Genomic DNA, 51,856 nt, shown 5'->3' on the forward strand with positions numbered 1-51,856 from the left:
TCTACACACTTGAAGCGGGGGATTGCTTATTCCGCGTTCAAATGCTCCGACGGCTTATGTCTAATTCAGTTCAAACAGTTCCTCTAATTTGTGCTCATCAATATTCGTACCGATGACGCAGAGACGTCCGGTGTAATCCGGCTCACCGTCACGCAGTTCATACTCACCCGGAACCATATCAAAGTAGATCCATGTACCATCCTCTGCCGGAACCATTCCCTTTGCACGCAGAATGCTGCCGTAATCTTCCGTATCACAGAAGATCTTCAGGATGGACTCGATCTTCTCTTTTGTATATTTATGCGGAGTCTCTTTGCCCCAACTTGTAAATACTTCATCTGCATCATGATCGTGATGATGATGATCATGGTCATGGCATCCACAGGTGCATCCCTCACCATGGTCATGATGATGCTCGTGCTCATGGTCATGATGATGCTCATGCTCATGGTCATGCTCGTGGTCATGATGATGCTCATGGTGATGTTCTTCGTATTCTTTCATCATCTCCTGCATCAGTGAATCCTGCTGTTCGACAACGTTCAGAATCTGCTCACCGGTAATAGCATCCCAAGGAGTTGTGATGATTGCAGCCTTTGGATTTACTGCCTGGATTTCTTTTACACAAAGCTCTAATTTTTCTTCTTTCGCATTCTGGGTACGACTCAGAACGATGGTTGTTGCATTTGCAATCTGGTTATTGAAAAATTCACCGAATGCTTTCATCTGTTTGGAAGCTTTCATTGCATTGACAACCGTTACCAATGCGTTTAATTTAACATCGTGATCTTTCTCCATATCTTTTACGGAAGACATAACATCAGAAAGTTTGCCTACTCCGGACGGCTCAATGAGAATACGATCCGGATGATAAGTCTCGATGACTTCATTCAGGCTGCGATTGAAATCGCCTACAAGAGAGCAGCAGATACAACCGGAATTCAACTCTTTGATCTCAATCCCTGCATCTTTTAAGAAACCACCGTCAATACCGACTTCACCATACTCATTCTCTACCAGAACGACTTTCTCTCCGGAAAAAACTTCTTCCAGCATTTTTTTAATAAAAGTTGTTTTACCGGCTCCGAGGAATCCGGAAATAATATCTATCTTTGTCATTTTATATCATCCTTTCTTCATTTATAAATTTCCACCCTTTGACAGATTATTTTAAGTCTGAATGCAGGAATTGTCAAGGTGTGTCACACGCCTGTCTGCTCACATCCGGCTTTTCTCAGGACAGGTTTGACATTTCACAGAGTTTCTGATAAATACCACCTTTTGCAAGCAATTCTGCATGGGTACCGCTCTCCTCAATGCCATTTTCTGTCAGCACCAGAATACGCTGGGCATTACGGATGGTGGACAGACGATGGGCAATGACAAACGTTGTCCGCCCTTTTGCAAGAATTTCCAGAGATTCCTGCACCACCTTCTCACTCTCGTTATCCAGCGCGGACGTGGCCTCATCAAAAATCAGGATCGGCGGATTTTTCAAAAACACACGGGCAATGGACAGACGCTGCTTCTGCCCGCCGGACAACTTCACGCCTCGCTGGCCGATATCTGTGTCATATCCATCTGGAAAATTCATGATAAATTCATGGGCATTGGCTTCTTTTGCCGCCCGGATAACCTCTTCCCGGCTGGCATCCGGTTTGCCATACCGGATATTTTCCAGAATTGTTCCTGCAAACAGATACACATCCTGTTGCACGATTCCGATATGATTTCGCAGATCAGACAGCTTGATGTTACGGATATCCTGTCCGTCCACCCGGATCGTACCGCCTGTCACATCATAGAATCTCGGAATCAGACTGCACAGAGTGGTTTTTCCTGCCCCGGAACTTCCAACCAGTGCCACATACTCCCCTGCCGGAACATCCAGATTCACATGATTTAACACCATCTGATCACTGTCTGCATAATGAAAGGACACATTTTCAAAACTGATATTCCCCTTCACCTCCTGCATCGGCTGTGCATCCGGTGCATCTTTGATATCAGGAATTACTGAAATCATTTCCATAAAACGTTCAAAACCGGAATAGCCATTCTGGAACTGCTCCGTAAAATCAATCAGTGTCTTAATTGGCTCCGTAAAGACATTGATATACAGCAAAAACGTGATCAGATCGGTTATATTTCCTTTTCCACGAGCTATCATTACGCCGCCCGATAACATTACCACTACGGTGATGGCTGTCGTAAATGCCGTCAGACCGGCATTATATCCACCCATGTAACGATAACTGTTTTTCTTTGCATCCAGAAATCCATCATTTCCTTTTTTAAATTTTTCATTCTCAATTTCTTCATTCGCAAAAGATTTTACCACACGGATGCCGGACAGATTATCCTCGATCTGACTGTTAATATCTGCGATTTTCACGCGGTTCATACGGAACGCACGTTTCATTTTTTTATTGAACACATAAGCATACACCAGCATGAACGGCACCAGTGCAAACGCTGCCAGCGTCAGTCTCGGGCTGATATTGATCATAATAACAAACGCACCGATGATACGGATCAATGAAATCACGATATTTTCCGGTCCGTGATGCAGCAACTCTGTAATATCAAACAGATCTGATGTAATACGCGACATCAGCTGGCCAACCTTCTGATCATCGTAAAACCGGAAAGACAGCTTCTGGTAATGAGAAAAGATCTCCGCACGCATATCGTATTCGATCCTGGCTCCCATGACATGCCCGTAATTTGAAATAAAATAATTGCAATAACACTGGGCCGCGATCAGCACCAGCATGAATACACCCAATTGCACGATCGTATGCAGTGCCTGGCTGCTTCCCCAGTATACCACCTCTGATGTAATGTAACGTACTACCAGCGGAATCACCAGAGATACCGCTGCCGCCCCGAATGCAAAAAACATATCTGCAACAAAAATTCCCATATATGGCTTATAATATGAGAACAATTTTTTTAAATTTTTCCTCATGTATTTTCCCCTTATGATGTTTGATATAAAGTAAAGCGGACATTCGCAATCCGCTTTCGCTACTTGCTCATGAACACACGTGAGACTTAGCGCGTGATTCCGGTCAATGTAAGCTGACAGATTCTTCTCAGGATCACGGTCTGAATCCATACGGTGAATGCACTGTTATCTAATATATACACTCTTGCAAAAAAAGTCAAACCATGTTGGTGTAAAGCATTTATTCTTCTTTCTTTACGCTTTTTTATTTTTCGTTACGTTTTACCGGACATTGGGCACTGCACTTGACTTTCTCACCAGATTGATGCACTATATCAGATATGAGATGACTCCACCTCTACAGGTGTCATCTGCAAATTGTTGCAACATTTTAACAAGGAGGTTCTTTTTATGACACCAAAACAGGAATATTATAAAGTTGCCGCAGAAACGATTCTAAAAAACATTGAGCAGCGCGGCTATGAGGGATGCTACTGTGAAACCAGCGAAAAAGCAGTCAAAAAAGCTCTTTCTTATGTAACACCGGGTTCCAGTGTATCCTTTGGAGGCTCCATGACCATGAACGAATGTGGCCTGATGGATGCCCTGCAGAAACGCACCGATATCACATTGCTGGATCGCTCCAAAGCCTGTTCCCCAGAGGAAGTAAAAGAAATCTATCACAAGGCATTATCCTGTGACTACTATTTTATGAGCACCAATGCCATCACATTAGACGGTCAGCTTGTCAATACCGACGGTACCGGAAACCGCGTAGCTGCTTTAATCTACGGGCCGGAAAATGTTATTATTATTGCCGGCATGAACAAAGTCGCTGCCACGCTGGAAGAAGCTGAATCCAGAGTAAAAAATATCGCTTCTCCTCCAAATGCCATTCGTCTTGACCGCAAGACCCCCTGCGCACTGACCGGAAGCTGCCATGACTGCTTTGCGGAAGGATGCATCTGCAGCCATACTGTTATTACCCGAAGAAGTGCCATCAAAGGACGTATCAAACTGATCCTGGTCGGAGAAGAACTTGGTTACTAAACGCATTTACGAATGCGCATTATAAAAACCCATGCCAATCATTTATGTAGCAAATGATTGGCATGGGTTTTCTGTATGATTACGTTTACATTTTCTCCGGTGCATCAAAGCCAAGAACATCGATACATGTCTCCAGAACATCTCTGGTCAGTTCTAACAGGCGAATATAACCTGCCTGTACAGCCGCATCCTCTTCCACCATGATTTTTGTCTCATGATAGAAATGATTCAGGGCATTTGCAAGACTGTAAATATAAGCACAGATTTTATGCGGTGCAAGCTCTTCTGCCGCATTTGTCATTACTTCGTTGAAGCGGGCCAGTTCCAGCATCAGATTCTTCTCACTGGCAGAATGTGCTGCCTGAATGGTGTAATCTGCTGCGCTCTTGCCACTCTGTGCATATTTTTTCAAAATAGATTTGATACGCACGATGGTATACAGGATATATGGGCCGGTATTTCCTTCAAAGGAAATAAAGCGGTCAATATCAAAGATATAGTCTTTGGAAGCCTGATTGGATAAATCTCCGTATTTGATGGCAGATAATGCAACCTGCTTTGCGGTCTTCTCTGCATCTTCTTTTTCCATCGTATCGTTCTCGGAAATCTTCTGGTACATCTCGTTCTGAATGTCACCCACCAGTTTTTCCAGACGCATAACACCACCTTCACGGGTTTTGAACGGTTTGCCATCCTTTCCATTCATAGTACCAAATCCGATGAATTTCAGTTCTGTGCTGTCATCTACCAGACCGGTTTTTTTCGCACAGCGGAATACCTGTACAAAATGAAGTTCCTGACGCTTGTCTGCCAGATATACCATCTGGTCCGGATGGTAATCTTTCATACGCCATACAATGGTAGCCAGATCTGTCGTTGTATAGAGAGAGGCACCGTCGGATTTTAAGATCATGCACGGCGGAATTTCTTTTGCATCACGCTCCTCGCTGACATCTACTACCAGTGCGCCCTCGCTCATATAAGCAAATCCGTCTTTCTTCATCTGCTCTGCCATCGGTGCGATATACGGATCCGCATCGGACTCTCCTTTCCAGAGATCAAAGGATACGTTCAGACTGTCATAGTTCTTTTTCAGGTCAGCAATGGATACGGATAAAATGTGTTTCCAAAGAGCGATATATCCTCTTCTGCCCTTCTGAAGTTCAAAAGTCGCCTGCATAGCTGCCTCTTTATAAGCGGCATCTTCTTTTGATTTTCCACTTGCTGTCGGGTAAATCTCCTCCAGCTCAGAAATGGTAAACGGTGCTTCTTCCGGATACTCGCCTTCATAAGCCTCATCAAAATATACCAGCTCCGGCTTCCGTTCATGAAGTTCTGTGATGATCAGTCCCATCTGCAGACCCCAGTCTCCCAGATGTACATCACCAATCACATTATGACCGATATAACGGCTCATACGCTTTACACTCTCACCGATAACTGCGGAACGAAGATGTCCCACATGCAATGGTTTTGCCACATTGGCTCCGCCGTAATCCACGATGATCGTCTTTGGCTCGGCAGTCTTCTCGCAACCGTAACGCTCATCTGCCTGCATCTCACGAAGATACTCTGCCAGATACTCCTCAGATAATTTCAGATTCAGGAATCCCGGTTTGACAGATTCTACGGATGCAAACATCTCCTGCCCCTGCAAACGTGCTGCCACGTCATCTGCAATCATAAATGGTGCTTTTTTATACTGTTTTGCGGCAGCCATAGCTCCGTTACACTGAAACTCACACAGATCCGGTCTGTTTGACAGTGTCACTTTACCGAATTTTTCTTCATATCCGGCTTCCACAAAAGCTTTTGTTACCTCAGCGGTAATATTATCTAATAATTTTTTCATGTGTACCTCCCGGTTTCAATCTTTCTAATTGACAATTAGTTTTATTTTAACATTATTTTCATGGTTGTGCAACGCTGATCTTCCGCACTCTGTTATTTTTTGTCAACACTGATTTCTACGCATATTTACGGCAAATCTGTACATGCTTTCTAATACATTTTGAACGCAGATCACAAAGCAACTGCGTTCATGGGCAGATAGCGAAAGCGGATTGCAAATGTCCGTTTTACATGTATATCCGTAATCTTTTTAAATTAATCCGGAGGCAAAACAATATGGCATCATATAAAGTAGAAATCTGCGGTGTGAATACATCCACACTTCCCATTTTAAAAGAATCTGAGAAAAAGGATCTCTTTGTACGCATCAAAAACGGGGATCTGACAGCCCGGGAAACTTACATCCGCGGGAATCTCCGTCTGGTTCTCAGTGTCATCCGGCGCTTTTCCGCTTCCAATGAAAATGTGGATGATCTGTTTCAGATTGGCTGCATTGGTCTGATCAAATCCATCGATAATTTCGATCCCAGCCTGGATGTAAAATTTTCCACCTATGCTGTACCCATGATCATCGGAGAAATCCGGCGCTACCTCAGGGACAACAGCAGTGTCCGGGTCAGTCGTTCTCTGCGGGATATTGCCTACAAAGCCATCCATGCGCGGGAACTGATGATCCGCAATAACAACCAGGAACCGACACTGGATGAAATAGCTGCTGAGATCCAGATTCCAAAAGAAGAGATTGCATACGCACTGGATGGCATCCAGACACCGGTCAGTCTCTATGATCCCATTTACACGGACGGCGGCGAACCACTCTATGTTATGGATCAGATCAGTGATAAGAAAAATAAAGAAGATCGCTGGGTGGAAAAACTCTCACTCAGCGATGCAATGAAACGGCTGAATAAGCGGGAAAACCACATTATACAGCTGCGTTTTTTTGAAGGAAAAACCCAGATGGAGGTAGCAGATGAAATCCATATTTCCCAGGCACAGGTCAGTCGTCTGGAAAAATCTGCCCTCAAAACCATGCGAAACTACCTTACAGTAACGTAATGAACAACGCTAACGTAGTTACAGCGATTTCGTTCAAGAATGCTCCCGGCATTCTTGCTGCGAGTAAGGTTTTAATTTGCATTCACCAAGACCCCATGCACCACAAAGCGCTTCGTCTCTCCGCTGCTGGTGCATGTGGACAATGTCACGATCTTATCTTCTTTTGTCGGATGGATTCCGGTATCTTTCATGGAAGAAGTCACCATACGGTCGATCATAGCCTGCCAGGTATCATCCGGTCCATAACCAACGGTGTAGACCTCATCGTCCTGCTCCACGTCATAGTAGGAAAAAATCTGATACCGCAGCACCTGCGTGTCCGTATAAATATTAAAATACTGGTTATTTTCATAAAACCCTTCGTCATTTTTATAACGTTTCAGATCTCCGAACATGGTCGTATTCCGCATATTATGACCGTAAATAATGGAATGATAATCAGAAAAATCCGGCTGATTCATTCCTTCCAGGAAAATACATCCGGCAATATGATAATTTCCATAGATGTCACTGCGCAGATACGTTTCATCATCTCCGGAATACAACACCGGATAACTGATGTGGACATCGTTATAATTATCGAAACGCAGCCATGCCATAATATCCGGATTTTCCTTGCGCAATGCCTCAAACTGAATGCGGGTTCCGTCCTGCCAAAGTGCCCCGGCGCCATCCGGATGCACCACATATTCGGATTCCAGTGTCTGAAATGTCTTTTCTGATTCCTTGTAATCCTTCTGAATGCCAGCCAGTTTTACGATTGAAAAAATCATCACTGCCAGTGCAATGATAAGGATCACCAACGTCACCGGATGCCTTTTTTTCTTCTTTTTCTCTTCCATGCTCTTCTCCTCATTCTAATATTTTACCCGGACAGATTTGCCCGGGTAAAACACAAAATTTCGTTAATATACCACAACCGGATATCCGATCTTCACATTTTCATAAATAGTCTTCATCGCACTGTATGGTGTATTGACACAGCCATGTGATCCACGGGTCTTGTAGATAGATCCGCCAAATTCTGATCTCCAGGATGCATCATGGATACCAACATCTCCGTTAAACGGCAGCCAGAAAGACACTTCTGAATTATAATCCTGTCCCGTCAGCGTATAGTCTCTCATCCGTGCATCAATCGCCCATACACTGCCGGATGGTGTGCTGTGTCCTGCAGACACATTTCCGGTTACCACCGGCGTGGATACAATGCACTGTCCGTCTTTATACAGCCACATTGTCTGAGCTGCGATGCTGACTTCAATATATGTAGAACCGAGATCGTTGGTATCACGGCAGACACCCGTGTACAGATATACCGGCTCCACCGTTGTAGTCTCACCTGCCAGCACCAGTTCTTTTAACTGGGCAACCGTTTTTTTCTTATTGATACACCAGCCGTAATCCCCGCCTTTTAAAGTGATCGTCTGGCCATCATGTGTTGTAAACTTTCTGCTCAGACCAAATGTATCATATTTTAATCCAAGCTGATGCACATATTCAGTGATTTTTTCCTCATCCAGATCAAATGTATAATCATCCCCAAAGGTGATCCAGTCTGCAATCTCATCACTGTCTACTACTTCCTTACGATCTCCGAAATCATACGTGATCTTTGCCACCAGCATTTTATTGGCATCTTCGCACTCCTTCTTCAGCTTTTCATCCTCTTTGTATACCTTGGGTGCAATATAACAGTCCTGTTCTTCCAGTGATACCTGCTCCAGTCCCTCTTTGATTGCTGTGTCAATGGCACGATCCGCTTTCTGTATATCCAACTGATTACCGAGCTGTTCCTCCGCAATCTGAAACTTTCCATCTTTGTATTCCAGATGTGCATCTGTGGGAGCGCTCATAGTCTCTTCCTGTATGCAGGATAACGCCGCTATGGTATCATCCAGCTTCTGCTCATCCATGGTAATCCCGAGAGGAATATCTTCCTTGGCAGTTGCTCCCATCAAAAACCACAGAAATGCTTTCTGCTTTTCAAACAATGCTTCCAGTTCTCCCTGATCATCATATTTCAGATCAATAGAAGAAGCATCAATCGTCTCATCTCCGTCGCGGGTTGTAATTGTCAGATGATAAGCATTCATTTTTTCCGCAATCTTTTCTTTGATACTGTCTATGCTTTCATTCCGCAAAGAAATACCAAAGGCTGTTCCTCCGGTATAAAAATGTCTGCTGTAATAAATTGTACCTGCGATATACAGAACAGCCAACACTGCGATGACCACATATACAATTTTTCGAAATCGTTTCTGTCCAATCCGCTGTCGTTTTAATTCCTGTCTTAACTTTGTCTTTTGCACACTTATTACTTCCTTTGCATTTTGTTTCTGTATTTGTAGCTGTTTCCAGTCAGTCATCTCATATTTTAACGCATTTTTATTTTTCATCAACCTTTCCCGGAAAAATTAATAAAATTGTAAACATTTTCTCACAGCTGTCTCAATTTTGTAAATATTCCATATGCAGACGGTCAGATAAGTTAAAAATGCCTACTCGTATTTTGTAATCTCTTTTTTCAGATGCCTCATGATTTTTTTCTCAAGTCGAGAAATATAGGACTGGGAAATTCCCATCTGATCCGCCACTTCCTTCTGTGTATACTCTTTTCCCCCGGCGGTCAGTCCATATCGCAATTCAATGATATTACGCTCCCGGGAAGAAAGCCGCGCAATGGCAGCTTTCAGAAGTTTTTTCTCCATCTCTGTCTCCATATCCTTATAGATAATGTCCTCCTCCGTTCCCAGAATATCCGAAAGCAGAAGTTCGTTACCATCCCAGTCTACATTCAATGGTTCGTCAAAGGATACTTCCATTTTCATCTTACTGGTACGGCGCAGATACATCAGAATTTCATTTTCGATACACCGGGAAGCATAAGTCGCCAGTTTGATATTTTTATCCGGATTATAAGTATTGATAGACTTGATCAGGCCAATGGTCCCGATGGAGATCAGATCCTCCACACCAATACCTGTATTGTCAAATTTCTTTGCTATGTATACCACCAGCCGCAGATTATGTTCGATCAATTTTTTTCTGGCATCTTCCTCATTTTCTGTTCCAAGCGACATGATACAATCGTTTTCAGCTTCCCGCTCCAGCGGTGCCGGAAGCACTTCGGTTCCACCGATATAGTGAATCTCATTCGAATTGAGAAACAGCAGATTTTGCAATGTTGGAATTAACTTTAACTGGAATTTTCCTGGTACAGATACTCTTAAATACATACGCAGATGTCCTTTCTATTCTTTGTTCTTCCACCTGCGCTTGCATGAAGCGGCGGACGTCATCTGTCAGGCAAAATAGGAGGCATGCAACAGCATCTGCACACGGGGATGCTGCATCACCGGCCCTTTCTGTAATCCGATTTCCGGTTTGAAAATCTGCTTTTTTGTACCTTTCTGCCAGATATCCATCCGATCAAGTAATACCACCATCATCGACCCTTCCTGACGGATGGTCCGGTAAGATATCTCTTTTTTTCTGACTGTATCCTGCGGAAGCTGTTCAAACAGTTCCTGTTCCAGCACCGATACCGGTGCACCGCTGTCCGGATCACGCAGCAGGTTTCCACTGTCACAATACGCCCACAATATCCTGCTCTTTCCGGACAGCCACACTTCTACCCGGCAAACATTTTTCATCACCCTGCGTCTGACCTGATATCCTGTAAAAAGCAGTGCTGCCACAAAACCATACACTATGATCTGTCCTGTTTTTCTGCCGTTCAAAACAGTCAGCCAATTCTGTACGCCTCCCATTACAAACAATACAATGTACACGGTCAATAGTGCCCGCAGATAACCGGCCCGGTCTCTGCCCCCAAATACCATAAAGGTCATCAGCGGATGTACCATACCATGCACCAGTAAACTGTAAATGGCATACCGTGGAATCATAAACAGCAAACTTACAGAAGCACCTACACCGAAAACACATGCTATCATACACCGCTTCCAGCTGACAGCTCTGTTCAGTATGATTCCTGCAGTATACACTGCACAGAAGTCCATAAGCAGACTGGTCAGGCAAAAAATGTCTGCATACCATTCATATGCCACTTGTCACCTCCCTACTTACTATACAAAAAACTCCGCGAATTTCTTGTCGAAATCGCGGAGTTCTTACCGTTATCTTCTCAGATTTATTATCTTTTTGTATTTTTCAGGAATTCCGGAATTTTAATGTCGCGCGGTGCAACTGTAGGTGTCGGTTTCTGCGGGCGCTGGATTCCATTATAATTCTGAACCGGAGCAGTCGGCTGTACCGGTTTTGCGCTGCCGGTTCCTGCTGTACGTGCCATATTTAATGTATTACCGCCATTGAATTTCACGCCCGGTAAAATACTCTGTGCCGGAGCTGCTTCTGTCTCAAGTCCTGTTGCAATAACTGTGATCGTTGCAGAATCCGGTACGGACTCGTCGAACTTCGCACCGAAAATGATATTTGCATCATCTCCTGCAAGCTCCTGAACATAACTTGCAGCATCGTTTGCATCCATAAGAGAGATATCACCGGAAATATTGATGATGACATGAGAAGCACCATTGATGGTTGTCTCAAGCAGCGGACTGGCAACTGCCATCTTAACTGCCTCGATTGCTTTATCATCACCGGTTGCCGCACCGATTCCGATATGTGCGAGACCTTTGTCTTTCATAACGGTCTGAACATCTGCAAAGTCAAGATTGATCAGAGCCGGTACATTGATCAGGTCTGTGATTCCCTGAACTGCCTGCTGTAATACTTCATCTGCTTTCTTTAATGCATCCGGCATAGTCGTTCTTCTGTCTACAATTTCAAGAAGCTTGTCATTCGGAATAACGATCAGGGTATCTACACTCTCTTTCAGATTTTCAATACCGTGGATTGCATTTGTCATACGTGTCTTTGCTTCAAATTTAAACGGTTTGGTTACAACACCAACTGTCAGGATCCCCATATCTTTTGCGATCTTAGCTACTACCGGAGCTGCACCTGTACCGGTACCGCCACCCATTCCACAGGTAACAAATACCATATCTGCACCTTCGATCGCTGCGGTCAGTTCCTCCGCGCTTTCTTCTGCTGCTTTCTGTCCGATCTCCGGCTGTGCACCTGCACCAAGGCCTTTTGTTAATTTTTCACCGATCTGAATCAGGGTTGGAGCCTTACATAAAGTAAGCGCCTGCTTGTCCGTATTAATTCCGATAAACTCCACGCCACCAATTTTTTCATCTATCATTCGGTTTACGGCATTGTTTCCAGCGCCACCCACTCCAATTACAATTATTTTTGCGCTGGACTCAGCCCCTATTGACATGATTTCAACCACGATAATCCTCCTTTTATCCCTGATACGGAATATTTTCTATTATATTTGATAACATTTCTGCCATTACATCATTCTATCTTTTATAATATCTTTTTTTTCTTAAATAATCAACAGTTAAATCATATTTTTTACTGCTGTGTACTGTCGTCTTGTGTCGGTACTGTCTGCACATCATTCGGAATCTCCACCAGCTCCCCATTCCGGAAATAGATATCCGTATTTGTCTCAGACCAGGTTTCCAGATGAAGCATCCCGCTCATGCCATCCAACTGCAGAAGGATCTGATCCATTCGAAGAATCTTCTCATTTAAATCTGTACCGCTGCCCAGATTTACCTGAATCGCACCATAGCTGAGATATACATTACTGTTCTGAATCAGGATCACTTCCGGAACTCTTTCATACTTTTTCAACAATTGTGTCACACTTAACAACGTCCGCAACAGTTTGCTGTTCTCGCCAATGGACAGTTTTTTATATAATTCTGCTGTCTGAACCGACAGACCATTGATCTTGGTCACTCCCGGAATTATTTCTGAAGAAATCTCCACCACAAATCCATCTTTGTCAAAATATGCATTTTTTCCAAGCGACGGCACATACAGATAACCGAGGATTCCTTTTTCCACTACGGTAATCTCCAGTTTCTGCGGAGATTTTAACCGTATCCGAAGTGAATCCACAAAAGGGATTTCCTCCGTTTTGTTACATTTATTTTCAAAATAGACATACAGTGAATTCCAGGAATACTCTTTATCCAGCACCCAGTCTTCAATCTGTTTGTCTGTATAGATTTCATTTCCTTTTACAGACACACTTTTGACTACAAAAACTTTCCAGATTAAAATGGCACACAGACCAGCCAGCATGGCAATGATCAGAATCGCTGTCAATATCATGCGTCCGATTTTTCTTCTTTTTCTTCTTTTACGCACACTTTCTCTCACGCCTGTGTTCCTCTTCTTTCCAGCCAATTTCTTCACTCGATAGGATGTGCCGCATCAAAACGAATCTGCCGGGATACGTTCAGCACCAGTCCCATCTCCGACAACAGAATGGCTACGGACGTACCTCCGTAACTGATAAAGGGCAGAATAATACCGGTATTTGGCATCCAATTTGTTACCACACAGATATTCAGCACAACCTGCAGGGCAATATGCCCCATAACCCCCACAGCGATCAGGGAAGCATACAGATCCGGAGCACTGTTGGCAATGACCATACAACGCCAGATCAGTAATATAAACAGTAAGATTACACAAATCGCGCCAAACAGCCCAAGCTCCTCACAGATGATCGTGAAAATAAAGTCATTTTGCGCTTCCGGCACATAGCCTAATTTCTGTACACTGGCTCCCAGACCTTTTCCGAACAGGCCGCCGGAACCAATGGCATACATTCCCTGCAGTGTCTGATATGCTTTATCCGGATACTGATCCGGATGCAGCCATGCGGCAATACGTACGACTCGATAACCGCCCATTTTGATCCCCGCCAGTCCGAGTCCAAAGAGAATCACGCCCAATGCAGCAAATTCCTTCTTTTTCGGGCTGACTACAAATACCATAATAATTGCGATTCCTGCAATAATAATTCCTGTACTCAGATTATTGATGGCTATGGCAACAGCCATGATACCTGCCGGAATCAGTACCTTTATAATAGATTTGAAATCTTTGATCTGTTTTGGCACTTTACTCAACAACAATGCCATCGTAAGTATGACCGCAATTTTGGATATCTCGGAAGGCTGCAGCTGGATCGGACCGATTTTCAACCAGCGGGCAGATCCATTGGAGCTCTTTCCGATTGCAAATACTGCGAGACACATAAGAAGTGACAAAACATATGCCAATCCCGTAATCTTCTTCATCCACTTCTGTGGAAAATAAGTAAAAACAAACATTCCTATGAATCCGAGCCCGACACTGAAGACCTGACGCTTCAGATAATGTGTCGGGTCATTGAATACACTCTGACCTTCATATGCACTGACACTGTACAGCATCACCAGCCCGAACCCCACCAGAAAGATAATGATAAACAGAAGACTGTAATCAAAATATTTAATTGTTCCGGCGCTGGCTGTTTTTCCGACGCTGGCTGTTTTTGTACGATTGTGTCGGTCACTCATGTATGATTACTCCTTTAATGCATGAACCATTTCTTTAAACATTTTTCCACGAACTTCGTAATTCGGGAACATTCCCCAGCTTGCACAGGCAGGGGAAAGAAGCACAGCATCTCCATTCTGTGCATTTTCATAGCAGATATCGACTGCTTCCTGCAGACTATCTGCAAATACATAGTCATGGAAACCACAGGCATCTGCTGTCTCAGCGATTTTTTCTCTGGTCTGACCAATCAGCACCAGTTTTTTTACCTTTCCGTCAAAGCTATTGATCCATTCTGTATATTCTGACTGTTTATCATATCCTCCGCCGATCAGATAGGTCGGACGGTCCATCGCCTGAATTCCCTTGATGGCTGCATCCGGATTGGTTCCCTTGGAATCATTATAGAAACGTACGCCACGCTTTTCTGTAACATACTCAATCCGGTGCTCCACAGCCTGAAATGCGCGCAGTGCCTGACGGATATGATCCAGGGAAACACCATAATTTAATGCCATCGCAGTTGCTGCCATTGCATTTTCATGGTTATGACGGCCAAGGATATTCAATTCATCCGTAGCGATCACATCTTCTACCTGACCGTCATGCGCATAGACGATTTTGTCACCCTTCAGGTATACACCTTCTTCTAACTGTGTCAGGCTGCTGAAAAACACTACATGTGCAGACAGTTCTTTTGCACGCTCACGTAGCACTTCATCTTCATAATTCAGTACACAGGTCTGCTCCGGCCCCTGATTTTTTGCAATGCTTAATTTTGCAGCAATATAGTTTTCCATCGTATGATGACGGTTCAGATGATCCGGTGTGATGTTCAAAATAGCTGACACACACGGACAAAACGCATCAATCGTCTCCAGCTGAAAACTACTGATCTCCGCAACAGTGACTGTATCATCAGTATCTTCCGTTACCACACCGGTATACGGAATACCGATATTTCCAACCACATGGACATGTGGATACGCTGTCTTCATGATTTCACCCAGCAATGCTGTGGTCGTAGTCTTTCCATTTGTACCTGTAATAGCCAGCACATCTCCCTTTTTACAACGATATGCCAGTTCAATCTCACCCCAGATCGGAAGACCTGCCTCTTTTAACCGCAGGACAAGCGGAAGATCCACAGGAACACCCGGACTTAATACTACCAGATCCAGTTCCTTTTCTACTTCTTCCGGTAATACTCCAACATATAATTCCGGTGTTTTGCTTTCTGTAAAATTTTCCAATACATGTGCTTTATCCAGTTTTTCATTTCCGTCAAATAATACAACTTCAGCTCCGGCATTTTCCAATAAATTTGCTGCTGCCACACCACTGATACCGGTACCGAATACCAGTACCTTTTTCTCTGTGAATTCCATTCCAACATTCCTCCAGATTGTTTTCTTTTCCAAACCTATATTTCTCTATATCAGCCTGCAATCCCGATATACGCGATCAGACAAAGAATTGCTGTCACAATTGAAAATACTGCTACGACACGGGTTTCAGACCATCCTCCCAGTTCAAAATGATGATGAATCGGTGCCATACGGAAAAATCTCTTGCCACCTGTCTTTTTAAAATATACGACCTGAATCATAACAGACAGAATCTCGATCCAGTAGATCAGTCCGACGATCAGGATAAAAATCGGCATCTGCATCATATATGCGGTAGCTGCCACAAAACCGCCTAAAGCCAGAGAACCGGTATCTCCCATAAATACACTGGCCGGATATACATTAAATAATAAGAATCCAAGCAATGCGCCGACTACGGCACAGGTCACCGGTGCGATACCGGCTCCTGTTGCATATGCAACTACGGAGAAAAAGGTAGCGACCAGAATGGTCACGCTGGAAGCCAGACCATCCAGACCGTCTGTAAAGTTGACGCCGTTTACGGTACCTATGACTGCAAGGAACAGGATCGGTACTGCCAGCCAGGACAACTGCAGCATGTGATGACTGAATGGAACGATCATATCCAGCGATACCTGATGTTTGATCAGATACACTGCAAATACTGCCGTAACCACAATCTCACAGAGCATCTTCTGCCATGCCAGCAGTCCGTCAGATCTGCGCAGCACAACCTTTAAGTAATCATCCAGGAATCCAATGATTCCAAATCCTACCGTCACAAATAAAACCGGTATGATCTGTGGATAATCCTTCACATAAAACAATGATGTGACCACCACTGCAATAAGGATCATAATACCACCCATGGTCGGGGTCCCGTTTTTCTTCTGATGAGATTCCAGTTCTTCTCTTTCTGTGTTTCCAATTTTCAATTTCCGCAAAAACGGAATGATGACCGGTCCGAGCACAGCTGTGATTGCAAATGCTACAAGTACCGGAATAATTACCTGATATGTCATTTTCACACCTCTTCTTATTTCAGCATCTCTCCCATGCTGATTGTATGTTATTAAAATCTAAGTAGTATCATACGTCTTTTCTTTTTATTTGGCAACATGGAAGTTCCATTTCATCCCAACACCTGCCGTTTTCAGGATCACCTGCTCCCGGCAGCAATTTCTTCCTGCTGCATCTGTTCTGTCACTGTCTTCCCGATACCGAGGTAAGGCAGTGCATTTTCAAAAATCTCCTTCATTACCGGAGCTGCCACCGTCCCTCCGTAATAGACACCCTGCGGATTATCGATCACGATCAGACCGATCACCTGTGGATCTTCCGCCGGAGCAAACCCCAGAAACGATGCGATATATTTATGATCACTTCGCGGGAGTGTCTGTGAAGTAGCTGTCTTCCCACCGATGGAAAATCCTTCGATGGCTGCTTTTTTTCCGGTTCCCTCAGAAACCACATGTTCCAGCAGATCACAGAGTGTTTTCGATGTCGCAGTGCTCACCGTCCCTTCTGTTTCATCATAGGAAAATGTCTTTCTGGTTTCTCCCTCCGCATTCTGCACCGATACACCAAAATGAGGAACCACTCTGGTTCCGCCATTGATCAGCGAAGATACGGTCGTAACAAGCTGGATCGGTGTAATCTGGAAAGACTGACCAAATGAAATGGTTGCCAGTTCTACCTGTCCGATATTTTCCTTTTTATGCATAATCGTTGCTGCTTCTCCCGGAAGATCGATCCCGGTCTTTCGCAGCAGGCCGAACTGCTCAAAATAATGATAAAAATTTTCTGCACCGAGGCGCAGTCCCAGTTCTATAAACACCGGATTACAGGAATTCATAATCCCCTGGGTGAATGTCTCTGCCCCGTGTCCCGTTGTCTTGTGACAGCGGATCCTGCGATCCTCCACGATTTTATATCCAGGACAGTAAAAGGAATCGTTCACAGTCACCACGCCCTGTTCCAATGCCGCAGCTGTAGTAATGATCTTAAATGTAGAACCTGGTTCATACGTATCATTAATACAGGCATTACGCCACATCTGATTCAGCAGATCCTGTTTTTCTGATTCTTTCAGATCAGAGGCAGGCTCCACATTCAGCGTAAAAGGCTCATTCAGATTATACTCTGGTACGTTTACCATGGCAAAAATCTCACCATTTTGGGGATTCATTAATATCACAGATACTTCATCTGCATTCTTTTCCAGCATTACTTTCTGTGCTGCCTGCTCACAATACATCTGAAGATTGCAATCCATACTGATTGTCAACTGGTTACCTGTCACCGGTTCCTGCCTGCGTTCCCCTTCCTGCTCAAGTTCCTGGCCATAGGCGTTTGTCATGGTCAGTATCTTACCATCTTCGCCGGAAAGCCAGTCATCATAACGTACTTCCAGTCCTACAATCCCCTGATTATCACCACCGGTAAACCCGATGACTTTTGATGCCAGAGAATCATATGGATAATATCTGCGATAATCTTCATCCACCTTCACACCTTCCAGTTGCCTGGCAAGAATCGCATCACCGGTTTCTTTTGGCACATTTGAACTGATCCGCTCAATGGAACTGACTTTTTCCACCCGTTTGCGCACGGTATCCTCGGGTAACTCCAGCAACTCTGCCAGTTCTGCAATGACCCGTTCCGGATCACGGATCTGGCTGTGTATCACGGAAACGGTACATACCGAGCGATTATCTGCCAGAACGATTCCGTTGCGGTCCACAATTTTTCCGCGGGCGGCTTTGATGCTGCGTTCTCTTTCGTGTAGTGCCTGGGCCTTTTTTCCATAATAATCTGACTGAACGATCATCAGATACGCCAGTCTTCCGCAGGCAGCCGTCAGGATTGCGGTAACCGCGAAAAAAAGGAATACAATTTTTCCTTTCTGATATAACTTCAGATGCTGCATAGTCCCCCCCGGAACACAGATCGATTATTATGTATCCTATTCCGGAAAACTACTCTCTATGCATGTATTTTCTTATTGCCCGGAAGGCTCTCCTTCTGCAGACTGTGGTGCCTCTGTCGGCACTTCACTGTCCATGGACTCTGGTGTCTGTTCTACCTGAATGCCCTCTCCGGTAATACCAACACCTTCGTTGACACCCGTCAGTTCCTCATCCGGATAAATACCGAGATATGGTAATGCTTCCTTCAGAATTTCCCGCGCAATGCTCTGTGCATAATAACTGTGTGCCTGATCTTCGGAATTTGCTTCATCTACAACAACGTAAATCGCTACCTGCGGATTATCTGCCGGCACGGAACCTATAAAAGATACCAGGTATTTTCTGGCTGAACGCGGTAATTTCTGCGCAGTACCGGTTTTTCCACCCATAGAATAACCGTCCACTTTCGCTTTTTTACCGGATCCATTGACAATGACCCCCTGCAGATACTGACGGATCGTAGCCGATGTCTCCTCGGATATAGTCTCTTTGATCAGCGTCGGCTCAATATTCTGAACTGTATTTCCGTTTGCATCAGTAATTTTGGATACCATATGCGGCTGATAATATTTTCCACCATTGATCAGAGAGCAGTAACCTGTTATCATCTGGACCATCGTAACATTGTAACTTTGTCCGAAAGAATTCGTTGCAAGATTGATAGTACTCAGCTGATCTTCCGGATAAATCAGAGAATCTGTCCGTGCCTCTCCCGGAAGATCAATATTTGTCTTTAAGCCAAAATTAAAAATGTGCTGATACCGGCTGAAATTAGCTGGCCCGATGGCATAAGACATCTGCATCAACGCATCATTACAGGAATTCTCCAATGACTGCTGAATTGTTTCAACCCCATGGCCTGCCCGCTTGATACAACTGATATGATGTCCGGAAATCGTCTCTCCACCATCACAGTAATAAGTCTCATTACCGGTCAGGGTTCCGCTGTCCAGTCCGGTAGCCACCGTAAAAGGTTTTGCCGTAGATCCAGGTTCATAAGTGGAAGAAATACAGAAATTATTCCATACCTGATTTAACTGTGCCGTATTCCGTATATTGCTTAACTGATCCTCCGTGTAATGTTCACTTAAGGCAGCATTCCACGCTTCTTCCGTCATTGCATCAATGGTATCTGTATCATAGTATTTCTTTAATTCTATACGTTCTGCCTGATGAATCGCCTTTGTGCTCTCATCTGCGGAAAGGTAACGCAACGTATCCAGATTCCAGGGATTCTGAAGGCTGTATGTACGGTTTGTCGCCATAGCCAACACTTCTCCTGTGTTCGGATCCATCATGATAACACCGATATTTTTGGCACCCTCATTCTGACCGTCCTTCATCGCATTATTGAATTCTGCAATTTTGTTTTCTGTGATAGACTGCAGGTTTGCATCAATGGTTGACACCAATGTATTACCATCCGCAGCCTCTTTTACCTTGATTTCATAGTTGGAATCATCATTTACGTAACCATATTCTTTTCCGTCCACTCCATTGAGTGTCTCATTATAATAATCCTCCAGCCCGCCAATTCCAACATTACCGGATGTCGTAAACCCAAGCAGTGTACTTGCCAACGTATCATACGGATGCTCCCTGATATATTCTTTCTCAAACCACACACCCTTGATATTTTTCCCATTTTTTTCGTCATTTTGTAAATCCTCAAACTGCGCGATTTCTTCGTAAGGCAGCTTGTCCATGACTTTATAATAACGCTTTTTCGGATTTTCACTGACGTATGCCCGAAGTTCTGTTTCGTCTACGCCAAAACACTGCACCATTGCCGCGATGGTCGGCTCCAAATACTGTTCCCTGGATGTCAGAACACTGCAATCTAAAATGACATTGTAAACATCTGTACTCGTCGCCAGGACGGTCCCCTTTCTATCTACAATGTCACCCCTGCGGAACGGTATCGTCTTACTGCTGTATTCCTGCTGGTTCAGTATAATTCTTGCATACCTGTCCCCGCTTTTTAATTGTATATATGCCAAACGTCCCACCAGTGCGATCAGAACTGCTATGATAATAAAAAATACAAACAGCATTTTTCCTTTCATTCTGGTGAGAAATTTGTATGTCTTTTCTGTCTTTTTAATTTTTTTTCGTCTTCCGGGTCTCATTCTATCTCCTCCGAGAGTACATTAGTTAGATGGAATTTCCCCATATTGATTCATATAATCACTGTTTTCCACAGAATAGTAACGAACCTGCTCACTCCCCGGCATGATCAGTCCCAGATTTTTGGCTGCTTCCTTGATCTGATCCAGATTCATGGTAGTCTCCAGACGTTTCTCTGCTGCCACATTATCTGCCTTTACCTCGGCAATCTGGCTCTCAATCGATGCAATATTTGCCATTCTGGTGGTCACATCTGACTGCAGATAGATAAAAATGGCACAGACCAGAAAACAGACAACCGTTGCAGCTGCAAGAAATGCTACATATCCGCGATCCATTGCCATGGCTCTCTGCTGATTCTGGCGGGCCGCATTTTTTCTCATACGCTCCTGATGCAGCTGTTCTCTTGTTTTTTCTGCCGGCTGTACACTTCTGCCCGGCACACTCTCTCTTTGTCTGACTACATTGCCTTCAATATACGAATCCCGACGATAATGTCTGTCTCTACTTTCCATTTTCTTATACACCTTCTGTTTTAATAATTATCTGTTTCTTTTATCTCCGCTCAAACACACGCAGTTTTGCACTTTTTGAACGTTTGTTATATTCCAGTTCTTCCTCCGATGGGAGAATCGGTTTGCGTGTCAGCATTTTCCCCAATGATTTTTTTCCGCATACACACACCGGAAAATCCGGTGGACAGGTACATGGATTTTCATTTTTCTTAAAATTCGTCTTTACGATGCGATCTTCCAGTGAATGGAATGTAATGATACATAACCTTCCTCCCGGATTCAGCATCCGGATCATCTCATCCAGTGAATTCTCCAGTACATCCAGCTCATGGTTCAACTCAATACGGATCGCCTGATACGTGCGCTTTGCAGGATGTCCTCCTGTAGCCCGGACTTTTGCCGGAATTGCCGCCCGGATGATTTCATTTAACTGACCCGTTGTCTCGATGGGTGCTTCCTGTCTGGCCTGAACAATATGCTTTGCAATATTTTTCGCAAACTTATCCTCTCCATAATCGCGGATCATCCGGTAAAGTTCCTGTTCGCTATATTCTGCCAGAATATCTTTTGCTGTCATAGCCTGACGCTGATCCATCCGCATGTCCAACGGTGCATGTTCATCCTTATAGGTAAACCCCCTTGCCGGTTCATCCAATTGATAGGAAGAAACCCCGAGATCCAACATAATACCGTCTACATTCTGAATACCGATCTCTCGGAGTCTTGCCGGCATCTCACAATAATTGCTTCTTATGATCGTCACTTTATCTTTGAAAGGCTCCAGCCTCTTGGTCGCTGCTGCAATTGCGTCCGCATCCTGATCGATCCCGATCAGACGTCCCTGCTCAGACAGCCGGCTGCATATTTCATAACTGTGCCCGGCGCCGCCCAACGTACCGTCTACATAAATACCATTCGGATCAGTGATCAGATTTCCTACGGTTTCTTTCAGCAAAACCGACACATGCGAAAAATCCATTTATCGCATTCCTCCTTAAAAATCTACTTTCCTGTGATAAAGCAGACAACCATTTTCTGTGCAGCTATATACTTAATCCCAACGCTGCCATATGTTCTGCCGCCTCATCCATATCTTCATACTCATTCTCGCCCAGCCAGCGTTCCTTACTCCAGATTTCCACCCGGTTCAGAACTCCGACTAACACAACTTCTTTTCCGATTGCCGCAAAATCGCGCAAAACAGCGGGCAACAGTATTCGACCCTGTTTGTCCACTTCACAGTCAGCTGCACCGGCGAAGAAAAATCTTGACAGTTTACGTGCATCTTTCGTTGTCAAAGGGAGTTCCCGGAATTTTGTCTCTATGATCGCCCACTCCTCATTCGGATACAAAAACAGGCAGCCATCCAGACCCTTTGTCACTACAAATGTTTCTCCCAGAGCTTCGCGGAATTTTGCCGGCACAATCAGTCTGCCCTTGGCATCTACGGTATGATTGTATTCGCCCTTAAATCCGCGTCCCATTGAAAACACCTGCCTTCCGTTCTATCAAAACGGTGCTTTGGTTATCCACAAAGTTATCCACCTTATCCACTTTCTACCCTTTTGCACCACTTTCACCCACTTTTATATAAATAGTAAAACATTTATCCCTAAAAATCAATAGGTATTTCCGCCCGGACAGCAAAAAAAATGCCTGAATGACAAGCATCCAGACATTTTTCCCAAAAGTCAAACAAATATAGGAAAATTTCGTCGACATTTCTCGACATTTTAATGATTTTCTTCCTGTTCTGTAATCTCATATCGCATTACTTACAGCAAAAATCTGCACATTCGGTATCTTTACAATGGCAGGCCTGACTGCCACCGCCGATACCAATGCTGTCTGCACAGCATTTACACCCACAATTGTGTACGCAGCTTGTCGCCTCGCAGTCGATATCTACGGTACTGCTGGCCTGCCCGGTAGAATTACACATACTTCCGTTTCTCTCACGAAAGCTCTCACAGCAGGTATCACTGGTTCGTTTTGCATTAGAACCTCCCACAGTGATATCATCTTTGGAACAATAATGATCCTGATTATACAGGCAGCTTGTTACAGAACAATTCAATTGCGTCATGGCAACTTCCTCCTTTTTCTTTCATACGAAGAAAGTGTGCGCATTTTTATTCTTTTTATACAAGAAAGTATGTTATTGTGTATGAAAATAAAAAACCTGTGGCAGAGGTTACTCCACCACAGATCACAAAAATCTACATTTTTTTATTATTTATTTCTGCCACAGCATTTTTTGTATTTCTTACCGCTTCCGCATGGACACGGATCGTTCGGATATACTTTTGTTTCTTTTACAACAGTGCCGGATTTCTTCTGCTCTGTGTATAACTGTTTTAATTTCTCCTCAGAGAAGATCTCTTTCCACTGTGGAAGCTCGTATAACCAGTCAGCCTTTGCTTCTACCATGTTTTTGTATAATTTTTCTTTATCGAAAGCAAGACTCACATGAGAATCTTCTGTCAGATCTTCCAGGTTGTTCGGAGTAACAAGACTCTCGTCGATACCATCCAGAAATCCTACCATAGCCATTACTTCGATCTCGAAACGCTCTGCCAGTTCTTTGACAGTTCCTTCTACTGCTTCATCCGGATTGGAGAGAAGTTTCTCATATACACTTTTCTCGATTGCGAAGTAGCGGCTCCAGAAATTCTGCAGCTGACCCCTGTCTGCTTTTTCATTAAAGGCAATTGCCTGCCAATCCTGTAATAATCCCATTATTTTTACCACCTTTTATTTTTTATTCATAAGTGCGATTTACTGCATGTTTTAGTATACCTCATATACACAGTGTTTGTAAACTGAATTTTTTTGAATAAATCTGCTGCCTGTGGTTACACTTTAAACAGGCGGCAGATTCGACTTGAATTACCCCCATACAGTTTGCCGCCGGGCCGGCTTTCCGGCACAAAAGACAAGTTTTTTAACTTATCCTCCCCTATTATTGTGAGAAAGTTCTCTCTTTCCCACGAAAAGATACCGCCACTGATCTGCTGACCGGTGACGGTATTTTTTATCTCAGTCGAGAAGACTCCCACTTCTGCAAGTGGTGAGTAATAACAAGTCTTTCTCAGGGGGAGTACAATCTCCGACTGAGATAAACGCTCCGCGAGGATGTGCCTTCGACTTCCTACTTTCTGTAAGCAAGTGCATTCCAACGCAGTTCGTTCTTTAACTGGCGGATGGTTGTATCTTTGTCAATGTAAACAGCTTCAATACCCATAGCATCTGCCCAGTCTCCCATCTGCTCTGCTGTCAGATCGTAAGAGAATGCAGTATGATGCGCACCACCTGCGAGGATCCATGCTTCCGCACCTGTGATCAGATTCGGCTGCGGTGTCCAGAATGCAGTTGCAACCGGAAGCTTCGGCATCGGTTTTTCTGTTTTCTTGCAGTCCACATCGTTGATGAGCAGACGGAAACGATCGCCCAGGTCAATCAGGGAAGTTGCAATACCCGGACCAGTCTTTGCCGTAAATACCAGACGGGCAGGATCTTCTCTGTCACCCATGGAAAGTGGCTGCTCCTTGATGCTGATCGGACCATCTGCAATACTCGGGCAGACCTCCAGCATATGTGCTTCCAGTATGCCTTCTTTTCCCGGAACCAGATTATAAGTATAATCTTCCATAAAGGAAGTTCCTTTTGCATCTTTCATGCCCTGAGTCATAATCTTCATGACACGGACCATTGCGGCTGTCTTCCAGTCACCTTCTCCGCCAAATCCGTATCCTTTTTCCATCAGACGCTGGATAGCCAGTCCCGGCAGCTGTTTTAATGCACCCAGATCTCCGAAATGCGTAACGATGGCCTGATAGTTTTTCTCCTCCAGGAAACGTTCAAATCCAATCTCAATGCCAGCCTGTACTTCTACATGTTTACGGAATTCTTTCTCATCTCTTCCTTCTAACAGGATCTGATACTTGCTGTAATATTCCTCTACCAGTGTATCGATATCAGCCTGGGAAACTGCTGCAACTGCCTCTGCAATCTCATTTACCGGGTAAGCATCTACTTCCCAGCCGAATTTAATCTGTGCTTCTACTTTGTCACCCTCAGTAACGGCAACATTTCTCATATTATCTGCAATTCTCATTACACGGACATGGCTGCTTTCTACAATACCAACTGCGGTACGCATCCAGGAACCGATTTTTTTCTGAACTGCTTCATCTTCCCAATATCCTACTACGATTTTACGCTCCATACCAAGACGGCTGAAAATATGACCATACTCACGGTCACCGTGTGCAGACTGGTTCTCATTCATGAAATCCATGTCGATCGTATCATATGGAATCTCACGGTTGAACTGTGTGTGCAGGTGAAGCAGCGGTTTTCTGTACTCCTGCAGACCAAGGATCCATGATTTTGCAGGTGAGAATGTATGCATCCACGTGATGACACCGGCACAGTTTTCATCGTTATTTGCCTCGTTAAATGTCTGACGGATCAGTGCGTTTGTGATCAGAGTCGGTTTCCAGACAACTTCATATGGAAGATTTCCGGATGCATTCAGTGCATTTACGATGATTTTTGCATGCTCGGCCACATGAGCGAGACATTCATCTCCGTATAAATCCTGAGAACCGGTACAAAACCAAAACTTATAATTTTTCTGCTGAATCATAATTATATTCCTCCTTGTAAAATACTTCTACTTATTTAAATCCTGTATTTTTCATTCTGAAAATTGTAATTGTTGCATAACATATCTGCTATATTTTTCACAAATCCTATTTTTCAACATTCCCCTGTCCATAGTAGGCATTTGCACCATGTTTGCGGTAGTAATGCTTGTCCTGCAGTTCCTGCGGCGCCGGCTGATTCTGCGGATTGATCATTTCACAGCGAGCTGCCATCTTTGCCACTTCTTCCAGAACGACTGCATTGTGCACTGCCTCATGAGCATCCTTACCCCAGGTAAACGGACCATGATTCTTGCACAATACCGCCGGGACAGCGGTGTAATCTTTGCCACGACGTTCAAACTCATCTGCGATCAGCACACCCGTATTGTATTCATATGCCTCGTCAATCTCTTTTTGGGTCAGATTGCGGACACATGGAACTTCCCCGTAAATATAATCCGCATGCGTGGTTCCATAACATGGAATATCACGCCCCGCCTGTGCCCAGCTTGTTGCCCAGGAAGAATGGGTATGTACAATACCGCCAATCTCCGGGAAACGATTGTAAAGTACCACATGAGTAGCCGTATCGGAAGAAGGATTATAGCGTCCTTCTACTTTATTACCCTGCAAGTCAACAACAACCATATCCTCCGGTGTCAGCAGATCATATTCTACTCCGCTCGGTTTGATAACAAACAGACCCGATGCACGGTCAATGCCACTGACATTTCCCCAGGTAAATGTCACAAGTCCATAGTTAGGAAGCATCATATTTGCCTCATAAACCTGTTTCTTTAATTTCTCCAGCATGATAAAATCCTCCTATCTTCCACTCCTGTGTCTATACAAAATGATCAAAATTTACGATCTGACTTATCGTATTTTTTATCGCAGCTGTTCTACTGCCGCACGCTCAATGGCAAGACCCTTTTTATAATCTGTCATAAACTGTTCAAATCCTTCCACATCGGCTGCATCCGGCTGTATCACACTGCCTTCCTCGCCATGGAATACTTTTGCATTCAGATATTCCGGAAGTGTCTCACCTTCCGCTTTCTGTTGCATATACGATGCAAGAATTGCAATTCCCCATGCACCGCCCTCACCGGCTGTCTCCATTACGAACACCGGAGTCTGCATTGCAGCTGCCATAATTCGCTGTCCTACCCCTTTGGTCAGGAAGAGACCACCATGGCCCAGCATCTTGTCAATCTGCACTTGCTCTTCTTTTACCAGAATATCCATACCCACTTTCAGGGCACCGAGGGAAGTCATCAGATGCACCCGCATAAAGTTTGCCAGACTGAACTTGCTGTCCGGTCTGCGGACAAACAGCGGACGTCCCTCTTCAAATCCGGTAATACTCTCGCCCGAAAAATAATTGTATGCAAGAAGACCGCCACAGTCTGCATCGCCTTCTAACGCTTTACGGTACAGTGTTCCGTAAAGTGTATCCATATCCGGTTTCACTCCGAAAGCTTCCATGGCTTCCCCAAACAGTCCGACCCATGCATTCAGGTCAGACGTACAGTTGTTGCAATGAACCATTGCCACTGGCTTTCCGTCCGGTGTGGTCACCATATCAATCTCTTCATAATATTTAGAAAGTGCCTGTTCCAGAACAACCATAGCAAATACACTGGTACCTGCAGATACGTTTCCGGTACGGACTGCCACACTGTTGGTCGCTGTCATTCCAGTGCCTGCATCTCCTTCCGGCGGACAAAGCGGAATACCTGCTTCCAGATCACCGGACGGATCCAACCATGCCGCACCTGTTTCCGTAAGAATGCCTGCCTGCTCGCCCGCTACCAGTACCTCAGGGAAGATTTCCCGCAGTTTCAATGCCACGCCCTGTTCCTGTAATAATGCATCAAATTTATCGACCATGCTCTGATCATAGTCATTCTGCGTGGAATCAATCGGGAACATACCGGATGCTTCTCCGACACCTACGACTTTTTCTCCGGTCAGCATCCAGTGGATATAACCAGCCAGCGTCGTCACATACTGGATTTCAGCCACATGTGGCTCTTTATTTAAAATTGCCTGATACAGATGTGCCACGCTCCAGCGCTGCGGGATATTAAAAGAAAGCAGTTCCGACAGTTCTTTTGCCGCATCCTCTGTCATCGTATTTCTCCATGTACGGAGCGGTACCAGAAGTTCATTGTCTTTATCAAATGCCATGTATCCATGCATCATACCACTGAAACCCATGGCAGCAAGCTGTGTCAGTGTCTCGCCATATTTTTCCTTTACATCCTGTTTCAGTCCCGCATAACAGTCCTGCAATCCTTCCCGGATATCCTTCAGACTGTAGGTCCAAATCTGATTTTCAAGGCGGTTCTCCCAACCGTGACTGCCGGATGCGATTGGATTGCCCTCCGGATCTACCAGAACTGCTTTGATCCTGGTGGAGCCAAATTCCATACCAAGTACTGCCTTTCCGGATCGGATCACCTCTGCAATTTTTTCACGTTCCATCTGTTTCCCCCTCCATCACTATGTTTTCGTATCATTTTCTTATGTTCTTATCATAAAACATTTCTGTCAAAAGCAAAAGAAAATTATTATCCAATTTATAGACATTTATTATCTTGTCAGTTACAATAATAGTAATTTACAAAAACAGATCTGCCAAAACAGGTATAAATGTCATCGGCATTCATACCACGGGATGCGTATCATGCAACACACAACATACACTTTTGCGCATTTTGGCTAATCTATGGGAAAATGTATTCGGAGGGAAATCGTATCGATGCTTGCAAATTTTGAGAAAAGAGCTTACAACGGAACAGAACGGGTCTGGACCGGCCGCTATCGCAATCTGCACAATCTTCCACACTGGCATCTGGAGAACGAACTGATCTGTGTGGAGCAGGGGCAAGCCACCGTCTCCCATAACCATCAGGAATATCTGCTGACCGAAGGCGATGCCATCTTTCTTGGCAGTGGTGAAATCCACTATATTAAAAGTGATCCGGATAGTATCACCGCCATCACATTATTTGATGCCGCACTCACTGCAAGTCTGACCAACTGCTGCCAGCTCTGTTGTGCAAAATTATCCACTGACTATGATATTCTGCACGTGTTCTCGCAGATTCAGGAAGAACTGCAGCAACGCAGACCGTTTTTCGAACAGCAGACCTGCCTGCTGCTCCTCCAGCTTATGATCCGGATCTTTCGGGAAGAGGCAACCGTACCAATGACCGCCCAGCCGGAACATTCTTCCATCTCCAATTACAAAAATCTACTGACAGAAATCGAAAGGAATTACTGTTACATCACATTTTCGGATGCGGCTTCTTTCATGGGACTTTCCGAGCCTTATTTTTCGAGGTTTTTCCGCAAGATTTCCGGCATGACATTTTCCAGATATCTGAACACAGTGCGGCTGGAACATGCCATCGCCATGCTGCAGGATCCCACACAGAAACTGTCTGTGACTGAAGTTGCCTCCCGATGTGGCTTTGACACGATCCGTCACTTTAACCGGGTATTCCGTGACATCACAGGCATGACGCCAAGGGAACTTCCCCAGAATTATGTACCGGACTTCAAACCGATCTGCCGGATTGAAGACGCATTTAATCCCACATTGCAAAGTTCGGAACTCTTGACGCAACCGCTGGAATAAGCTAAGCTATGTTTATGCAAAAGAAATAGAAATGGAGAATTTACGATATGAAAAAACTAAAACAGATCACCGCTCTCATCGGTGTCATTGCCCTGGCCGGACTCTATGTATCCACGCTGGTACTGGCACTCATCGGCAGTGAGCAGTGCATCAATCTGCTGAAAGCAGCTGTCTATGCAACCATCGTTCTTCCGGTACTGCTCTGGGCATATTCCTTTATCTACCGTTTAATCAGAAAAGATACGAAGTATCATATGACATCAGACGAACCCCATCCTGCTGATACAGATACAAAGAAACCAGCGGATAAATAACACAAAAAAGCCAATAAAAAGGGACAGGAAACAAAACAAACTTTGAGGAGACACCTCATCCTCTATTTTGCTTCCTGTCTCTTTTTTGTATCCGGGAAATCCTGTTTTCTGCTTTTGAAATTTCATTATTTCAAAATTTCATATTCCTCTTTATTTCCTGTCCTTACTACTCAACACCATCTATGGATATATCAGAACCATCACTGCTATTTTCACTGGTGTCATCACTTTGTACATCTGTCTGATCACCCGTCGTATTTTCTGTAGTATCTGTTGCATCTTCCGTTTCATCTACGGTCAAATCATCCACACTCTTATTCAGTGTTGTATTGACATAACTGCTTCCAACGAGATACACATTGGCATCATCACTGATCTGTACATATGTTCCGCCAATGATTGCATTTGTGCTGCCAAAAGTAAGTGTTTTTTCACTTCCATCAGCAAACGTAAGAATTGCCTGCATGGATGGCTCATCCAACCCGTACTGTGCGATATCTGCCGGGCTTTCTACGGTATTGTCCGCTGTCATACTTCCAAGAGAGGACAGCATTGTTTTCATCTTGTCACCGTCAATAACTGCCGCCGTGTCCGACTCACAGTGCCATGTAGCATCGTTTTTTGTAAATGCCAGCCACTCACCATCTTTTTCGTAAGCAATTCCGGTAACATCATCTGAAGAAAACTGCAATGCGTAAACTTTCTCCGCCTCTTCCTTCTGTGCTTCTTTTTTGTCCTGCTTATTCTGATACCCTCTCATACCGGCAGTGGCCGCCACAAAGGCAGCCAAGACCACCAATAAAAGGATCCATTGTTTTTTTCTCATAAAACAGTCCGTTCCTTTCCTATTATGCACGCCGTCTGCGATACCAGATTACAATACCTGCTACAATCAATACGATTGGAAGCACCATAACCAGCAATGTTTCACTCATGATCGCAACGGACTGGTTTACAGACAGATTCGAATAGGTATACTGTTTTGCATCAATAGAAACTGCGGATTCTGCAGCAGATGTACCACTGAAAATGCCTTTGAACAGTGCAAGATTCTGTCCGGCAACGACGGAATCCGCATCCTGGGTGAATACCAGAGAAGATCCCACGATGGTAATATCTGCTCCTGTCTCACTATCAGTCACGTTCGCTGCCAATGTAAACTGACCACTCTGATCTGTTGCTTCTTTTTCAATGGAACGGATATTCGCCACGTCCGTTTTGATATAGGCACTGTCAGAAGATGTCAGCAAATCTGTCCACTCCAATGTATCCGGATGCTCTCCGGTATTGCTCAATGCCTGTGCATAGGGCAGAAATACATATTTGTCTACTTTTGAAGTCTGTGTTGCACTCTTGACATCCGGCAGCAAATAGAACGGATACTGATAATAGTGTGTATTGTCAGAATCCATTACCATTCCGCTTGTTACACTGATATCATAAGCAGCCAGAACGCTGTCAAAATTCGGTGTATCTGCTGTTTTATTATAAGCTGTCGTAATCACTGCTTTACCGCCTCCAGCCAGATAAGCACTGATTTTTGCTGCATCATCTGCGGAAAAATCCGCTGTCGGTCCGTTGATAATGATTCCTTCTGCATCATCCGGAACTGCATCCTGCTGCAATAATGTCAGTTCTTCCACCGAAATATTCATTTTCTCCAGGGCAGACTGAAAACTGCTGTCCAGCGAAGACTCCCCGTGACCGGTGATCACATACACCTTCGGTTGATTATCACTGGTGACATAACTAATGGCACTCGTCAGCTGACCTTCTCCATCGTAAGCAGATTTTGTCTGCGTGTAAGTAGAATAATCCACGGAATACTCATACAGATCGCTGGCATCTATTACCTTCGATTTTTCTCCGCTGACTGCAATGATACTTCCATCTGATGGTGCAGAATCTGTATAAGAAGAATAGAAATTCGGTGAAACTGCAGGATCTACATACTCCACTTTAATATGGGAAGATTCATCTTCATAGTTTTCCAGTGTACGAACCACGGTATCATCCGCACTGTTCTCTGCTGAAAGTACATACAATGTCACATCCTGTTTCAGATTGTTTATCAGTTTTACACTGTCATCCGTCAGTGTATACAGATTCTGTGTGGTCAGATCCACACTTTTTACTTTTTCCGGAAGCTGTCCGGCAAATACATTTACTGCTACTGCAACGGCAATTCCGATCACTACAAAACTGGAATTAAATACACCACGACGGATCTTCTTTGCGCTTACAGACCAGCGATGCTTCTGTACCACCTGACAGGTCAGGAACAGAAACAGCAACGTACCACTGACATAGTAAATAATTCCGGCCACATCCAGCATACCGTTACTGAAATTATTCAGTGCACTGGAAGTAGACAGACAGTTCAGCACTTTCGTCAGTGTATTTCCACTGGAGGAAATAATGCTTGTGATTCCCTCCATCATATAGCCGATAAACAGTAACGCAAAAGATAATACTGCTGCAATCACCTGACTCTCTGTCAAAGAAGAGACAAAGACACAGATGGAGATGGACAGGCAGCCGTACAGCCACAGACCGAGGATGGCAGCATAGCTCTCCGCCATCGGTATGCTGCCAAACCGAGACAGCAGCAACGGGCACAGACAGATAGCTCCGACTACGATAGAAAACACCAGTACCAGAGCCAGAAACTTACCGAGAATTACTTTCGGAACAGAAACCGGTGATGTATACAGCAACTGATCTGTTTTCGTCCTGCGATCATCTGACATGCTGCGCATTGCCAGGATTGGAATAATGATCAGCAATACAAATGCCACATTATTCAGGGAATAGGAAAGATACGGTGTTCCGTAAATCAGGTTGTTAGCTACAAAATATAAATTAAACACAAAGAAAAATGCTGCCATGAAAATCCATCCGATCACGGATGTAAAGTATGCCTTCAGCTCTCTTTTTAATATTGCGATCATGCCTCACGCACCTCCTCATTTCCAGTCAGCTCCAGGAATACATCTTCCAGTGTCTTCGTATTAACTTTTTGTTCCAACAATACCACATCATGTTCCACGCAATAACGGAATACCGTCTCGCGCAGATCACAGTTTTCTCCGGCAATAAGAGAAAGATGAAATTCTGCTGCTTCGTCGTTCCTTTCTCCGGCATCAGAATCCGAGGTTTCTGCCGCATCTGTTAGATCATTTTCCGAAGACTCCGCAGATTCCTCCGGAACTTCCCGGACGATCCTACACTCCTGCACACCATCCAGTGTATGAAGTTCTTCCAGCTGTTCTTTCGTGCCACGCACTACCACGTCCAGCTGCTGGGCACCGCTCATACGGCTTTCCAGATGTTCCATAGAATCGCTGGCAACCAAGGCTCCTTTTGAAATAATAAACACATGATCGCACACGGCACTGATCTCCTGCAAAATATGGGAACTCAGAATTACAGTATGTTTTTCTTTCAAAGAGCGGATCAGATCGCGAATCTCAATAATCTGCTTCGGATCCAGTCCCACCGTCGGCTCATCCAAAATAATGATCTCAGGCATGCCGAGTAATGCCTGTGCTAACCCCACACGCTGACGGTATCCTTTGGACAGATTCCGGATCAGACGGTCTTTCATTTCATGCAGTTTTGTCAGATCCATCACCTGACTGATATCTGCATTGCGGGTATGTGAATCCAGTTTTTTCAGTTCTGCCACAAATTTCAGATATTCCAGAACCTTCATATCTCCGTATACCGGTGGAATCTCCGGCAGATAACCGATACATTTTTTTGCCTCCTCCGGATTTTTATTAATATCATATCCGTTGATTTTTACCTCACCGGACGATGCGCCAATGTAACCGGTAATGATATTCATGGTTGTGGACTTTCCAGCCCCGTTTGGTCCGAGAAAACCGTAGATATTACCCGGTTCCAACGTCAGACTCAGATCATTTACCGCCACATTGGCGCCATATTTTTTTGTAAGATGACTGATTTCAATCAAAACACTTCCTCCTTCAATCCAAAATCACTTATGGAGTAAGTGTACAGAAAAAATGTGTTGAATATTCGTAAAATATGTGACTAATATGTGTTTTTCTTACGCTTCTTCTTTTTTCACTTTTTTCTTTTTCTTCCAGATAACAAAACCGATCACACCGGCTGCTGCCGCGCAGCATACAAGAATGACACCGTAGAATAACGGTTTGTTTGCGAAGAAAATAATCATTTTACTGGTAGATACCGTTACATTGTCAAATGTTTGATTATATGTATTGGTACTTCCATCTTCTTTTACCGCATGATCACTGCAGGAAACAGTTACCTGCTGTTCCAATCCTTCCGGGATTTCAAAGCTGATCCTTCCATCATGCTCTGCCAGATATGTTTCCAACTCGTCTCCTTCCAATGTAATCAGCGTTTCTTTCTGTTCGCCTTTTTTATCCGTCACTACTGCCTGGAACGTTTTTAATTTTCCGCCGTCGTCCGTCGGGACAGCCGTTACCGTCTGTTCCTGTGCCTCGTAACGTCCACCGCTCTCCAGTCCGCTGAATACAACTACCGGAGCCGTCTGATCTACCACAAAGGCCAGCTTCAGATTTTTTACGTCGCTGTAAGCAGCAGTATCTGTCTTGTCCACAGATTCAACCACCAGATGATATTCTCCTTCCTCAGCAAACAGTTCCTTCTTCACAGAGTAGGTTCTGACACTCCATGTACCATCTGCCGATGTCACGCTTGTGGTATAATCAGTCCCCTCTGTCAGTACTTTTCCGTTCATTTTTACTGCATAATGTTCAATCGGATTGGTATTGATTTCCTCGATCACAACATCCTGCAGAACCTGATAGACATAATACTGATCCAGTAAATCGGCAGTATCTTCGTCTACCCGGAATGTGGAACCGTTTCTGTTTACAGAAAATGTCACCGTCTCGTATTCCTGTTCATCTTCCAGTGTCATCCGATCATATTCCTGATCCGCCATATCTTTTGCTTTACAGGACAACGTGTAGATACCATCGGCTTCCAGATTTTCTACCTGAATCTGATAAGACTGCTGATTCTCTGTCATTTCCGGAGCCGGAAGTTCGACTTCCTGTGTTGTATAGTTTCCACTCTCATCACAGGTTACAGCTGTCAGAACCGGGACAATATCGCCTGCCAGCAGATTGTCTGCGCTGTCGCTGACCGTCAGTGTAAATCCATACGGTTCTTCTTTATTTGCTGAATCTGCCTGCAGTCCGGATACATAAATACCCGGATGCTGTGTGTCGATGGTCAGCTGTCCGGATGTATAGGACTCCATACGGTTTCCGGATCGGTCTGTATAATTTACTGTGAGCAGATAATCTCCGTCCTCACTCAGGCGGAAGGTTCTGGTATGGACATCTGCGCTGTTCTCTGTCCAGTTTGCATTGATACCATATCCACTCTGACCGTCTTTTGCTACTGAGATCTGAACATCTTCCGCATAGAAATTTGCCTCATGGATTTCAACCGTTGCATCGATATCGCCTGCATAATATGCAATTCCATTTACTTCCCGGACCGGATCATTATAAGTGACGGATACTGTCGGAACGAGATTATCCACGACAATACGCTCACTGTCATTCAGCCCGGACTTATTATCGGAATAGTCATAGGCTTCAAAATCCACGGTTCCGTTAAACTGATTCCTTCCCTGTAAGACATATTCTGGTATTGTAAATCTGGCTGTAAAAAGTCTGCCATTCTGTATGACTTCTGCTTTTTCGATCGCAGCCTCCAGCAACTGTGCATTGACAGCACTGACACCACTTGCATTTCGATAATTATATACAAAATGTTCGATACCGGACGTTGCATCCTCACCGGCGATCGTAACCGTCATCATCTGATTATAATAACGGAATGGTGTCACGCCTACCCGCTGTTGCTGCACACCTTCGCTGTATGAAATACTCAGATTATCCGGTACTGTCTGATCTACGGTAAACAGATCCGATATATAATCTGCCACTTCATTCAATGCAAGATCATGGTAGGAGATATCAAATGTATAATTTGCATCCACCGGATACGTGATGGTTGCTGTATAAACATCGCCGTCCTTCTTCCAGTTACCACGATTGGATAAATATGCCGCATAGTCTGCCACGGCAACGTTTCTGCCGGTTACATCAACAGCCGTCACTTCTGCTGCCACATCGTCTGCCCGGAAGTTATGCTCTGTAATCTGAATCGTTGCTGTCTGTGTGCGGTCAAAATACAGGCGTGATCCTTCTGTTCTTTTCACATCCTGATTGCCATAAGTCACATGGATGACAGGTGCTGTTGTGTCAATGACAATTTTTTCAGACCGATAGGAATGCATCTTATTATCGGAGCGATCCGTATCATCCATGGTCACATAATAATCGCCATCTCCGCTCAATGTCATGGTTCCTGTCCATACATCCCCATTCTGGATCCACCGATCCGGTACCCGTTTTTCTCCATTCACGGCAATAATGACATCTTCTGTATAAAAATTGGCTTCCTCGATCCGGAAGGTCACAGTCACATCTCTATCATAATATAATACAGAATCTGTTCCTTCCTGTTCATACTGATAAGACGTTTTCTGCAATCCGGTTGCGGCATCAACCACCTGTTTTGCAGGTGAGTAAGATACCGTACGCTCCGGAGAGATATTATCTACGATATTGATTCTCTGCGCATCCGCTTTTATCTCACTGGTATTACCGGCCATATCTGTTGCAGTGAAAGAAACGGCACCACGGAACTGCTCTGCATCTGTGGCTTTTAATGTAAAGCCTGCAACCGCCTGTTTTCCCCGTTTGCTGTAAGTAATCTGATCACGGGTAATTGTCTCCGTCCGCTCACTCACATTTTTTGTCGTACTTGCACCATTTTCCCGTTTATAAGTCCAGGTAATATAGTCAATGCCGGACATTTCATCTTCCGCGGTCAACGTAACCGTTACCTGATCTTTATAACTGAAATATCCAAAAGTAATTGCCTGTACAACTTTCTGCCAGGTATGAAGTTCCTCACTGTAAGTAATCTTCATTTTTTCCAGCGGTGCTTTTGTTGTATCAACGACAAATGCATCTGCATAATCCTCTTTCAATGCATGGCCTGCAAGATCCCGGCAGGCAAATGATACGTTGTAGAACGCATCCTGCTCAAAAGGAATCTTGGCATACCATACAGAAGGATCTTGCGGATCCTGTGTCCAGTCTGACCAGTTTTTCAACTCAGAATATGTATCATCAACTACATTTGCATTTCCATTTTCCACAGTTTTCGGATCGATCACAGAATCTCCGTCTTTTGCAGTGATCTTCCAGTCCGTTTCAGACGGACGGAAATTGCGGTCTGTTACCTTAATGGTGGCCACTCTGCCTGCATTGTAATAATGCTGGTTCACGACGGTATTATTATCATAGGATACTTCTACCTCCGGATTTGTGGTGTCAATCGTAATAATATTTGACTGATAAACCGCTTCTCCTTCTTTCTGTTCATACTCACCGGAAACATAATGCATCTTGTTGTCTGACCGGTCTTTATAGGAAATTCCAATCTGATAATCGCCATCTGTCAGCAGCTGAATAGCAAGAGATTCTTTATCATTTTCCTTATTTACAGTCCATTCAGAAATTTCACAGTCATTTGCTATCTTCTGTGCCTCTGCAACTGCACCATTCCAGATTTCTGTGCCATCTTTCCAAACCGTAAGAACGACATCTTCTGCCTCAAAGTTTGCTTCTGTCATATCTACGGAAGCAGTAACTGCACCATCATAGATAAATCTGGTATTTTCATCCACCTGTTCTTCCGGTACATCTGCACGTTCCTGTGACTCTTCTGTATCTTTCGTCACTTTTGCAACCAGACAACTGTCTCCCTGCGCTGTATAGGAAATTATAGCCTGCGGATTGCGATTATCTGCCACAACGGTCCTGTCATCCCAGTATTCCGTCACACGATTTGCCTGATCAACTGCTTTAAAAGACACATTTCCCCGGAATTGCGCCGGAATGCAGAATACATAACTTATGGAACCATCTTCGTTGTTCACTTTTTCGACTTTGTCTGATACCAGATCCACCTTTGTCCAGTCTTTTCCCTGGCTGGAAGTACTGATTACATTTGACTTATACTGATAATATAATTCTTTCAGACCGGACATGGTATCTTTTGCTGTAAGTCTGACAGCAATTTCGTCTTTTCCATACAGCACAGAATCTTTCCATACAGCAGGTGCCTCTTCTGTCAGGTATTCCATCCGCAGATCTGTCGGATTTCCCTGATCAATCTTCAGATTGTAAATTGTGAGAACATCTGTAATACCGCCACTCTTTCTGTTTCTCAGATAATAAGATATCTCATTGTGGCCTTCTTCTGTACTGGAAATAGATGCTGACCAGTTCCGGCTCGATAAAGAATTTGTTCTGCTGATCAGATATCCATCCGGTGCCTGAATCGTTACCGTATCTGTAAACCATGCAGCCGTAGAATCACCATGATAGGAAAATGGTAATGCGGTTCCATCTTCATTCACAGAATTCTGCGGTCCCTGCAGCCGGTATGTAACATCCGGTGCTTGCATATATGTAATCACAAGTGTGTAGCTCGCCTCACATTCGTTGTAGCACTCATCTGCCTCTTTTTTTGCCGTGACTGTAACACTTCCAGTCTTTCCATCAGAAAACGTCAGTGTTCCACTCTTCTCATCGATCTGTGCACCCAGAACATTATCTGTCAACCGATAAGTAACTGCTCCTGTTCCATATCCTTTTCCATCTGCCGCATCTTGGTTTTCCACAGCATTTGCTACCTGTCCATACGCTGTGGCACCATATTCCAGTTTTACCGTTTCTTCTGAAAATGCCAGACTCTGATCTGCTTTCAGCGTCTCGCTTTCATAAATTCCATCCGGCTCATCACCCGCAACTTCCGCAATACAGCAGTCCTCATATTCATCCGATGCCGCCAGTACCTGTGACAAACTTCCCGGCAACAGTCCTGCAAACAGCATTACACTCAAAACAACAGCCAGAAACCTTTGTTTTCTTTGCAAATTTTTCTTTTTCATGGTATCCCTTTCCCTTTTATCCAATTGTTTCCTTTGTATGGATAAAACAAATTTCTTCTATGACAAAATTGTCATCCATATCAACGTCATTCAGCACCATTGTTTCTGCATATTTCGGTGTTGGAAGAAACATTGTCTCGGAAGTTTTCAGCTTTTCCCCTGTTTCCGATGTCGCAATTTTCTGTGTTATACCTCCTGTATTCACAGCTTCTCCAAACCGGTGTATATTTCCTGATTCTGTCATACCGCCTGCAATGCTTCCAAAATTCTGATTTTCTGCACAGCTCTTATAACATCTGCCTCTGGTCTGAATATTCTTTTTCCAAATATCTGCAATTCCTTTCCGAGCTGTCCTTCCACTCAGCTGCCCTATCACTTTCGGAATTTTTAAAATCACAAACAGCAGTACATCACCAACTGCAAAAATAATTGTCAAAACACCTGCATGCCAAAAGATAGTCTGATACATTTCATATGTCATGATGTCCCTGCCTCCTTCTGAACACTGTCGATTTTTTGCACTGTTTCAATTATTTTCTGCTGTAAGTTTTTAATTTCCTGTACAATAACAGATTTATGTATCGCATCAGATTCTTTCAGGATATCATCCAGCAGATTTTTTATTTCATTCACTTGAGTCACTTCCAGGAACGGTACCACCTGTGCATTCAACATATCATTTATTTCCGTCCAAAGCTGCAGCTTTACATCAACATCTCCAAATCGATCTGCAGTACTTTTCAGTTCCTGTATCTTTTCCCAAAGTTGACGATAAACATCATACATTTTATCTGTCTGCTTTACTTTTGCATTATCGTACTGATTGATCAGTTCCAGACAATCTGCGATATCACAGTAAATCTGAGCAAGCGGATATTGATCCACAGCCTCCTGAAACCATTTCTTTGCGCTGATATATCGGTCACGGTCAACATTTACATCATAAAAAAACAGAAATGAAGTTCCAATCTCATAGCATACTTCCGGATAGCCTTCAGGATTACAATTCTTTAGTTCAGCCAGAACATCCTGCTTTTTTGAAAAACCGTTACTGTCCTTTTCATCCAGACCAATTTGCAGCTGCAACAACTGCTGACCTTCTTCTTTTGTCAGGATCAGATCTGACGTCAATGTATCATTCAGTTTCTCATACGCTTCTTTCCTTGTTGGATCTATCAGAATTGCCTGATAATAATCCTGATAATCTAATGCACCTTTCAAAATTTCATCATAATTTTCACTTTTTTTCTGTTCACTACCAAAATATCCCCACAGACATATCCCTGCACAAGCCGCTGTCAGAAACAGACTAACCAGAAACACTACCAGTTTTTTCTTCTGCTTCTTTTGATATACCTCATCAATTTCGTCATAATGCTTCAATGCATACATCAGTTCAGCGCAGGACTGGTAACGGTCCTCCGGATTCCGCCGGGTACATTTCCGGATAATCCGCTCCAATCCATCGGATAATGCAGGATTGATCTGTCGGATCGGACCTATCTCATAAGGTGGTGCACTGGGATCCTGCCCTGTCACCAGGTGGTATAGCGTAGCTCCCAGACAATAAATGTCTGTTCTGGCATCCGTCTGTCCCATTCTGCCGAACTGTTCCGGTGCCGCATATCCAATCGTTCCCAGACAAACAGTATCTGCCAGATTCTTTTCCTTAAATTCCCTGGCTGTTCCAAAATCAATCAAGGTAAGATTTCCGTCCGGTTTCAACATAATATTGGATGGTTTCATATCACGATAAATAATCGGCGGAGATTGTGCATGGAGATAACCAAGCACATCACAGAGCTGTATTGCCCAGGCAATCACCTGATTCTGAGGCTGTGCACCAGATTCTTCCAGTGCACTGCTGAGCGGATTTCCCTCAATATAATCCATGACGATCAGAAACGAATCTTTATCATCAATGACATCAATAATGCTTGGCAGACTGGGATGACGTAATTTTTTCAAAAGATCCGTCTCAACAATCAATCCCTGCTTTACAACTTCAAAATTTTGTCTGCCGTCCTTACGGACTTCTTTCACAGCCCACTGCTTATTCGCCTTTTCATTCATGGCCAGATATACAACACTCATTCCACCACGACCAACTTCATTTAAAATCTTGTATCTCCCGTCAATCACACTTCCTATTTCAAGCATTCATCTCTCCTTGTATTAGCTTTATAGATTTCTTTCGAGAGGCTATAAGCTTTTATAAAACACGAACCAGAGCCGCCGTTATATTATCCCGCTCCCCACGCTGCTTGAGTAATTCGATCAGACTTGTTGTCGTTTCATCCATTGCCTGCTTTTTAATCAACACAGACGGTTTCAGTGCCTGAATCATTTCATCGGAAGAAATTTCATGACGAAATCCGTCCGAGCAAAGCAGATATACCGATTCCGATACCGGTGTTCCGAATAAAAATTCCGGATAAACAGCTTCCGATGCACCTACGCACTGCAGCAATACATTTCTGCGCCTATCCTTTCGTGCATCCTCCGGTGTCATCCGTCCCATCGCCATTTCCCTGCCCACAAAAGTATGATCTGTCGTTAATTGCCTCAATGCTGTGTCCGTCAATTCATAAAGCCTGGAATCGCCCACATTCAATGCAAAATACCGTATCTGTGTAATCAGAAACACTACAACCGTTGTTCCCAGACAAATTCCCTGCTGTTTTCCATATTCAGCGATCTCACGATTCATTTCTTTGATAATTAATTCCCAATCCGTACGGATTTTTCTCTCTTCCAGCACCTGTCCGCACATCAGCGGCAATTCCGTATTTACCCACTGTTCAAAAGCTCTGACCACCGCTGCACTTGCCACTTCTCCTTTTTCCAGTCCTCCCATACCGTCACACAGCACAGCAAACACCATTTCCCCCTGACAAGTATGTATCTTTTTTATCAGCACGCTGTCCTGATTCGTCTTTTTCAGCGTTCCTATATCTGTATTGGCAGAAATCAAAAAATTCACATTTTCTCCCCTCTCTCCATTAAATTTTTTTCCAAATTTGTAATACTTTGCTCTGAATCAGAGCGTTAGAAAATCTCATTGCACATGTAAAGCGGACATTCGCAATCCGCTTTCGCTACTTGCTCATGAACGCAGAATAAAGAATCTTTTATAAGAATGTGTTTTCACACCTAGAATGTATTCCAAGTATACGAACCACTTTCCCACCTGTCAACACTTCTTTTTGCCGGAAAATCTGTCCTGTACAACTTGCACAAAAGCCGACTTTTCCTGCAGATCCGCATAAATACTGACACAGAAAAAGAGACCCCGGAAAATTTTTCCTTTCCGAAGTCTCTTTTTCTCTTCATTTTTATGCAACTTTTTTCTGCCGTTTTAGTATATGAAAAGCAATCAGACAGATAACAACCGATGTCAGGGATCCCGCAACCGTAGCCAGTCCCATCGGAAACAGCGTATCCGGGAACAACTTTGAAGTCAGATATACCCCCGGCACGCGCACCAGCACGATGGCTGTGATATTATGGATAAAGGACAGTTCCGATCTGCCGATCGCACAGAAATAACCGCTGAAACTGAAATGGATGCCCGCAAAAATGCAATCCCAGATGTATCCTCTGATATACTGGGTTCCAAGCACAACCACTGCAGCATCTGCCGTAAACAGTCCCACCACCGGTGCAGCTACAAACTGTATGATAATAGATATGATCACACCGAAACCGACGGTAATCCCGATGGAATAGTACAGTGTCCGCACGGCGCGCTCCGGTTTTCCGGCTCCGATATTCTGTGCACCGAGGGCAGATACCGCAGACAGCATGGAGGATGGCACAAGGAACAAAAAACTGATGATCTTTTCTACAATTCCTACTGCAGCTGCATCACTGAGTCCACGTCGGTTTGCAATGATGGTAATGATGATAAATGCCACCTGGATCAGTCCGTCCTGTAATGCAATCGGCAGACCGATGCGCACGATCTGTCCTGTTGCTTCCCTACGCGGCCGGAAATCCTGCCTGGATACGGAGATCCCCATCTTCTTTTTCAAGATCACCGTCAACGCAATGACCACACTCAGAGCCTGCGCCAGCGTCGTTCCCAGGGCAGCCCCCGCCGGTCCCAGATGCAATGCCCCCATAAAAATATAATCAAAGGCAATGTTTGCACCACAGGCGATTGCAATAAAGTACATCGGGCTTTTGGAATCACCCATGCCACGAAAAATGGAACTGATGACGTTATATGCTGTGATACACGGAATACCAACAAAACAAATCGTCAGATACGCTACCGTTCCCTCCACTGCTTCTGCCGGCGTGGACATCACAGCCACGATTGGCCGCACCATGCAAAGGAAAAATGCCATCATTGCCACAGAGACAATGCAGAATAAGATCACCGTATTGCCGATGGTGTGTGAGATTTTTTTCCTGTTTTTCGCTCCCACTGCCTGTCCAATGGTAACGGTCGTCCCCATAGCCAATCCCACGATCATAACGGTAAGCATATGCATAACCTGGCTTCCCACTGAAACTGCAGTAGTACTTGCCACACCGTCAAACTGTCCGACAATGAACAGATCCGCCATACCATACAATGTCTGCAGAAAATACGATAACAGATACGGAAGGGAAAAAAACATCAGGTTCTTCAGAACACTTCCGGTTGTAAGATTTCGTTCCATAAAAAATTCTCCTAGTCGTAATATCTTATATTTTATACAATCTATTTACTAGTAAACCCCACAACCAAAAGAAAGTCAATATTTTTTCATTTCTCACTAAGAACAAAGCGGACAAGTCCGCTTCAAACTCCCTGAATCCCTCAATCTTTGAGGGACTTGTTACGCTTTGCGCGCCAGATGCAGTCTGCTTTAGCAGACATATTCCACATGCATCTGGTCGCATCCTCGCGGAGCGTTTTTTGTTTGAGAGGAAATTCATTGCAATTTCCTCTCAAACAAGAAAGTGTGATATGTCGTTTTTTATACATATCACACCATTCTTTCATCCATTTTTACATTTTCATGTCCAAATCCATTGGCTTACACTTTTAAATTTTTCTAACAAAAGCTTCTGATACAGGTATAGCGTGCAGTGCTTCTGAGAAGAATATGTCAGCTTTCGCTGACCAGATTCACGCATCAAGTCTCACATGCGTTCGACTTGAAAATAGCTTATACAACCTGATGTTTTGCAATATAGATTGGGAAAGAATCCGCTCCCTTCAGTTCCTTTCCGGATGTGATCACCGCATTTTTATCCGTAATGATAAACTCTGCCTTCACACCAGACTCTACAACCGTATCCTGCATCAGTACACAGTTTTTCACAACCGCTCCTTTTCCGATTTTCACCCCGCGGAAAAGAATACAATTTTCTACAGTACCCTCAATGACACAACCGTCTGCTGCCATGGTATTTTTTACAGCAGCACCGTTGATGTATCGTGTCGGGTTGTCATCGCGCAGTTTTGTATAGATCGGTCCGCCTGCAAACAGACCTTCCAGGTTCTCATCTTCCAATAATTTCATATTTTCCTGGAAATAGCTCTTCATATCGCAGATACGAGAACAATAACCTATGTACTTATGACCGTAAATTTTTATCTTATCCACTTCTTTTGCCAGAATATCTCGCTCAAGATAAATATTTCCACGAATAAACGCATCGTCGATCAGATTGATCAGATACTCACGGTTGAAGCAATAAATGTTCATACCGAGATTATGTACACCTTTTTCCTTTGTATTGATGTGCCATTTGCTCACACGGCCGCTCTCATCAAAATCAAATGTATAATACATGCCCCGCTTTGCATTCTCAGCCTTCAGGGAACCTTCCGGAATCTCCTCTACTGTATACGCAACTGTTACATCCGCATCGTTTGCCTCATGAGTGGCAACCAGTTTTCTAAAATCAAAATTTACGGCAACATTTGTATCTGCCATAATAACATATTTTTCTTTCTGTTTTCTCAGATAATCCAGTGTATGATCCAACGCCTCGATACGTCCACCGTACAGATTCATTCCTTTCTCCGCATACGGCGGCCAGATGGTCAGTCCACCGTTCTTACGAACCAGATCCCACTCACGACCGGAACCAAGGTGATCCATCAGAGAATGATATTTTTCACGCACCAGTACGGATACGCTATTGATGCCGCTGTTTACCATACTGGAGAGCACAAAGTCGATCAGACGGTAACGGCTTGCAAAAGGAATGGATCCCATCAGCCGCTCATTAACCAGTTCCGGGACAAGAGAATCATAGTAATTCGGGAAAATAATTCCCAGTGCATTTATATTTGACTTTACCATTCTTCCTCACCATCCTTTACATTTTCTCGAACCATAGCATTAGAACCCACTGTTGCTCCGTCACCTACATAGACTCCCGGTCCAATGGTGGCAACTCCTTTGTCCTCGCCTTCTTTTTCCACACCGATTTTTGCATTTTCACCAATCACGGCATTTTCACCAATAATACAATGTTCTACCACAGCACCCGGTTTGATCACGGTACCCCCCATGACAACTGCGTCTTTGACAACAGCTCCCGGTGCTACTTTGACACCGGCAAACAGAACAGAATGTTCTACCTCACCGTCAATCCGGCATCCATCTGTGATCATGGAGTTTTTAATCACTGCATCACTGCCAATCTTGTGACCGGTCATACCACTGTTGCGACTGTAAATCTTCCAGTCTTCATCGAAAAGATCAATACCGCTGTTCTTCGGATCGAGAACCTCCATATTTGCTTCCCAAAGGGATGAAATAGTTCCAACATCTTTCCAGTAACCACTGAAATGATATGCATACATATCCCTGCCGTCACGCAGCAGATTCGGGATAATATTATTACCGAAATCATTCTCGGATTCCGGATCTTCCTCATCTTCTATCAGATACTTACGCAGGACATCCCAGTTAAAGATGTAGATACCCATAGATGCCAGGTTTGATTTCGGATTTGCCGGCTTTTCCTGAAACTCTGTGATCTTGTCATTCTCATCTGCTACCATCAAGCCAAAACGAGAAGCTTCCGCCCACGGTACTTCCATAACAGCCACGCTGAATTCAGCACCTTTCTGCTTATGGAACTCCAGAAAATCACTGTAATCCTGTTTGCAGATCTGGTCACCGGATAAAATGATGACATATTTCGGATTGTATCGTTCAATAAATGCAATATTCTGGTAAATTGCATTCGCCGTACCTTTGTACCAGTCGGAACCAGATGCTTTCTGATATGGCGGAAGTACATGTACACCTCCATGCAGACGGTCAAGATCCCATGGTTGTCCATTTCCGATGTATTCATTCAGGACTAATGGCTGGTACTGTGTCAAAATCCCAACCGTATCAATACCGGAATTTATACAATTGGATAACGGAAAATCTATGATACGGTATTTCCCTCCAAATGGAACTGCAGGTTTTGCCAGCTTCTGTGTCAATGCATACAACCGTGAACCCTGTCCACCGGCAAGCAGCATAGCAATAATTTCTTTTTCCACTTCATGTCCCCCTTGAAATTAGTATTTCTTCCCATAACATCCAGGATAGATGTCCGGGTAATGATCATATTATACAACATTTTTACCAGTTTTTAAAGTCTATCTTGTATTTTTCTCAACATTTTTTACAATTACTTTTAAATATTTTTACATTCTTTCATGATTTTATACAAAATAGAAACAATTTTCTTGTGTTTTATTCCTATTGTAAAAATAGGCTTTACACACAATTCTGTTTGTTGTGATATTTATAAAGATTGTGTCCGATAGAAACGAGAAATACTTCAAGCAATACAGATTTTATTCCTCTTCGGACAATTCTTTTGTACCACCGGTCGTTTTTCATGATACCAAAAGTACCTTCTGCCTGAATGGATCTGTTCATCCTTAGAAGCGCTCCCTGGATACTTTCGAGATTTTCTATCACTTCCTGATGCATCGCTGTAAGTTCGCGCTTGATCCGAACAGTACGGTTTTTGTCTGTCTTTTTACATTGTTCTGCGTATGGACAGCCGGAGCAGTCTTCACACTGATACACTTCTTCCTGACGCCCATACTTGTTCCCTTTTACGTTTTTTCGATACTGAAGATAAAAGTTTTTCCCGTTTGGGCAACGCATGACTCCGTCTTCCTGTATAATGTTGAGGAATATTTTTCAGATATTTCTCCAGTTCGATTTCTCCCATAAATCTGTCAAAAGTCAGCACTGGATCACAGATGTCCAAATAATCTTGAATTAGCATTGGCAAAACTGCCTGTTTTGGGTTAGAATAGATTATGTTATTAATTTTTTTCACAAGTTAATTATAACAGAAAGAAAGACCTTGAGTTCATTATAAACTCTTGGTCTTTCTTTTTTTGGGGACTATTCTTTTTTCACAGCCCCTTTTTTACTTTTCTGATCTCTAACTTTATCCCTATCCTAATATCCTTATTAACCCAGTGAAAATTTAAACACCGGTAAGTTAAAATCTCGGCGGTTGCACCTGATATGTCTCAATCGGCACATCCTCTGTGGAAAACTCCATTTCTCCGTCTTTGTTCTCACACACAATCCATTTCAGCCAGTTCTCATTATCCATCTGTGGATAATCCTCACGCAGGAACCATCCTCTGGACTCTTTTCGCATGGATGCGCCCTTAAACTGCATTTCTGCGGAGAGAACCATGGCCTCCGCCTCATGGCAGGCAAGCAGATCATGGAAGTCTTCTGCCTTTAACTGTGCAACCAGCGGTTTGATGTTTGCCAGTTTCCGTAAACATACATCCAGACGATGCTGGCTCATGTATACACTGTTTTCTACCGGGCAGACAAGCTGCTGGATCTTATCAATCACTGCTTTTGCTTTTACGCCATCTTCACGGAATAACGGTGCAAATGCATCCTCTTTCAGCTGCTCTACCTGAGCATCATCTACCGGCAACTGAGTGTTTGCTGCCGCATAAGCTGCTGCCTGCTGACCACTGACCACACCTGCAAATACTGCATTCAGGATTCCTGAACCACGATTACGTCCCGGAGGTGCCGGAACTGCGCCAGGTGCACAGGAACCATCGTAACAGACATCTCCTGCTGCGTACATGCCCGGAATGGTAGTTGCCATCTGCTCATCTACTTTAACCGGAGACTGCTCGCCGACAAATCCTGGTTCTACTTCCCATTTCTCATCACCTTCGAATCCATCTACGGAAGAACCTTTTTCAAAATCGATTTTCCAAAATGGCAGACCATACGGACGATCCCAGATGTAAAACATCATCGTATCATTTTTGGTTGTCTCGCTCTCCATCGGATGCAGGTAAACCGGGCCTCTGCCGGAAGCCATGGTATTGTACCACTCAGCAACGGCACTGGAACTGATATCTGCTTCTGGGAAACGGCGGAAGTTCTTTGTAATATTTTCACCATAAGCATCGTACATAACGTTCTCGCCAAATACACACTCACGGTTGCTGTGTACGCGGTAAAGCTGTGCAAAGTTTCCGAACTCCGGATTACGCATCTGTGCACCGGCACGGTAAGCTGCCGCAATACCATCGCCACGTCCGTTACTCCACATCGGAGCGACACGGTAGTTCTGGCTTCCGGTACAGAGAATAACAGATTTTCCTTCAAATACATAGAAAGTTCCGTCAATAATACTGTATCCAACTGCACCTGCAATTTTTCCATCTCTGATCAGTAAATCAGAGATTGTTGTTTTATCGATAAATTTTACGCCCAGTTTTGTGGCAGTTGCTCTCATTTTTAACGTAAGATCCAGATCCACACCGACCATGTAAGTCATCGGGCCTGTCGGAATACGTTTTTTCGGGATATTGACCCCCCAGGATTCCATCTTATCCAGCAGTTCATTGTTCATTGCCACATATTTTTTCAGCAGGTTCTGGTTTGCCAGATAGCCACCGACTGCGTTTGCATGATATTCGTTGAACATCTCCGGTGTTGTTTTTTCCAGATCAAAATACTGTAATACGCCACCGCCTTTATTTGCTTTTCCGGAATAACCGGAGGTCTGTTTTTCCACAACCAGAACACTGATATCCGGATTTTCTTCTTTTACACTGATAGCTGCTGTCAGACCGGCAATTCCACCGCCGATGATCAGCACGTCAGCAGACATTTTTTCCTGTTTGATTTCCTGTTTCTGCATAATGTCCTCCTTCCTGCCCTATGCTTCACTCTGCTTTTTTGCGTAACAGTCAAAGGTCTGACGGAAACTCTGGCTTCCATAATCAGGAATTACTTTGATTGCACCTTTGGCACATTTTACTTCACAATAGTTACAGTGTTCGCAGTCTTCCACATACTTGAAAATCGGACGCCTCTTTTCGGCATCCCAGCGGATGACGTCTACAAAACAGGCTTTATAACAGATCTGACATCCCACACATTTGCTCTCATCAAATTCAATCTTATGGTTTGTATAAATCATCGCTTCTACCTCCAGTTATCTTTCTCTTCCGCATACAGAGACGGAAGGATTGCTGCCAGATTTGTGAACTCTTTCACGTTATGTAAGGCCAGCGACATAGCCGCCATATCCGGGTAACGCATACCGTCCGGAAGCACTTTCACATCTCTTCCGTTTACATAATTCCACCCCATCCAGAACCGGGAACGAAGCTCGATTCCACCTTCGATCTCACGTACAAAGTGTGTCATAAATGTCGGTGGAACTGCAAATGGCGGCTGTCCTTTTCCATAACCTTTTCCACAGACTAACGCTGCACAGGCATCGGTTCCGATCAACTCTGCCTTAAATCCGCAGTCTCCCGGATATTTGAAGTTGATCACGATCTGATCCGGACCCATTCCGGTGTCTTCGGTAATCTCATGTGTGGTATCCCACAGTTTTTCCTGGTAAGTCAGATCCGGATCCAGCGCGCGGACACGGTTCTGTGTCTCTGCTTTGTAATGGTCTTCCGGATTCCAGATTTTGTAGCGCAGATTGTCCAGTCCATGCCATGCAAAGAACCAGTCAAACATCTCCGGTGTTACACCTGGCATTTTTGTCAGATTTGCCAGATATCCGGTTCCGTCCGGTAAAATACACCAGCCGGCTTCCGCTTCCAGATATCCCGGCTCAAACAAACGGTTTCTGTCCTTAAACTGTAATACCTGATCTGGACGCAGCGGTCCGTTCAGCATTTTTGCGTATGCTTCCGGAGACGGCTGTGCCATTTCCTGCTCAAAATATTTATAGTAACTTTTCTGTTTTTCCTCGTCCGTTACCGGAACACGTTTTTTTGCCATCTGTTCCATAGGAAACCTCCTTAAAAAGTAAACTCAGCCATATGGCTTAAAATCTCTTTTGCTCCTGCAATCGCATCATCAATAATCTGTAATGCAGGTTTTTCCTCTTTTACAAGTGGTACGATCTGACCTGCCATAACAGCTCCGTCTACCATATCGCCTTCTGCCATTGCTTTTCTCAGAGAACTCTCCGCCACCGGGCGAAGCAATTCTGCCGCTTTTTCTTTTGTATTGTTATCCTCAATAGCGATCATCTCGTCTGCCAGTTTATTTTTGATCTGACGACAAGGCTCATCGGTACAATATCCAGTGATAACCGTAGACATATCTCCGGCTGCCAGTACTTCTTTCTTTACATTCGGATGAACGGTTGTCTCTGCTGCTGCCATAAATGCAGTTCCCATTTCAAATCCTTCTGCTCCCATGGCAACACCTGCTGCCACACCACGTCCGTCAGCGATACCGCCACTGGCAATAACCGGGATATCAAGCAGGTCTACTGCCTGTGGAACCAGTACTGTGGTTGCCTCAAAGGTAACATGTCCGCCGCCTTCCCAGCCTTTTACGATCATGACATCTGCGCCTGCATCCGCAGCAATTTTTGCATCATCAATGAAAGATGCTTTTACCACGATCTTGCATCCAACGCTGTGCCAGATATCAAAATATTTTTTGCAAAGCTCCGGATCCAGACCTGCGATCGTATCCGCATACATGACTGGTGGTTTCTCATCCAACACAATTTTTGTCACATGTTCCAAATTTGGTGGAATCATGATAACGTTCATTCCAAACGGTTTATCAGTCAGTTTTCTTGTCTCCGCAATCTGCTCACGGATAAACGATTCCGGCGCAAATCCTACGCCAAGCACACCAAGTCCTCCCGCATTGGAAACTGCTGCAACCAGCGGTGCAGTTGAAATCCATGCCATCGGTCCCTGAATGACCGGCTTCTCAATATTCAAGATTTCACATACTCTGTTCATACCAGCTTCTCCTTCCATTCCTGTCTTGTTGAGAAAATTATATAAATAAACAGCAGGACTTTCATTTCCGTTCTATCCAAATTTGGTATGTTTTTATATTAAAAACTTACTAAATTTCTGATTATCTTTTCATAAGTTAGTAAATGACGATATATCCCGTATTTTAGGGCTTTATCGGTATTTTCTTTTCGGAAGATACCTTGCATAAGCTGGCATTTACCAGCATGAAAATGCAAGCAAAAGTAGTAAATGAGTAGTAAATATAAGCTCCGATATTAACAAGCCAGCCTTTCCAGTTCTGCTTTTGCAGATTGAAATGTACCGTGTGCATAATAGCCAAGTGTCATGGTTATGTTGGCGTGTCCCATGAGATATTGCAGGGTGTTTGGGTTCATTCCTCTGTTTGCCATATTCGTACAATAAGTATGTCGGAATGAATGTGGTGTGATGTTCGGTAACTTGTCCGTGTGATATTTGTTATACTTCTTAATCAGCCCTCGCACCATACCCTCATAGTTTCCTGCAACCTTAGGCAAGCCCTCACGGTTTAAGAATAGAAAATTGCTGTAACCACCTACAATCAGCGGTTG

Annotated in this window: 42 protein-coding genes; 4 read left to right on the plus strand and 38 right to left on the minus strand. The window is 44.1% G+C overall.

What is annotated here, in order from left to right; all coding sequences use genetic code 11:
- Positions 1-60 precede the first annotated feature (60 nt).
- On the minus strand, positions 61-1,119 hold the full coding sequence (locus HMPREF0373_RS02175; RefSeq protein ID WP_021737925.1) for a CobW family GTP-binding protein: 1,059 nt from the start codon (positions 1,117-1,119) through the stop codon (positions 61-63).
- 115 nt (positions 1,120-1,234) lie between these two features.
- On the minus strand, positions 1,235-2,971 hold the full coding sequence (locus HMPREF0373_RS02180) for an ABC transporter ATP-binding protein (RefSeq protein WP_044962590.1): 1,737 nt from the start codon (positions 2,969-2,971) through the stop codon (positions 1,235-1,237).
- Between the two features lie 390 nt (positions 2,972-3,361).
- Here HMPREF0373_RS02180 and HMPREF0373_RS02185 point away from each other — a divergent pair, with 390 nt between their 5' ends.
- Positions 3,362-4,000: a lactate utilization protein gene (locus tag HMPREF0373_RS02185; RefSeq protein ID WP_021737928.1), complete on the plus strand. Its 639-nt coding sequence runs from the start codon at positions 3,362-3,364 to the stop codon at positions 3,998-4,000.
- Between the two features lie 85 nt (positions 4,001-4,085).
- Here the strand turns inward: HMPREF0373_RS02185 and argS are convergent, their stop codons facing one another.
- Positions 4,086-5,852, minus strand: coding sequence for an arginine--tRNA ligase (gene argS / locus HMPREF0373_RS02190; RefSeq protein ID WP_021737929.1), 1,767 nt, complete (start codon positions 5,850-5,852; stop codon positions 4,086-4,088).
- Positions 5,853-6,127: 275 nt separating this feature from the next.
- Between argS and sigG the strand changes: the two genes are divergently transcribed.
- Positions 6,128-6,910 carry an RNA polymerase sporulation sigma factor SigG gene (sigG, locus tag HMPREF0373_RS02195; protein WP_022036543.1) on the plus strand — a complete coding sequence of 261 codons (783 nt, stop codon included), beginning with the start codon at positions 6,128-6,130 and terminating at the stop codon, positions 6,908-6,910.
- 71 nt (positions 6,911-6,981) lie between these two features.
- On the opposite strand, the gene srtB is transcribed toward sigG, so the two are convergent.
- The 19 genes from srtB to HMPREF0373_RS02290 form a co-directional block, all read right to left on the minus strand.
- On the minus strand, positions 6,982-7,752 hold the full coding sequence (srtB, locus tag HMPREF0373_RS02200) for a class B sortase (RefSeq protein WP_021737932.1): 771 nt from the start codon (positions 7,750-7,752) through the stop codon (positions 6,982-6,984).
- A gap of 63 nt (positions 7,753-7,815) precedes the next feature.
- Positions 7,816-9,309 carry a L,D-transpeptidase family protein gene (locus HMPREF0373_RS02205; RefSeq protein ID WP_021737933.1) on the minus strand — a complete coding sequence of 498 codons (1,494 nt, stop codon included), beginning with the start codon at positions 9,307-9,309 and terminating at the stop codon, positions 7,816-7,818.
- Between the two features lie 102 nt (positions 9,310-9,411).
- Positions 9,412-10,149 (minus strand): RNA polymerase sporulation sigma factor SigE, encoded by a 738-nt coding sequence (gene sigE, locus HMPREF0373_RS02210; protein WP_021737934.1) that lies wholly within the window; start codon positions 10,147-10,149, stop codon positions 9,412-9,414.
- A gap of 66 nt (positions 10,150-10,215) precedes the next feature.
- Positions 10,216-10,983, minus strand: coding sequence for a sigma-E processing peptidase SpoIIGA (locus HMPREF0373_RS02215; RefSeq protein ID WP_044962591.1), 768 nt, complete (start codon positions 10,981-10,983; stop codon positions 10,216-10,218).
- Positions 10,984-11,069: 86 nt separating this feature from the next.
- Positions 11,070-12,236, minus strand: coding sequence for a cell division protein FtsZ (gene ftsZ, locus HMPREF0373_RS02220; RefSeq protein ID WP_044962592.1), 1,167 nt, complete (start codon positions 12,234-12,236; stop codon positions 11,070-11,072).
- A 128-nt stretch (positions 12,237-12,364) separates the two neighbouring features.
- Positions 12,365-13,183 (minus strand): cell division protein FtsQ/DivIB, encoded by an 819-nt coding sequence (locus HMPREF0373_RS02225; protein ID WP_242831175.1) that lies wholly within the window; start codon positions 13,181-13,183, stop codon positions 12,365-12,367.
- Between the two features lie 32 nt (positions 13,184-13,215).
- Complete coding sequence (locus HMPREF0373_RS02230; RefSeq protein WP_021737938.1) at positions 13,216-14,373, minus strand: FtsW/RodA/SpoVE family cell cycle protein; 1,158 nt, start codon at positions 14,371-14,373, stop codon at positions 13,216-13,218.
- A 6-nt stretch (positions 14,374-14,379) separates the two neighbouring features.
- On the minus strand, positions 14,380-15,741 hold the full coding sequence (gene murD / locus HMPREF0373_RS02235) for a UDP-N-acetylmuramoyl-L-alanine--D-glutamate ligase (protein ID WP_021737939.1): 1,362 nt from the start codon (positions 15,739-15,741) through the stop codon (positions 14,380-14,382).
- 50 nt (positions 15,742-15,791) lie between these two features.
- Positions 15,792-16,745, minus strand: a complete 954-nt coding sequence (gene mraY, locus HMPREF0373_RS02240) for a phospho-N-acetylmuramoyl-pentapeptide-transferase (RefSeq protein WP_021737940.1) — start codon at positions 16,743-16,745, stop codon at positions 15,792-15,794.
- A 137-nt stretch (positions 16,746-16,882) separates the two neighbouring features.
- Complete coding sequence (locus HMPREF0373_RS02245; RefSeq protein WP_021737941.1) at positions 16,883-18,652, minus strand: peptidoglycan D,D-transpeptidase FtsI family protein; 1,770 nt, start codon at positions 18,650-18,652, stop codon at positions 16,883-16,885.
- A gap of 72 nt (positions 18,653-18,724) precedes the next feature.
- Complete coding sequence (locus HMPREF0373_RS02250) at positions 18,725-20,821, minus strand: peptidoglycan D,D-transpeptidase FtsI family protein (protein ID WP_021737942.1); 2,097 nt, start codon at positions 20,819-20,821, stop codon at positions 18,725-18,727.
- A gap of 21 nt (positions 20,822-20,842) precedes the next feature.
- Positions 20,843-21,334 (minus strand): hypothetical protein, encoded by a 492-nt coding sequence (locus tag HMPREF0373_RS02255; RefSeq protein WP_021737943.1) that lies wholly within the window; start codon positions 21,332-21,334, stop codon positions 20,843-20,845.
- 40 nt (positions 21,335-21,374) lie between these two features.
- The gene (gene rsmH / locus HMPREF0373_RS02260) at positions 21,375-22,313 is read right to left on the minus strand and encodes a 16S rRNA (cytosine(1402)-N(4))-methyltransferase RsmH (RefSeq protein WP_021737944.1); all 939 of its coding nucleotides are present in this window, start codon (positions 22,311-22,313) and stop codon (positions 21,375-21,377) included.
- 64 nt (positions 22,314-22,377) lie between these two features.
- Positions 22,378-22,818: a division/cell wall cluster transcriptional repressor MraZ gene (gene mraZ, locus HMPREF0373_RS02265; RefSeq protein WP_021737945.1), complete on the minus strand. Its 441-nt coding sequence runs from the start codon at positions 22,816-22,818 to the stop codon at positions 22,378-22,380.
- Between the two features lie 287 nt (positions 22,819-23,105).
- Positions 23,106-23,420 (minus strand): DUF1540 domain-containing protein, encoded by a 315-nt coding sequence (locus HMPREF0373_RS02270; protein WP_021737947.1) that lies wholly within the window; start codon positions 23,418-23,420, stop codon positions 23,106-23,108.
- A 146-nt stretch (positions 23,421-23,566) separates the two neighbouring features.
- On the minus strand, positions 23,567-24,073 hold the full coding sequence (locus HMPREF0373_RS02275; protein ID WP_021737948.1) for an SEC-C metal-binding domain-containing protein: 507 nt from the start codon (positions 24,071-24,073) through the stop codon (positions 23,567-23,569).
- A gap of 412 nt (positions 24,074-24,485) precedes the next feature.
- Positions 24,486-25,985 (minus strand): L-arabinose isomerase, encoded by a 1,500-nt coding sequence (gene araA, locus HMPREF0373_RS02280; RefSeq protein WP_021737950.1) that lies wholly within the window; start codon positions 25,983-25,985, stop codon positions 24,486-24,488.
- Between the two features lie 106 nt (positions 25,986-26,091).
- Positions 26,092-26,799: an L-ribulose-5-phosphate 4-epimerase gene (locus HMPREF0373_RS02285; protein ID WP_021737951.1), complete on the minus strand. Its 708-nt coding sequence runs from the start codon at positions 26,797-26,799 to the stop codon at positions 26,092-26,094.
- A 75-nt stretch (positions 26,800-26,874) separates the two neighbouring features.
- Positions 26,875-28,476: a xylulokinase gene (locus tag HMPREF0373_RS02290; RefSeq protein WP_021737952.1), complete on the minus strand. Its 1,602-nt coding sequence runs from the start codon at positions 28,474-28,476 to the stop codon at positions 26,875-26,877.
- A 277-nt stretch (positions 28,477-28,753) separates the two neighbouring features.
- Between HMPREF0373_RS02290 and HMPREF0373_RS02295 the strand changes: the two genes are divergently transcribed.
- Both HMPREF0373_RS02295 and HMPREF0373_RS02300 read left to right on the plus strand, forming a co-directional pair.
- Positions 28,754-29,635 carry a helix-turn-helix transcriptional regulator gene (locus HMPREF0373_RS02295; protein ID WP_022036529.1) on the plus strand — a complete coding sequence of 294 codons (882 nt, stop codon included), beginning with the start codon at positions 28,754-28,756 and terminating at the stop codon, positions 29,633-29,635.
- Between the two features lie 47 nt (positions 29,636-29,682).
- Entirely contained in the window at positions 29,683-29,949 is a 267-nt protein-coding gene (locus HMPREF0373_RS02300) for a hypothetical protein (protein WP_021737954.1), read from the plus strand.
- A gap of 166 nt (positions 29,950-30,115) precedes the next feature.
- Here HMPREF0373_RS02300 and HMPREF0373_RS02305 read toward each other — a convergent pair whose 3' ends face one another.
- The 16 genes from HMPREF0373_RS02305 to HMPREF0373_RS02385 form a co-directional block, all read right to left on the minus strand.
- A complete protein-coding gene (locus HMPREF0373_RS02305) occupies positions 30,116-30,775 on the minus strand; it encodes a DUF4340 domain-containing protein (protein ID WP_021737955.1) in 660 nt (219 codons plus the stop codon).
- 22 nt (positions 30,776-30,797) lie between these two features.
- On the minus strand, positions 30,798-32,900 hold the full coding sequence (locus HMPREF0373_RS02310; protein ID WP_021737956.1) for a Gldg family protein: 2,103 nt from the start codon (positions 32,898-32,900) through the stop codon (positions 30,798-30,800).
- Positions 32,897-33,928, minus strand: a complete 1,032-nt coding sequence (locus HMPREF0373_RS02315) for an ABC transporter ATP-binding protein (RefSeq protein ID WP_021737957.1) — start codon at positions 33,926-33,928, stop codon at positions 32,897-32,899. Before HMPREF0373_RS02315 ends, HMPREF0373_RS02310 begins: the two co-directional genes overlap by 4 nt.
- Before the next feature lie 96 nt (positions 33,929-34,024).
- A complete protein-coding gene (locus tag HMPREF0373_RS02320; protein ID WP_044962593.1) occupies positions 34,025-39,013 on the minus strand; it encodes a hypothetical protein in 4,989 nt (1,662 codons plus the stop codon).
- Positions 39,014-39,029: 16 nt separating this feature from the next.
- Positions 39,030-39,494 carry a hypothetical protein gene (locus tag HMPREF0373_RS15895; protein WP_021737959.1) on the minus strand — a complete coding sequence of 155 codons (465 nt, stop codon included), beginning with the start codon at positions 39,492-39,494 and terminating at the stop codon, positions 39,030-39,032.
- Complete coding sequence (locus HMPREF0373_RS02330) at positions 39,491-41,173, minus strand: serine/threonine protein kinase (protein ID WP_021737960.1); 1,683 nt, start codon at positions 41,171-41,173, stop codon at positions 39,491-39,493. Before HMPREF0373_RS02330 ends, HMPREF0373_RS15895 begins: the two co-directional genes overlap by 4 nt.
- 52 nt (positions 41,174-41,225) lie before the next feature.
- Positions 41,226-41,996, minus strand: a complete 771-nt coding sequence (locus HMPREF0373_RS02335) for a PP2C family protein-serine/threonine phosphatase (protein WP_021737961.1) — start codon at positions 41,994-41,996, stop codon at positions 41,226-41,228.
- A gap of 352 nt (positions 41,997-42,348) precedes the next feature.
- Entirely contained in the window at positions 42,349-43,683 is a 1,335-nt protein-coding gene (locus HMPREF0373_RS02340; RefSeq protein WP_021737963.1) for an MATE family efflux transporter, read from the minus strand.
- Positions 43,684-44,175: 492 nt separating this feature from the next.
- Entirely contained in the window at positions 44,176-45,321 is a 1,146-nt protein-coding gene (gene glgD, locus HMPREF0373_RS02350; RefSeq protein WP_021737966.1) for a glucose-1-phosphate adenylyltransferase subunit GlgD, read from the minus strand.
- A complete protein-coding gene (locus HMPREF0373_RS02355; protein WP_021737967.1) occupies positions 45,315-46,523 on the minus strand; it encodes a glucose-1-phosphate adenylyltransferase in 1,209 nt (402 codons plus the stop codon). Before HMPREF0373_RS02355 ends, glgD begins: the two co-directional genes overlap by 7 nt.
- Positions 46,524-46,743: 220 nt before the next feature.
- Positions 46,744-47,142, minus strand: coding sequence for a transposase (locus tag HMPREF0373_RS02360; RefSeq protein WP_021737968.1), 399 nt, complete (start codon positions 47,140-47,142; stop codon positions 46,744-46,746).
- A 346-nt stretch (positions 47,143-47,488) separates the two neighbouring features.
- Complete coding sequence (locus HMPREF0373_RS02365) at positions 47,489-49,177, minus strand: FAD-dependent oxidoreductase (protein WP_021737969.1); 1,689 nt, start codon at positions 49,175-49,177, stop codon at positions 47,489-47,491.
- Positions 49,178-49,195: 18 nt separating this feature from the next.
- On the minus strand, positions 49,196-49,459 hold the full coding sequence (locus tag HMPREF0373_RS02370; protein ID WP_021737970.1) for a 4Fe-4S dicluster domain-containing protein: 264 nt from the start codon (positions 49,457-49,459) through the stop codon (positions 49,196-49,198).
- A 5-nt stretch (positions 49,460-49,464) separates the two neighbouring features.
- The gene (locus HMPREF0373_RS02375; protein WP_021737971.1) at positions 49,465-50,289 is read right to left on the minus strand and encodes a DAPG hydrolase family protein; all 825 of its coding nucleotides are present in this window, start codon (positions 50,287-50,289) and stop codon (positions 49,465-49,467) included.
- Between the two features lie 11 nt (positions 50,290-50,300).
- Positions 50,301-51,266 carry a nitronate monooxygenase gene (locus tag HMPREF0373_RS02380; RefSeq protein WP_044962594.1) on the minus strand — a complete coding sequence of 322 codons (966 nt, stop codon included), beginning with the start codon at positions 51,264-51,266 and terminating at the stop codon, positions 50,301-50,303.
- 275 nt (positions 51,267-51,541) lie between these two features.
- On the minus strand, positions 51,542-51,856 hold a 315-nt coding region (locus HMPREF0373_RS02385), incomplete at its 5' end, for a tyrosine-type recombinase/integrase (RefSeq protein ID WP_021737973.1).

It is taken from the genome of Eubacterium ramulus ATCC 29099 (genome assembly GCF_000469345.1).
Classification (GTDB): domain Bacteria; phylum Bacillota; class Clostridia; order Lachnospirales; family Lachnospiraceae; genus Eubacterium_I; species Eubacterium_I ramulus.

Bases quoted from the DNA above. Each gene is read 5' to 3' on its own strand.
- HMPREF0373_RS02175 (WP_021737925.1), bottom strand. From the start codon at position 1,119: ATGACAAAGATAGATATTATTTCCGGATTCCTCGGAGCCGGTAAAACA.
- HMPREF0373_RS02180 (WP_044962590.1), bottom strand. From the start codon at position 2,971: ATGAGGAAAAATTTAAAAAAATTGTTCTCATATTATAAGCCATATATG.
- HMPREF0373_RS02185 (WP_021737928.1), top strand. From the start codon at position 3,362: ATGACACCAAAACAGGAATATTATAAAGTTGCCGCAGAAACGATTCTA.
- argS (WP_021737929.1), bottom strand. From the start codon at position 5,852: ATGAAAAAATTATTAGATAATATTACCGCTGAGGTAACAAAAGCTTTT.
- sigG (WP_022036543.1), top strand. From the start codon at position 6,128: ATGGCATCATATAAAGTAGAAATCTGCGGTGTGAATACATCCACACTT.
- srtB (WP_021737932.1), bottom strand. From the start codon at position 7,752: ATGGAAGAGAAAAAGAAGAAAAAAAGGCATCCGGTGACGTTGGTGATC.
- HMPREF0373_RS02205 (WP_021737933.1), bottom strand. From the start codon at position 9,309: ATGAAAAATAAAAATGCGTTAAAATATGAGATGACTGACTGGAAACAG.
- sigE (WP_021737934.1), bottom strand. From the start codon at position 10,149: ATGTATTTAAGAGTATCTGTACCAGGAAAATTCCAGTTAAAGTTAATT.
- HMPREF0373_RS02230 (WP_021737938.1), bottom strand. From the start codon at position 14,373: ATGAGTGACCGACACAATCGTACAAAAACAGCCAGCGTCGGAAAAACA.
- murD (WP_021737939.1), bottom strand. From the start codon at position 15,741: ATGGAATTCACAGAGAAAAAGGTACTGGTATTCGGTACCGGTATCAGT.
- mraY (WP_021737940.1), bottom strand. From the start codon at position 16,745: ATGACATATCAGGTAATTATTCCGGTACTTGTAGCATTTGCAATCACA.
- HMPREF0373_RS02245 (WP_021737941.1), bottom strand. From the start codon at position 18,652: ATGCAGCATCTGAAGTTATATCAGAAAGGAAAAATTGTATTCCTTTTT.
- HMPREF0373_RS02250 (WP_021737942.1), bottom strand. From the start codon at position 20,821: ATGAGACCCGGAAGACGAAAAAAAATTAAAAAGACAGAAAAGACATAC.
- HMPREF0373_RS02255 (WP_021737943.1), bottom strand. From the start codon at position 21,334: ATGGAAAGTAGAGACAGACATTATCGTCGGGATTCGTATATTGAAGGC.
- rsmH (WP_021737944.1), bottom strand. From the start codon at position 22,313: ATGGATTTTTCGCATGTGTCGGTTTTGCTGAAAGAAACCGTAGGAAAT.
- mraZ (WP_021737945.1), bottom strand. From the start codon at position 22,818: ATGGGACGCGGATTTAAGGGCGAATACAATCATACCGTAGATGCCAAG.
- HMPREF0373_RS02270 (WP_021737947.1), bottom strand. From the start codon at position 23,420: ATGACGCAATTGAATTGTTCTGTAACAAGCTGCCTGTATAATCAGGAT.
- HMPREF0373_RS02275 (WP_021737948.1), bottom strand. From the start codon at position 24,073: ATGGGATTATTACAGGATTGGCAGGCAATTGCCTTTAATGAAAAAGCA.
- araA (WP_021737950.1), bottom strand. From the start codon at position 25,985: ATGATTCAGCAGAAAAATTATAAGTTTTGGTTTTGTACCGGTTCTCAG.
- HMPREF0373_RS02285 (WP_021737951.1), bottom strand. From the start codon at position 26,799: ATGCTGGAGAAATTAAAGAAACAGGTTTATGAGGCAAATATGATGCTT.
- HMPREF0373_RS02290 (WP_021737952.1), bottom strand. From the start codon at position 28,476: ATGGAACGTGAAAAAATTGCAGAGGTGATCCGATCCGGAAAGGCAGTA.
- HMPREF0373_RS02295 (WP_022036529.1), top strand. From the start codon at position 28,754: ATGCTTGCAAATTTTGAGAAAAGAGCTTACAACGGAACAGAACGGGTC.
- HMPREF0373_RS02300 (WP_021737954.1), top strand. From the start codon at position 29,683: ATGAAAAAACTAAAACAGATCACCGCTCTCATCGGTGTCATTGCCCTG.
- HMPREF0373_RS02305 (WP_021737955.1), bottom strand. From the start codon at position 30,775: ATGAGAAAAAAACAATGGATCCTTTTATTGGTGGTCTTGGCTGCCTTT.
- HMPREF0373_RS02310 (WP_021737956.1), bottom strand. From the start codon at position 32,900: ATGATCGCAATATTAAAAAGAGAGCTGAAGGCATACTTTACATCCGTG.
- HMPREF0373_RS02320 (WP_044962593.1), bottom strand. From the start codon at position 39,013: ATGAAAAAGAAAAATTTGCAAAGAAAACAAAGGTTTCTGGCTGTTGTT.
- HMPREF0373_RS15895 (WP_021737959.1), bottom strand. From the start codon at position 39,494: ATGACATATGAAATGTATCAGACTATCTTTTGGCATGCAGGTGTTTTG.
- HMPREF0373_RS02330 (WP_021737960.1), bottom strand. From the start codon at position 41,173: ATGCTTGAAATAGGAAGTGTGATTGACGGGAGATACAAGATTTTAAAT.
- HMPREF0373_RS02340 (WP_021737963.1), bottom strand. From the start codon at position 43,683: ATGGAACGAAATCTTACAACCGGAAGTGTTCTGAAGAACCTGATGTTT.
- glgD (WP_021737966.1), bottom strand. From the start codon at position 45,321: ATGGTAAAGTCAAATATAAATGCACTGGGAATTATTTTCCCGAATTAC.
- HMPREF0373_RS02360 (WP_021737968.1), bottom strand. From the start codon at position 47,142: ATGCGTTGCCCAAACGGGAAAAACTTTTATCTTCAGTATCGAAAAAAC.
- HMPREF0373_RS02365 (WP_021737969.1), bottom strand. From the start codon at position 49,177: ATGCAGAAACAGGAAATCAAACAGGAAAAAATGTCTGCTGACGTGCTG.
- HMPREF0373_RS02370 (WP_021737970.1), bottom strand. From the start codon at position 49,459: ATGATTTATACAAACCATAAGATTGAATTTGATGAGAGCAAATGTGTG.
- HMPREF0373_RS02375 (WP_021737971.1), bottom strand. From the start codon at position 50,289: ATGGAACAGATGGCAAAAAAACGTGTTCCGGTAACGGACGAGGAAAAA.
- HMPREF0373_RS02380 (WP_044962594.1), bottom strand. From the start codon at position 51,266: ATGAACAGAGTATGTGAAATCTTGAATATTGAGAAGCCGGTCATTCAG.